This is a genomic window from Pseudoxanthobacter soli DSM 19599 (assembly GCF_900148505.1).
Classification (GTDB): domain Bacteria; phylum Pseudomonadota; class Alphaproteobacteria; order Rhizobiales; family Segnochrobactraceae; genus Pseudoxanthobacter; species Pseudoxanthobacter soli.
The window spans coordinates 1-57671 of record NZ_FRXO01000012.1; the positions used below are offsets into that span (position 1 = coordinate 1).

At 67.3% G+C, this 57671-nt stretch carries 41 protein-coding genes, 1 rRNA gene, 1 pseudogene and 1 riboswitch (1 of these 44 running past the window's edge); of the genes and pseudogenes, 22 read left to right on the forward strand and 21 right to left on the reverse strand.

Annotated features, from left to right (window positions below; all coding sequences use genetic code 11):
* The 4 genes from BUF17_RS19450 to tkt form a co-directional block, all read right to left on the reverse strand.
* Positions 1 to 217: ribosomal RNA gene (locus BUF17_RS19450) — 16S ribosomal RNA — on the reverse strand; the annotation flags it as partial.
* Between the two features lie 492 nt (positions 218 to 709).
* The gene (ribB, locus tag BUF17_RS19455) at positions 710 to 1819 is read right to left on the reverse strand and encodes a 3,4-dihydroxy-2-butanone-4-phosphate synthase (protein WP_073631866.1); all 1110 of its coding nucleotides are present in this window, start codon (positions 1817 to 1819) and stop codon (positions 710 to 712) included.
* Positions 1820 to 1976: 157 nt separating this feature from the next.
* Positions 1977 to 2936, reverse strand: coding sequence for a transaldolase (tal, locus tag BUF17_RS19460; protein ID WP_073631868.1), 960 nt, complete (start codon positions 2934 to 2936; stop codon positions 1977 to 1979).
* A gap of 48 nt (positions 2937 to 2984) precedes the next feature.
* Positions 2985 to 5000, reverse strand: coding sequence for a transketolase (gene tkt / locus BUF17_RS19465; RefSeq protein WP_073632000.1), 2016 nt, complete (start codon positions 4998 to 5000; stop codon positions 2985 to 2987).
* A 299-nt stretch (positions 5001 to 5299) separates the two neighbouring features.
* Here tkt and BUF17_RS19470 point away from each other — a divergent pair, with 299 nt between their 5' ends.
* The 8 genes and pseudogenes from BUF17_RS19470 to repC form a co-directional block, all read left to right on the forward strand.
* Positions 5300 to 6958 (forward strand): APC family permease, encoded by a 1659-nt coding sequence (locus BUF17_RS19470; protein ID WP_084564971.1) that lies wholly within the window; start codon positions 5300 to 5302, stop codon positions 6956 to 6958.
* A 229-nt stretch (positions 6959 to 7187) separates the two neighbouring features.
* Positions 7188 to 7288: riboswitch (TPP riboswitch) on the forward strand.
* A 162-nt stretch (positions 7289 to 7450) separates the two neighbouring features.
* Positions 7451 to 8446 (forward strand): glycine oxidase ThiO, encoded by a 996-nt coding sequence (thiO, locus tag BUF17_RS19475; RefSeq protein ID WP_073631869.1) that lies wholly within the window; start codon positions 7451 to 7453, stop codon positions 8444 to 8446.
* Complete coding sequence (thiS, locus tag BUF17_RS19480; protein ID WP_073631871.1) at positions 8443 to 8643, forward strand: sulfur carrier protein ThiS; 201 nt, start codon at positions 8443 to 8445, stop codon at positions 8641 to 8643. Before thiO ends, thiS begins: the two co-directional genes overlap by 4 nt.
* 4 nt (positions 8644 to 8647) lie before the next feature.
* Positions 8648 to 9430, forward strand: coding sequence for a thiazole synthase (locus tag BUF17_RS19485; RefSeq protein ID WP_073631873.1), 783 nt, complete (start codon positions 8648 to 8650; stop codon positions 9428 to 9430).
* Entirely contained in the window at positions 9427 to 10047 is a 621-nt protein-coding gene (locus BUF17_RS19490) for a thiamine phosphate synthase (RefSeq protein ID WP_342186285.1), read from the forward strand. Before BUF17_RS19485 ends, BUF17_RS19490 begins: the two co-directional genes overlap by 4 nt.
* A 962-nt stretch (positions 10048 to 11009) precedes the next feature.
* Entirely contained in the window at positions 11010 to 12203 is a 1194-nt protein-coding gene (gene repA / locus BUF17_RS19495; RefSeq protein ID WP_073632006.1) for a plasmid partitioning protein RepA, read from the forward strand.
* Positions 12203 to 13234: a plasmid partitioning protein RepB gene (gene repB / locus BUF17_RS19500; protein WP_073631875.1), complete on the forward strand. Its 1032-nt coding sequence runs from the start codon at positions 12203 to 12205 to the stop codon at positions 13232 to 13234. The genes repA and repB overlap by 1 nt, the downstream gene beginning before the upstream one ends.
* A gap of 255 nt (positions 13235 to 13489) precedes the next feature.
* Positions 13490 to 14665, forward strand: a pseudogene (gene repC, locus BUF17_RS23345) (plasmid replication protein RepC); the annotation flags it as partial.
* A gap of 25 nt (positions 14666 to 14690) precedes the next feature.
* Here the strand turns inward: repC and BUF17_RS19510 are convergent.
* Positions 14691 to 15659 carry a LysR family transcriptional regulator gene (locus tag BUF17_RS19510; RefSeq protein WP_073631878.1) on the reverse strand — a complete coding sequence of 323 codons (969 nt, stop codon included), beginning with the start codon at positions 15657 to 15659 and terminating at the stop codon, positions 14691 to 14693.
* 240 nt (positions 15660 to 15899) lie between these two features.
* Between BUF17_RS19510 and BUF17_RS19515 the strand changes: the two genes are divergently transcribed.
* A complete protein-coding gene (locus BUF17_RS19515) occupies positions 15900 to 17399 on the forward strand; it encodes a CoA-acylating methylmalonate-semialdehyde dehydrogenase (RefSeq protein WP_073631879.1) in 1500 nt (499 codons plus the stop codon).
* Positions 17400 to 17525: 126 nt separating this feature from the next.
* Here the strand turns inward: BUF17_RS19515 and BUF17_RS19520 are convergent, their stop codons facing one another.
* The 13 genes from BUF17_RS19520 to BUF17_RS19580 form a co-directional block, all read right to left on the reverse strand.
* Entirely contained in the window at positions 17526 to 18614 is a 1089-nt protein-coding gene (locus BUF17_RS19520; protein ID WP_073631881.1) for a D-TA family PLP-dependent enzyme, read from the reverse strand.
* A 69-nt stretch (positions 18615 to 18683) separates the two neighbouring features.
* Positions 18684 to 19040, reverse strand: a complete 357-nt coding sequence (locus BUF17_RS19525; protein ID WP_073631883.1) for a RidA family protein — start codon at positions 19038 to 19040, stop codon at positions 18684 to 18686.
* A gap of 43 nt (positions 19041 to 19083) precedes the next feature.
* Entirely contained in the window at positions 19084 to 20340 is a 1257-nt protein-coding gene (locus tag BUF17_RS19530) for a D-amino acid dehydrogenase (protein ID WP_073631886.1), read from the reverse strand.
* 86 nt (positions 20341 to 20426) lie between these two features.
* Positions 20427 to 21326, reverse strand: a complete 900-nt coding sequence (locus tag BUF17_RS19535; protein WP_073631888.1) for an NAD-dependent epimerase/dehydratase family protein — start codon at positions 21324 to 21326, stop codon at positions 20427 to 20429.
* Between the two features lie 32 nt (positions 21327 to 21358).
* Complete coding sequence (locus BUF17_RS19540) at positions 21359 to 22147, reverse strand: glucose 1-dehydrogenase (protein ID WP_073631891.1); 789 nt, start codon at positions 22145 to 22147, stop codon at positions 21359 to 21361.
* A 17-nt stretch (positions 22148 to 22164) separates the two neighbouring features.
* Positions 22165 to 23199 carry an ABC transporter permease gene (locus tag BUF17_RS19545; RefSeq protein ID WP_084564973.1) on the reverse strand — a complete coding sequence of 345 codons (1035 nt, stop codon included), beginning with the start codon at positions 23197 to 23199 and terminating at the stop codon, positions 22165 to 22167.
* A gap of 181 nt (positions 23200 to 23380) precedes the next feature.
* A complete protein-coding gene (locus BUF17_RS19550) occupies positions 23381 to 24382 on the reverse strand; it encodes a sugar ABC transporter substrate-binding protein (RefSeq protein WP_428977664.1) in 1002 nt (333 codons plus the stop codon).
* 71 nt (positions 24383 to 24453) lie between these two features.
* The gene (locus BUF17_RS19555; protein WP_073631895.1) at positions 24454 to 25215 is read right to left on the reverse strand and encodes an ATP-binding cassette domain-containing protein; all 762 of its coding nucleotides are present in this window, start codon (positions 25213 to 25215) and stop codon (positions 24454 to 24456) included.
* Positions 25216 to 25400: 185 nt separating this feature from the next.
* Complete coding sequence (locus BUF17_RS19560; RefSeq protein ID WP_073631896.1) at positions 25401 to 26312, reverse strand: SMP-30/gluconolactonase/LRE family protein; 912 nt, start codon at positions 26310 to 26312, stop codon at positions 25401 to 25403.
* Positions 26309 to 27562, reverse strand: coding sequence for an ROK family transcriptional regulator (locus BUF17_RS19565; protein WP_139282613.1), 1254 nt, complete (start codon positions 27560 to 27562; stop codon positions 26309 to 26311). The genes BUF17_RS19560 and BUF17_RS19565 overlap by 4 nt, the downstream gene beginning before the upstream one ends.
* A 350-nt stretch (positions 27563 to 27912) precedes the next feature.
* Positions 27913 to 31260 carry an error-prone DNA polymerase gene (locus BUF17_RS19570; protein ID WP_073631899.1) on the reverse strand — a complete coding sequence of 1116 codons (3348 nt, stop codon included), beginning with the start codon at positions 31258 to 31260 and terminating at the stop codon, positions 27913 to 27915.
* A 10-nt stretch (positions 31261 to 31270) separates the two neighbouring features.
* Positions 31271 to 32755 carry a DUF6504 family protein gene (locus BUF17_RS23040; protein WP_428977665.1) on the reverse strand — a complete coding sequence of 495 codons (1485 nt, stop codon included), beginning with the start codon at positions 32753 to 32755 and terminating at the stop codon, positions 31271 to 31273.
* Between the two features lie 115 nt (positions 32756 to 32870).
* Complete coding sequence (locus BUF17_RS19580) at positions 32871 to 33623, reverse strand: ImuA family protein (RefSeq protein ID WP_244530962.1); 753 nt, start codon at positions 33621 to 33623, stop codon at positions 32871 to 32873.
* Between the two features lie 296 nt (positions 33624 to 33919).
* On the opposite strand from BUF17_RS19580, the gene BUF17_RS19585 reads away from it, so the two are divergent.
* Both BUF17_RS19585 and BUF17_RS19590 read left to right on the forward strand, forming a co-directional pair.
* Positions 33920 to 35590, forward strand: coding sequence for a mechanosensitive ion channel family protein (locus BUF17_RS19585; protein ID WP_073631903.1), 1671 nt, complete (start codon positions 33920 to 33922; stop codon positions 35588 to 35590).
* 46 nt (positions 35591 to 35636) lie between these two features.
* Entirely contained in the window at positions 35637 to 36470 is an 834-nt protein-coding gene (locus BUF17_RS19590) for a phosphate/phosphite/phosphonate ABC transporter substrate-binding protein (RefSeq protein WP_073631905.1), read from the forward strand.
* Between the two features lie 54 nt (positions 36471 to 36524).
* Here BUF17_RS19590 and BUF17_RS19595 read toward each other — a convergent pair whose 3' ends face one another.
* Entirely contained in the window at positions 36525 to 37439 is a 915-nt protein-coding gene (locus BUF17_RS19595; RefSeq protein ID WP_073631907.1) for a fatty acid desaturase, read from the reverse strand.
* Between the two features lie 123 nt (positions 37440 to 37562).
* Between BUF17_RS19595 and osmF the strand changes: the two genes are divergently transcribed.
* The 4 genes from osmF to BUF17_RS19615 are packed head-to-tail and all read left to right on the forward strand — an operon-like array spanning position 37563 to position 41456.
* Entirely contained in the window at positions 37563 to 38516 is a 954-nt protein-coding gene (gene osmF / locus BUF17_RS19600) for a glycine betaine ABC transporter substrate-binding protein OsmF (RefSeq protein WP_175563754.1), read from the forward strand.
* Positions 38513 to 39733, forward strand: coding sequence for an ABC transporter permease (locus tag BUF17_RS19605; RefSeq protein ID WP_084564975.1), 1221 nt, complete (start codon positions 38513 to 38515; stop codon positions 39731 to 39733). Before osmF ends, BUF17_RS19605 begins: the two co-directional genes overlap by 4 nt.
* Complete coding sequence (locus BUF17_RS19610; RefSeq protein ID WP_073631909.1) at positions 39730 to 40686, forward strand: ABC transporter ATP-binding protein; 957 nt, start codon at positions 39730 to 39732, stop codon at positions 40684 to 40686. Before BUF17_RS19605 ends, BUF17_RS19610 begins: the two co-directional genes overlap by 4 nt.
* Entirely contained in the window at positions 40683 to 41456 is a 774-nt protein-coding gene (locus BUF17_RS19615) for an ABC transporter permease (RefSeq protein ID WP_139282614.1), read from the forward strand. The genes BUF17_RS19610 and BUF17_RS19615 overlap by 4 nt, the downstream gene beginning before the upstream one ends.
* A gap of 242 nt (positions 41457 to 41698) precedes the next feature.
* Here the strand turns inward: BUF17_RS19615 and BUF17_RS19620 are convergent, their stop codons facing one another.
* Complete coding sequence (locus BUF17_RS19620; RefSeq protein WP_073631911.1) at positions 41699 to 47278, reverse strand: Calx-beta domain-containing protein; 5580 nt, start codon at positions 47276 to 47278, stop codon at positions 41699 to 41701.
* A 259-nt stretch (positions 47279 to 47537) separates the two neighbouring features.
* Between BUF17_RS19620 and BUF17_RS19625 the strand changes: the two genes are divergently transcribed.
* From BUF17_RS19625 to BUF17_RS19650, 6 genes are all read left to right on the forward strand, one after another.
* Positions 47538 to 48665, forward strand: a complete 1128-nt coding sequence (locus BUF17_RS19625) for a sensor histidine kinase (RefSeq protein ID WP_073631913.1) — start codon at positions 47538 to 47540, stop codon at positions 48663 to 48665.
* A complete protein-coding gene (locus BUF17_RS19630) occupies positions 48650 to 49381 on the forward strand; it encodes a LytR/AlgR family response regulator transcription factor (RefSeq protein WP_073631915.1) in 732 nt (243 codons plus the stop codon). Before BUF17_RS19625 ends, BUF17_RS19630 begins: the two co-directional genes overlap by 16 nt.
* 170 nt (positions 49382 to 49551) lie before the next feature.
* On the forward strand, positions 49552 to 50106 hold the full coding sequence (locus tag BUF17_RS19635; protein ID WP_073631917.1) for a cysteine hydrolase family protein: 555 nt from the start codon (positions 49552 to 49554) through the stop codon (positions 50104 to 50106).
* A gap of 247 nt (positions 50107 to 50353) precedes the next feature.
* Positions 50354 to 51394, forward strand: a complete 1041-nt coding sequence (locus BUF17_RS19640; RefSeq protein WP_073631919.1) for an aldo/keto reductase — start codon at positions 50354 to 50356, stop codon at positions 51392 to 51394.
* A gap of 1073 nt (positions 51395 to 52467) precedes the next feature.
* The gene (locus BUF17_RS19645) at positions 52468 to 54549 is read left to right on the forward strand and encodes a sensor histidine kinase (RefSeq protein WP_073631921.1); all 2082 of its coding nucleotides are present in this window, start codon (positions 52468 to 52470) and stop codon (positions 54547 to 54549) included.
* A gap of 23 nt (positions 54550 to 54572) precedes the next feature.
* Positions 54573 to 55298 carry a response regulator transcription factor gene (locus BUF17_RS19650; RefSeq protein ID WP_073631923.1) on the forward strand — a complete coding sequence of 242 codons (726 nt, stop codon included), beginning with the start codon at positions 54573 to 54575 and terminating at the stop codon, positions 55296 to 55298.
* 121 nt (positions 55299 to 55419) lie between these two features.
* On the opposite strand, the gene BUF17_RS19655 is transcribed toward BUF17_RS19650, so the two are convergent.
* A complete protein-coding gene (locus BUF17_RS19655) occupies positions 55420 to 56352 on the reverse strand; it encodes a LysR family transcriptional regulator (protein WP_073631925.1) in 933 nt (310 codons plus the stop codon).
* A 208-nt stretch (positions 56353 to 56560) separates the two neighbouring features.
* On the opposite strand from BUF17_RS19655, the gene BUF17_RS19660 reads away from it, so the two are divergent.
* A protein-coding gene (locus BUF17_RS19660) for an MFS transporter (RefSeq protein ID WP_073631927.1) crosses the window boundary here: on the forward strand, positions 56561 to 57671 show its 5' portion. It continues 71 nt past the right edge of the window; only the first 1111 of its 1182 coding nucleotides appear in the window; its start codon is at positions 56561 to 56563; its stop codon lies off the right edge, out of view.

The window sequence follows — 57671 nt, forward strand, 5'->3', positions numbered from 1 at the left end:
AGCTAATCCTACGCGGGCCCATCCCTTGGCGATAAATCTTTCCGCCTCAGCGCTCATACGGTATTAGCTAACGTTTCCATCAGTTATTCCGTACCAAGGGGTAGGTTCCCACGTGTTACTCACCCGTCTGCCACTCCCTCCGAAGAGAGCGTTCGACTTGCATGTGTTAGGCCTGCCGCCAGCGTTCGTTCTGAGCCAGGATCAAACTCTCAGGTTTAATAAGAGAATATCCCAGCACGATCACGTCATCGACGAGGTCTCATCCCAGATCCAATCCCTTCCCGCTTCACAGCGGTCCAGAACCAGAACTTCTGAGTGAGCTCGGAAAACGTATCGCGCCGTCTTGTCTCTTAACCGGCCAGTCCCTCTCAGAACCAGCCGCGCAAAACCGCGCCGCCTACGTTTCCCTTCCTTCCATCCAAATTGTCAAAAAACTGAGGAACCAGTGTCCTCGGATACTGCTGGTCCGCAAACACATGCCCGGATGAAACACACCGGTCAAAACGCTCGCGATCCAAGGAGCATCTTTCGGGGCAACAACCAGTCGCCGTCGCCGGCAACCGCCGCCCCGTCTGTGAGGGGGCTTATAGGTCCTGGGCCGGCCGCCTGTCAACGCCGCCTTTCAAAAAAAATGGCGGGCCTGTTTCCGACCCGCCATAACCGCCTGATTTAACAGGCGTCTTTCGGATGTTCCACAGCCTGTGGACGGTCAGCCATCGACGAGGATGGTCTCCTCGATCTCGATTCCGAAGCCGCCGAGGCCGACATATTGGCGTTCGGAGCTCGCGATCAGCGAGATCGAGCGGACCTTGAGATCGCGAAGGATCTGCGCACCGGCCCCGATTTCGCGCCAGCGGTTCATTCGAGCGAGCGCGCTCGAGTGCTTCTCGCCATCCTTGCCAGGTTCGGCCACGACCTCCTCGACATCCTCCGCCTGGGGGGAGCGCAGGAAGATCAGCACGCCGCGACGGGTGTCGCGGAACTTGTCGACCGCGGCCTCAACCCATGTGCGCCCGGACTTCGGCCGCGCAAACAGGTCGCCGATCGGCTGCTCGCGATGGATGCGGCAGGGCACGCGCTCGCCCTCGGCCACATCGCCGAAGACGGCGACGACATGCTCCAGCGGCTCGAACGGCGTGCGATAGACCAGCACCCGCGCCGGCAGGCCGGCGACGGTCATGTCGCGCGCCGACACGCGGGAGACGAAGGTCTCGTTCCGCAGCCGATACGCGATCAGGTCCTCTATAGAGATGATCTTGAGCCCGTGCTCGCGGGCGAAGGGAACGAGTTCGGGCAGACGCTTCACCGTGCCGTCGTCGTTGACGATCTCCGACAGCACGGCGAGGGGCTCGAGGCCGGCGAGCCGCGCAAGATCGATGCCGGCTTCGGTATGGCCGGACCGCGCGAGGACGCCGCCGGGCTTGGCGATCAGCGGGAACATGTGCCCCGGCCGCAGGAAGTCGCTCGCCGTGCAGTTTTGGTTGGCGAGGGCGCGCGCGGTGTTGCAGCGCTCCTCGGCGGAAATGCCGGTCGTCATCCCGACCTTGTAGTCGACCGTGACGGTGAAGGCGGTCCGCATCGGATCGAGATTCTGAGCCACCATCGGCGCCAGGTTGAGCTCGCTGGCGCGCTGACCGGTCATCGGCACGCAGAGGATGCCGCTGGTGTGCCGGATCATGAACGCGATCTTCTCCGGCGTCGCCATCGACGCGGCCAGGATCAGGTCGCCTTCATTCTCCCGGTCGTCGTCGTCGACCACCACGATCGGCTCGCCGGCGGCGAAGGCCTTGATCGCGGCCTCGATCTTGTCGAGTTCCATGGATTGTGCACCGTCTCGAACGGGTGCCGCTCAGGGACCGGCCCCGGGGAAAGGCCCCGAGGCGGGACCGCGGGGCGGACTGCGGCCGGGCAATCGTGCCCGGCCGGGGAACATCCGGCCGGATATGGCGGCCGGAAAGGCTGTCGTCGGCAGCGGTTCAGAGCGCGAGCCGGTCGGAAACCATCTTGCGCAGGGACGCGAGGTCCTTGGCGAAGGTGCGGATGCCCTCGGCGAGCTTCTCGGTCGCCATAGCATCCTCGTTCATGCCCCAGCGGAACGTCTTCTCGTCGATGACGAGCCGCTCTGGTGCGGCGCCGACAGTCTCCGGGCTGAGCTGCCGCACCAGCGGCCCCTCGTCCTTGCCGAGCGCCTCGAGCAGAGCCGGAGAGATGGTCAGCCGGTCGCAACCGGCGAGAGCTTCGATCTCGCCGACATTGCGGAACGACGCCGCCATCACCACCGTCTTGACGTCGTGGGTCTTGAAGTAGGTGTAGATCTCGCGCACGGACTGGACGCCCGGATCGTCCTCGGCGGTATAGGTCTTGCCGGTGGACTTCGCGTACCAGTCGAGAATGCGCCCGACGAACGGCGAGATCAGGAACGCGCCGGCATCCGCGCAGGCGACAGCCTGATATTTCGAGAAGATCAGCGTCAGATTGCAGTCGATGCCTTCCTTCTGAAGGATCTCCGCAGCGCGGATGCCCTCCCAGGTCGAGGCGATCTTGATCAGGATGCGCTCGTGGCCGATCCCGCGCGCCTTGTAGGCGGCGATGACGGCTCGCGCCTTTTCCAGAGTCGCGGCGGTATCGAACGAAAGGTCGGCGTCGACCTCGGTCGAAACGCGGCCCGGCACCAGTTCGGTCAGCGCTGCGCCTACCGAAACGGCGAGCCGGTCGGCGACGGCCTTTGAGACCGCCTCCGGCGTACCCGCCTGCTTGCGGCCCCACGCCAGCGCCTCTTCGAACGTGTCGGCGAAGCGCGGCAGGCCCACGGCCTTCAGCACCAAAGTGGGATTGGTGGTGCAGTCCACCGGCTTCAGGTGGCTCACGGCATCGATGTCGCCGGTATCGGCGACGACGACGCTCATCTCACGCAGTTGATCGAGCTTCGACGGCATTTCGATCTCCCTTGTCTCTCGGTTGGGGCGCGGCGATCCGCCGGCGGCTCAGCGGCCGCCCGCGGCGAGGAACGCCCGGGCCTTTTCCGCGATCGCCTCGGTCGTCAGCCCGAAGTGCTTGTAGATTTCCGGCGCCGGGGCGGAGAGACCGAAAGTCGGCACGCCACAGACGTCGGCCTCGCGCGCCACATAGCGCGTCCAGCCGAACGGGGAGGCCGCCTCCACCGCCATGCGCGGCGCATCGCCGAGCACGGACCGGCGATAATCCTCGGTCTGTTCGTCGAAGCGCTCCCAGCACGGCATCGACACCACCGCGACCGAGATGCCCTCCGCCGCCAGCGCGTCGCGGACGGACACGGCGAGGCTGACCTCGGTTCCGGTCGCGAGCAGCGTGAGGTCGCGCTTCGCCGGCTCGCCGCCGACGACATAGGCGCCGCGGAACGGCATCACCGCGGTCTCCGGGTCGAGCCGGATCTGCGGCACACCCTGGCGCGAGCCGACGAACACGCTCGGACCAGGAAGCGCGATCGCATCGTACCAGCACTCCAGCGCCTCGACCGCATCGGCCGGACGATAGACCCGCAGGTTGGGGATCGCGCGCAGGCTGGCAAGATGCTCGACCGGCTGATGGGTCGGGCCGTCCTCACCGAGGCCGATGGAATCGTGCGTGCCGACGAACACGACCTTGGCACCCATCAGCGCGGCAAGACGGATGGCCGGACGGCAATAATCGAAGAAGACGAGGAAGGTGCCGCCATAGGGCAGGATGCCACCGTGGAGCGACATGCCGTTCATCGCCGCGGCCATGCCGAACTCGCGCACGCCGTAGCTGATGTGACGGCCGGTGAAGTCCTGCTTCGACATCGGCGGCGTGGACTTGGTCTTGGTCAGCACGCTGTGGACGAGGTCTGCGGAACCACCGACCATTTCCGGCACGTGGGCCGTCAGCACCTCGAGCGCGCGCTGGCTGGCGACGCGGGTGGAGATCGCCTGCGGCGCGGCGACGGCAGCGCGCTGGGCCGCCTCGACAGCCTCGGCCACGCCTTCCGGCAGCCGGCCCTCGATGCGGCGCGTGAACTCGGCCGCCTTGGCGGGTTCGGCCTCGGCGAGCGTCTTCTCCCAGGCGAGGCGGACCGCCTCGCCACGGGCGCCGGCCTTGCGCCACACCGCGTAGATCTCTTCCGGCACCTCGAAGGAGGGATGCGGCCAGCCGAGCGCGGCGCGGGTCTTCTCGATCTCGGCGGCGCCGAGGGGTGCGCCGTGGGCGCCCTCGCTGTCCTGCTTCGACGGGGAGCCGAACCCGATATGCGTGCGTGCGGAAATGAACACCGGCTTGTTGAGCGACTTCGCCAGCGTGAAGGCGGCGTCGATCTCTTCCGGGTTGTGCCCGTCGATCTCGAGCGTCGCCCAGCCGGACGCCTCGAAGCGGGCGCGCTGGTTGTCGGAGACCGCAAGCGAGGTGGAACCGTCGATGGTGATGTGGTTGTTATCGTGCACGACGATCAGCTTCGACAGGCCGAGATGGCCGGCGAACGAGATCGCCTCGTGGCTGACGCCCTCCATCAGGCAACCATCGCCGCAGAACACCCAAGTGTGGTGATCGACGAGATCCTCCCCGAACTCCGCCGCAAGCTTGCGCTCGGCGAGCGCCATGCCGACCGACGTCGCGAGACCCTGACCGAGCGGCCCGGTGGTCGTCTCGATGCCTTCCATGTGGCCGTATTCGGGATGGCCGGCCGTGCGGGCGCCGAGCTGGCGGAAACGCTTCAGCTCGTCGAGCGTCGCCTGGGCATAGCCCGTCAGGTGCAGCACGGCGTAAAGCAGCATGGAGCCATGGCCGTTCGAAAGCACGAAACGGTCGCGGTTCGGCCAATGCGGCGCCTTCGGATCGAAGTTCAGGTGCTTGGTGAACAGCACGGTGGCCAGGTCGGCCATGCCCATCGGCATTCCCGGGTGACCGGAATTGGCCTTCTCCACTGCATCGATCGCGAGGAAGCGGATCGCGTTCGCGAGATCGCGGTGCTCGACGGTTGTGGCTCCGGTGGAAGAATCGGGATTGGCCATGCCGGGAATTTCCTCATTCACGCCGCAGCCGCGCCGATACGCAGCGGCGGCCGGTCCGGTTTTCGCGCGCTCCTTGGCGAGCGCCTTGCCTGCGCGCTCCATGAGCGACGGACAGGGGCCGTTTGGCAAGAGAAAACATCTGTCCGCCAGCGTTTTGTGCATGGTTTCGATCCGGGCAAGACACCCCGTTTCCAGGCCGGTCCCGCTCCCGCCGCGGCGCTTCATTTCCCGGCGAAGGAATTGTAAAGCTGGCCGCGGGGCACGGACTTTAGAGACGGACCTGGGGGATTAACGCCATCATGACACGGAACGATTCCGGCGCCGCACCGGCCGGCGCGGGCACGACTTCACCTGGCGAGGGGGGACAGCAGAGGCGCACCATCGGCCTCGTCAGCCTGCTGATGACCGGCGTCGGAACCATCATCGGATCCGGCTGGCTGTTCGGTGCCGCACACGCGGCGGGCTATGCCGGGCCGGCGGCGATCTTCTCCTGGATCATCGGCGCCTTCATCATCGCGCTGACGGCCCTGACCCTGTGCGAGCTCGGCCCGATGATGCCCCGCACTGGCGGGATGGGCCGGTTCGCCAAGCTCTCGCACGGTTCCCTCGTCGGCTTCATCGGCGACTGGGCCGGGTTCGTGGGCTTCACCAGCACGGTGCCTTCAGAGGCCTCCGCCTCGGTGCAGTACATGAGCAACTGGGACTATCCCTGGGCGCATGAACTGTTCTCCTCGCAGACCCAGTCGCTCAGCCACACCGGCCTCCTGGTCGCGAGCCTGCTCTGCGTCGTCTATTTCATGCTGTGCTACTGGTCGATGCAGGTGTTCCTGCGGGCGGTGAAGGCGGTGACGATCTTCAAGATCTTCGTGCCGCTGTTCTCGGCCGGCACGCTGATCTATCTCGGCTTCAACGCCTCCAATTTCTCCGCGGTCGGAAACGGCAGCATCGCGCCATATGGCTGGTCCGGGGCGCTGACGGCGGTGACCGGCGCCGGCATCGTCTATGCCTTCAACGGCTTTCAGACGCCAATCAGCTTCGCGGGCGAGGCAAAGAACCCGAACCGCACCATTCCCATCGCGGTGCTGGGGTCGTTGGCGCTGTGCCTCGTGATCTACGTCGTGCTGCAGGTCGCGTTCATCGGCGCGCTGCCGCCGTCCCAGCTTGCAGCCGGCGGCGGCTGGAGCGGGCTCGATTTCCGCTCGCCCTTTGCCGATCTCGCCATCTCGCTGAACCTGTCGCTGCTGGCGATGCTGCTCTATCTCGATGCGTTCGTCTCCCCGTCCGGATCCGGCGTGATCTATCTCGCGTCCGCCTCGCGCATGCTGTGGGGCATGGAGCGCGACGGCCACATGCCGAAATCCATGGGGCGGCTGCACAAGCATACCCTTCTGCCGCGCCCGGCGATGTGGGCGGTGCTCGCCGCGTCGATCGCGTGTCTCTGGGTCTTTCCGAGCTGGGACGAACTCGCCGCGGTCATCTCGGTCGGCTACGTCATCGGGTACCTTTGCGCGCCGGTCGCGTTCATCTCGCTGCGACGGCTCGCCCCGAGTGCCGTACGGCCGGTCCGGCTGCCGTTCGCGGGCGTGCTCGCGCCCGTGACCTTCGTCGCGGTGTCGTTGCTGCTCTACTGGTCTTCGTGGCCCCTGACCGGAGAGGTCATCTTCATCATCGTCGCGGGGCTGGGCTTCTGGATCTATTACGAGGCCAAGACCGGTTTTCACGATATCGGCCGGCAGCTGAAAGCCGGCGCGTGGTTTCCCGCCTATCTCGTCACGATGGCGGCGATCTCCTATGTCGGAAGCCCGCGATTCGGCGGTCTCGGCCTTCTCTCCGAGATGGGCTCGTTCGTAGCCGTCACGGTCGTCTCACTCGGGTTCTACGTCTGGTCCTATCGGTCGGCTTGGCTCACGCCCGAGGCCGCTCAGTTGGATGCCGGCGCCGAACCAGGAACCGGCTGAAGGCCAGGCTCTTCCATAGCTTTTTCAAATCAATGGGTTATCCCTTCTATCAATTGCCGCTTTCGGGCCCGGCGGAGGCCTTCTCCGCCGGGTGAATCGCAATAGCGGTGACGATGTCGCCGCTGCAGCCAAGAAAGGGCGGGGACGGCCCCTGCCCTCCCCCGTCGCCAGGTCCGTAACCGACCGCCGGCCGGACCTTGTTGGCAAAGAAGCCGGCGTGCTAACGTCCCACTGTTCCGAGGGGCGCCCGCTTGGGCTGAGACGGCATTGGCCGAACCCTTCGAACCTGATCCGGGTCATGCCGGCGAAGGGACGGGAACCACGGCCTGAACGGTCGCCACGAGAGCCCCTCCAATCGTCATCGGCATCGTCGTCCCGGATCCGTCCGATCCGTTTCGAGGGATGCCCGCCCATGCTCACCCCTGCCCTGCCGCCCGATCTCCGATCGATAAGGCCATCGGCCTCGACGCCACAAAGCCGGGGGTCCCGGCGATGAGATGTCTCGTCGTCGGGGCCGGCGTCGCCGGGCTCACGACCGCGCTGTCGCTGGTCGAGCGCGGGGCGACCGTCGAGGTGGTCGACCGCGGCAGCCATCTCGGCGCGCGCTCGTGCTCCTGGTTCGCCGGCGGCATGCTCGCACCCTGGTGCGAGCGGGAAAGCGCCGACGAGGCCGTCCTTCGCCGTGGCCTTGCCGCTCTGGCATGGTGGCGGGAGCGCTTTCCGGAGACGGTGGCTGCGGGCACGCTCGTCGTCGCGCCTGCACGCGACGGCGCCGAACTGGAGCGCTTCTCACGGCGCACGTCGGGCTTCGACATGGTGGGGCCGGACGCCATCGCCACCCTCGAGCCGGCCCTCGCCGGCCGCTTTTCCCGCGGCCTCCATTTTCCGCACGAGGGTCATCTCGATCCACGTCGTGCCCTCGCCGCGCTCGCCCGCCGCCTCGCCGAGGCCGGCGTGCCGATCCGGTTCGACACGGACGTCACCGATTTCGCGATCGACGCCGACCGCATCTTCGACTGCCGTGGGTTCGCCGCGCGGGAGCAGCGCCCGCCTTTAACGCCCGCGTCGGCGCTGCGCGGCGTCAAGGGCGAGATGCTGCTCGTCCGCAGCACCGAGGTCCGTCTATCCCGGCCCGTCCGCCTGCTACACCCGCGGATGCCGCTTTATGTCGTGCCCCGGGCGGACGGCCTGTTCATGATCGGGGCCACCATGATCGAAAGCGAGGAGCGGGGCCGCATAACGGCGCGCTCGATGATGGAGCTTCTCGGCGGCGCCTTCGCGCTTCATCCCGCCTTCGGAGAGGCAGAGATCGTCGAAGTCGGAACGGACGTCCGACCCGCCTACCCCGACAATCTGCCCGCGGTCGATGTCGACGGGCGCACGATCCGGATCAATGGCCTTTACCGGCACGGCTTCCTGCTGTCGCCCTGGTGCGCCCGGCGCGCCGTGGCCGCAGCCTACGGCGAACCCTGGGAGGATCACGAATGAAGACGGTGTTCATCAACGGCGAGCCGGTCGAGATCGTCGCCGGCACCCTCGCCGATGCCCTCGCCGAACTCGATTACGGCGACCAGACGGTCGCGACCGCCCTGAACGGCCGCTTCGTGCCCGCGGCACAGCGCCCGGCTCGTCCGCTCGCGGATGGCGACAAGGTCGAAATCGTAACCCCGCGCCAGGGAGGATAAACCGATGTCACACCCGTTCACCGTCTACGGCGTTTCGTTGCCGTCCCGGCTGATGCTCGGCACGGCGCAATATCCCTCCCCGGCCGTCCTCGCAGAGTCCGTGCGCGCGGCGCAGGCTGGCATCGTGACGGTCTCGCTGCGGCGCGAAGCCGGCGGCGCGCGGGCGGGCGAGGCATTCTGGTCGCTGATCCGGGATCTCGGGGTGCGCGTTCTGCCGAACACGGCCGGCTGCCATTCCGCGCAGGAGGCGGTGACGACGGCTCAAATGGCCCGGGAACTGTTCGGCACGTCGTGGATCAAGTTGGAGGTGATCGGCGAAACAGACACCCTGCAGCCGGATCCGTTCGCGCTCGTCGAGGCGGCCCGCATCCTGGCGGCCGACGGATTCGAGATTTTCCCCTACACCACGGAGGATCTGGTCGTGGCCGAGAAGCTGGTCGAGGCCGGATGCCGCGTGCTGATGCCTTGGGGCTCGCCGATCGGCTCGGGTCGGGGCCTCGGCAATCCGTTCGGCCTGCGGGCGCTGCGCGCCCACTTCCCGGACATCCCGCTCGTCGTCGACGCGGGCATCGGCCTCCCGTCTCATGCGTGCTCAGCGATGGAACTCGGCTACGACGCCGTCCTCGTCAACACCGCCGTCGCGAAGTCCGGTGAACCCGTGACCATGGCGCGCGCGTTCGCACTCGCCGTCGAGGCCGGGCGCGCGGCCTATGAAGCCGATCCGATCGAGCCGCGCGACATGGCCGCGCCCTCGACGCCCCTGCTCGGCCGGCCGGTGCTCGCATGATGCCGCTCGATCCGTTCTATCCCGTCGTCGACAGCGCCGCCTGGATCGCGGGCCTCCTGCCCGCCGGAATCAAGCTGGTGCAGCTGCGCATCAAGGATGCCTCGGCGCCTGATCTGCGCGACGAGGTCCGGCGTGCCCGCGATCTCTGCCGGGCCGCCGGAGCCAGGCTCGTTCTCAACGATCATTGGCGTCTCGCGATCGATGAAGGCATCGACTTCATCCACCTTGGTCAGGAGGATCTCGACGGCGCGGATGTGCCGGCGCTACGCCGTGCCGGCATTGCCGTCGGCGTCAGCACGCACACCCATGACGAACTCGACCGAGCGCTTTCGGTCAACCCGGCCTATGTCGCGCTCGGGCCGATTTTCCCGACGCGGCTCAAGGCGATGCCATGGGTTCCCCAAGGCATCGACCGGATCGCGACGTGGCGGCGGGTGATCGGAGACCTGCCGCTCGTCGCCATCGGCGGCATCACCGTGGAGAGGGCAGGGGCGTGCCTCCAGGCGGGGGCGACGAGCGTCGCCGTCGTCACGGACATCGTTACGAGCCCGGATCCGGCAACGCGTTGTCAGGACTGGATTTCGCGGACCCGCCCTGCGGGCATATCTCGCCGTTGACCCGTCACCCGCCGCGCCGGTTGCCGGCCGGCAACTGGACCCGTCGGACCGGATCCTGCAACGAGGATGGGTCATGCTTCGGGGCATCCGAGCCGGCCCGTGACCCTCCGCATCAGCCCGGTTGCCGGCCGGCAACTCCCGAGCTGCGCGGCACCGGTGACGGAGGCCGCACCCGGAGTGCCAGAGGCAGAGACGCCTCTCATCCCGGCCTTGCAGCGCCTCGCGGCGCGGAAACGCCTTTTCCGCAAGTCATTGTTCCGGAAACAGGGCGGACCTCACTGCCAATATATCTGATGGTTTGATTGCGTCACACCGGCAGATGCGATTTCACCGTAAGAGGGCCAGCAGTGCAGTATCAGCGCACCCTGTCGGATCGACCGCGCGCGAGTTCAGGCGTCCTGGGATACTCACCCGAATAAAACGCATGAAGATGTCGATACGGTTACCGGGGGGCCCGATCGTGACACCCGGCTGATCTCCATACTGCCGCGTGGGGGTTGCCCGGCCCGGCGGGCGGCGCCGCGGATGAGATGCCCCGCATCGATGGCCGCCGAGCGGCGAACACCATCAATGTAGCGACGCGCATCTTGTGAAACCGAGGGTGACTCATGTATTGAGCACCCCGTTCACGGGGTGAACTGCGCCGATCAGCTGTTCTGCCTGCGGTGCATTGCTTCCGAATCGCCCCGCCAAGATCCGAATCGGTAAAGCCCCGAGTCGACTTCTTCCAGATGCGTCGAATCTTAGCGCGCGGCGGGATAACCACTCGCCCGATTCGGACGCGACCATCACCTTTGACGTTGTCCACTGGACTGCTGCTGGACCGTTAATCTTTCGTTAACTTCTTGGTCCTTGCACATCGCATCAGAATCGGGCGTATTAGACACGGCTTGAAGAGCGCCTTGCGCCCGAAAGCGTAGATACGATTGTGAACCGTCGAGAAGAAGCCCGTGGCCAGCGCGATGCGTACCGTCTCAGACCAGCCGACTGCGATCCATGCGTTGATCGGCGATCACGCGCGCGAGCTTTCGGCCAAGCTCCAGGCCCACCGGCTGCAACTGTTTCCGCCTTCCGCCCGCAAGACGCTGCGCAAGTTCACGTCGGGCGAAGCTGCGAAGCTGATCGGCGTCAACGACGGATATTTGCGCCATCTGTCGCTGGAAGGGAAGGGGCCTCAGCCTGAAGTCGGCCCCTCCGGACGGCGTTCCTATTCGATCGAAGATATCCACGCTCTGCGCGCCTATCTCGCCGAGGCCGGCAAGGCAGATCGCCGCTACCTGCCGCGGCGCGAGGCCGGCGAGCATCTCCAGGTCATCACCGTCGTCAATTTCAAGGGCGGCAGCGGAAAGACCACGACCGCGGCGCATCTCGCGCAATATCTCGCGCTGAACGGCTATCGCGTGCTGGCGGTCGATCTCGACCCCCAGGCGAGCCTTTCCGCGCTGCACGGCTATCAGCCGGAATTCGACATCGGCGAGAACGAGACGCTCTACGGCGCCATCCGCTATGACGGCGAGCGGCGCCCCCTCTCCGAAATCGTGCGGTCGACCTATTTCCCCGGTCTCGACCTCATCCCCGGCAACATTGAACTGATGGAGTTCGAGCACGAGACGCCGAAAGCGCTCGCGGATGGCTCGGATTCTCTGTTCTTCACGCGCATGGACGAGGCACTGGCGAGCGTCGCCGACAACTACGACGTTGTGGTCGTGGACTGCCCGCCGCAGCTCGGCTTTCTCACGCTTTCCGCCCTTTGCGCCGCCACGGCGGTGCTCGTGACCGTCCACCCGCAGATGCTCGACGTGATGTCGATGTGCCAGTTCCTCATCATGACATCCGACCTTCTCGGCGTCGTGGCGGAAGCGGGCGGAAACATGCGTTATGACTGGATGCGCTATCTGGTGACCCGATACGAACCCGGCGACGGGCCGCAGAACCAGATGGTGTCGTTCATGCGCTCGATGTTCGGCGATCATGTGCTGAACTATCCGATGCTGAAGAGCACCGCCATCGCCGATGCCGGCATCACGAAGCAGACGCTCTACGAGGTCAGCCGCGAGCAGTTCACGCGCTCGACCTACGACCGCGCGCTGGAGGCGATGAACAACGTCAACCGCGAGATCGAGGACCTGATCCGCAAGGCGTGGGGGAGGGCCTGATGGCGCGGAAGAACCTGCTTTCCGGCCTGACGAGCGCCGAGTTGCCGGCCGGCAACCCGTCTGTTTCGCCTGGCGCTGCACCGACGCCCGCCGCCGCGCCCACGCTGGGAAATCGCGGGGCTATCGGCGCCGTGACCCGCTCCATCGAGCATCTGAAGTCCCAGATCGGCGAGGCGAGGACCCTTCAGTCGCAGCTTGCTTCCGGACAGGCCGTGATCGAGCTCGATCCGGCGACGATCGAGAGTTCGTTCGTCGCCGACCGCCTGCCGGGCTCCGAGGCCGACCATGCGACGCTGATGGAATCGATCCGCACGCACGGCCAGCAGGTGCCGATCCTCGTGCGGCCGCACCCGGCCGAGGCCGGGCGGTATCAGGTCGCCTACGGGCATCGTCGTCTGCGGGCAATATCCGCACTCGGCCTGAAGGTGCGTGCGGTCGTCAAGGCGCTGAGCGATGCCGAGCTGGTCGTCGCCCAGGGTCAGGAGAACACCGCCCGCACGGATCTTTCGTTCATCGAACGGGCGCTGTTTGCGGCGCGCCTCGAGGAACGCGGGTTCGATCGCGAGACGATCATGGCCGCGCTCAGTGTCGACAAGACCGGCGCATCCCGGCTGATTTCGGCGGCGGTGAAGGTGCCGCGTTTCGTGATCGAGGCGATCGGCCCCGCCCCCAAGGCTGGCCGGGACCGCTGGCTGGAACTGGCGGAGAGGATCGAGGCTCGGCAGGGGATCGATCGGGCGAGATCGATCGTCGAAGCGGAGGACTTCGCCTCAATCCCGACGGACGAGCGCTTCCTCGCCGTGTTCGACGGGCTGGCCGCGGCGAAGTCGAAAGCAGGCCGAAAGCCCGGCGGAAAGGCATCGGTCTGGACGGCAGAGGATGGCCGCAAGGTCGCGCGCATCCAGCAGGACGCCAGGACCATGACGCTCATCCTGGACAAGAAGGCCGCGCCTGAATTCGCCGATTTCGTGCTGTCCCGGCTGGGCGATCTCTATGCCGCGTTCCGGGCCACCCGGGAGCCGCGGGAATGATGTCCGCGCTCCGCTTCACCCACTCGGACGCCGATGTCCTGCTGCGCTCCGGCGCGGCGGGCGTCCTGCGTCCGGCTGTCTCAACCCGCTGACCCAAGGAGGAGTGTAGGCAAGAAAAAAGGCCTCCGAAACGTTTCCGCCCCGGAAGCCTCTCTCTTAGTCTGGCAACTCTGAGAGAACCACTTCCTCGAATCGCTGTCAAGAATCAGCGCCGTTTCGGCGGACGTATTTCTATGCCTGTGCAAGGCAGGAAACATGGTCCAGTCAATTGTGTCGACGCCCTTCGGGCGGCGGTCGTTGACGTTTGCCTCGATCGCAGCCCAGCGGGCTGTCGCGGCGCGTCCGGCCAAGCCCCTGGTGCATAAGTGGAAACTCTATCGCGCAATCGCGGAGGCGAAGCCCGTTCTCGGGATATCGGACCGCGCGCTGTCGGTTCTGAGTGCGCTGTTGAGCTGCCATGCGGACATGGAGCTCGACGCGGACGCCGATCTCGTGGTGTTTCCCTCGAACCGCGAACTTTCGCTGCGTGCACACGGCATGGCGGCGGCGACTTTGCGTCGGCACCTCGCCGCGCTGGTCGCTGCAGGGCTCGTCATCCGCCGCGACAGTCCGAACGGCAAGCGCTACGCCCGCAAGGGTGAACATGGTGAGATCGAGGTCGCATACGGCTTCGATCTGAGGCCGCTGCTCGCCCGTGCCGATGAATTTGAACGGCTTGTGGAACGCCTCCGTGCCGAGCGCCGGCAGTGTGCCGCTTTGCGCGAGCGAATTTCACTGCACCGGCGCGACATCGCGAAGGCCCGCGACCTCGCCCGTGAGGAAGACCTCGTCGATTTTCCGCTGCTTCCAGGCGGCAAGGAAAGCGCTCTTGACCGTTCGCTTCGCGGGCTCGACCTCGCCACGCTTCGCGCTGTGGAGGCGGAACTCGACGAGATGCGGGCCAATATCCTCAAAGCGCTGCAATCGCACGAGAAATTGGAGAAATCGAGCGCCTGCGACAGCCAGAATGAGCGCCATATACAGACTCAAGATCCAGATTCCATCTTTGATGAAGCACGCGACGAGAAAGATGGATCGGCCGAAGGCGAGGCCGCGTCCTGCAGAACGCAGGCCAGCCGGCAGCAAGATAACGGCCCGAAGCGCGCAGCCGAACAGACGCCTATCCCGTTGAGTTCCCTCTCCCTGACACTTGCCGCCTGCCCGACGGTGCGCGACTACGCCCGTCACGGCATCGCATCCTGGAGCGATCTGATCGACACCGCAGACCGCGTGCGCGTCGCACTTTCGATCAGCCAGGACGCATGGACAGAGGCGCTCGCGGTGATGGGGCGAGAGCGGACGGCGGTGAGCATCGCCTTGCTGCTCGAGCAGGTCGACCGCATCCGGTCTCCGGGTGGCTATCTCCGTCGGCTTACCGAACAGGCACGCCGCGGCGGTTACCGGCCCGAGGCAAGCCTCATGGTGCTGCTGAAACGCCGGGAGAACCATCAGCCTCGAACTCCGGAGCGTCCTGCGGCAATGCCGGCCCCTCGGGCAGAGGAGCCCGGTCGAAAGCCGCCTTCGCCGCCTGCGTTCTCTCCACGATGGCCCGATAGACCGCCGACACGCGCCGGATATGATGGCTGTCGGGGTGGCTGATGATCCAGTAGGTCCTACGAAACCGGATCGTCGGCAGCACCGGCACGAGGCTGGAATGCCGGACGGCGATGTAGTCGTGAATGATACCCACGCCGTTGCCCGACAGAACCGCTTCGAGCTGGCCAGCGATGGAAGCGCAGGCAAACCGCTTGCCGGAGAACCGCTCGAGCGCCTCGTGATATTTGAGCGCGCTCGAATAGGACATCTCCTCGATGCCGGTGATGATCACACGTCCGGCCAGATCCTCGACGGACAGGATCGGGCCGAACCGGTCGAGATGGTCGGCGCTGGCATAGACGCTGAGGCCGTATTCCGTGAGTTTCCGGGCGATGAGGCGGCCATGGGTCGGACGGTCGAGACTGATGGCGATATCGGCCTCGCGCCGGGACAGCGAGAAGGTGCGGGGCAGGGGAACGAGTTCGATGGCGAGTTCCGGATGCCTGGAGGAAAGCGCCGGCAGTTCGGGTGCAAGGAAATAGTTGCCGAACCCGTCCGGTGCGCCAACGCGAACCGCACCCGCGAGTTCGTGGTCGGTTCCGACGAGATCGGACTGGGCGCGCAGGAGTTCGGCCTCCATGCGCTCGGCCGTAAGCTTCAGCCGCTCGCCCGCGGTGGTCAGCGTGCAGCCTGTGGAATGGCGTTCGATCAGCCGCGCCGCGAGCTTTTCCTCCAGCGCGGCGATGTGGCGGCTGACGGTGGCATGGTTCAGCCCGAGGCGCTGCGCCGCGCCGAGAATCTGGCCGGCTCGCGCCACGGCGAGGAACACACGCAGCTGATCCCAATCCACGGCTTCGTCCCGGATGTCAGGCGACTTGAATTTTCGCACAGCGGTTGAGCTATCTTGGCCGTTGATGTGTGAAAATAAAAGGGCTTTGGTGTCCCCGGCGCCTGTCCAGAGCCCCTCGCACTCCGTGCAGCCGGGTAGGGCAGGCTGTGGCATCTCGAAGGGCGGGCGTCCTTCGCCGACGGGGAAATCCCTGAACGGCTCCGGAAAGCGCCCGGAAGCGGCGGAGGAACGAGTATGGCTATGACGAACGAGATCGGTCACTTCATCGGCGGCAAGCGCGTGCAGGGCGGCAGCGGCCGCTTCGGCGACGTGTTCGAGCCGATGACGGGCGAGGTGAAGTCGAAGGTGGCACTTGCCAGCCGGGCGGAACTCGACGCCGCTGTGGCGGTCGCCGCGCTGGCACAACCGGCATGGGCGGCGCAGAACCCGCAGAAGCGCGCCCGCGTGCTGATGAAGTTCCTCGAACTCTGCAACGCCGAGTACGACAACATCGCCGAGCTGATCTCGCGCGAGCACGGCAAGACGCTTCCGGATTCCCGCGGCGATCTTCAGCGCGGCCTGGAGGTGGTGGAATTCGCCATCGGCATCCCGCACCTTCTCAAGGGCGAGTTCACCGAAGGCGCCGGCCCGGGCATCGACATGTATTCGATGCGTCAGCCTCTCGGAGTCGTCGCCGGCATCACCCCGTTCAACTTCCCGGCCATGATCCCACTCTGGAAGGCGGCGCCTGCGATCGCCTGCGGCAACGCCTTCATCCTGAAGCCGTCCGAGCGCGATCCCTCCACGCCGATGCGCCTTGCCGAACTCTTCATCGAGGCCGGCGGCCCGCCCGGCATCTTCAATGTGGTGAACGGCGACAAGGAAGTCGTGGACGCCATCCTCGACAACCCGGTGATCCAGGCGGTCGGCTTCGTCGGTTCGTCGGACATCGCGCAATATATCTACGGCCGCGCGGCGGCGACCGGAAAGCGCGCGCAGTGCTTCGGCGGCGCCAAGAACCATATGATCATCATGCCGGACGCCGACCTCGACCAAGCGGTGGACGCGCTGATGGGGGCGGGCTACGGCTCGGCTGGTGAGCGCTGCATGGCGATCTCGGTGGCCGTCCCGGTCGGGCATGACACGGCGGAGCGGCTTATGGCCCGCCTCACGCCCCGGGTCGAAGGCCTTAAGGTCGGTACGTCGCTCGATCCGGCCGCCGATTTCGGCCCGCTCGTCACCCGCGCGGCGGTGGATCGCGTCCGCGGCTATGTCGACCGCGGTGTGGCGGAGGGCGCGAAGCTCGTGGTGGACGGCCGCGACTTCAAGCTTCAGGGCTACGAGAACGGCTTCTATATCGGCGGCTGCCTGTTCGACAACGTCACCGAGGACATGAGCATCTACAAGGATGAGATCTTCGGCCCGGTGCTGTCGGTGGTGCGTGCGCCCGACTACGAGACCGCGCTGGCGCTGCCCTCGAAGCACGAATACGGTAACGGCGTCGCGATCTTCACCCGTGACGGTGACGCCGCGCGCGATTTCGCCTCGCGGGTTCATGTCGGCATGGTCGGCATCAACGTGCCGCTGCCGGTGCCGCTCGCCTACCACACCTTCGGCGGCTGGAAGCGTTCCGGCTTCGGCGACCTCAACCAGCACGGCCCGGATTCGATCCGCTTCTATACCCGCACCAAGACCGTGACCTCGCGGTGGCCGTCGGGCATCAAGAACGGCGCCGAATTCTCGATGCCGACGATGCGGTGACGAACTGGCCGCGGCCGGCGCGGCGTGTGCGCCGGTCCCTGCCGGAGAACAAGAAAGCCCGCCGTCCGGGTCATGGACGGCGGGCTTTCTGCGTCGAGCGGGAAGGGGACGATCCGTTCGACGCGATCAGGTCAGGCGGCCTCGGGCCGCGACGGGAAGTTCGCCGACGATCCGGTCGCCGCGCACCGTCACCAGCCTGTCGACCATGTTGACCACCACGCAGACGTGGTTCGGGATGATGCGCACGACATCGCCGATCGAGGGCGGATTGGGGCAGGCCCTGAGATCGAGGATCCCGTGCTCCTCGGAGAACGAGGCGATGCGAGCATCGGGATGTTCGAGGATCAGTCCATACCCGTCGAGACCGCCGCCGGTGTCGGCCGTCAGCGTCTTCGAGCCGGAATCGAGCACGCCGCGCCAGGATTCCGCCCGGCTGACCACCGTCGCGAACACGCTGAGGGCGCAGTCTTCCGGTCGCGCGGCGCCGTTCGCCAGCATCATGCGGTCGTTGAAGACATAGGTGCCGGGGCGATGTTCCGTCGTGCCGTGCAGTCCGCCGAGGCGGAACGCGTTGGGGGTACCGCCCGTGGAGACGATCCGCGGGGCGGGCAGGCCGGCTTCCAGCACGCCGGCGATCGCCTCGTCGAGAAAGGCCTGGGAATCCGTCAGGGCCCCATCCGGCGGATAGAGCATGAACCCGGCGAACGACAGGCCCGGGCGCGCGGTGATGTCGCGGGCGAGGGCGATAGCCTCGGCCGGAGTCACCACGCCGGCGCGTTTGCGGCCGGTGTCGCATTCCACCACGACGTCGAGATCGCGGCCGGCGATCGCTGCCGCGCCCGGCAGGCCGGCGACGACGACAGCGTTGTCGGCCGCGACCGTTATTTTGGTGCGGGCGAGCAACGCACCCAGGCGGCCGATCTTCTCCTCGCCGAGAATGTTGTAGGCGATCAGGATGTCGTCTAGGCCGGCAGCGGCCATCACCTCGGCTTCGCCGATCTTCTGGCAGGTGATGCCTCGGGCGCCGGCATCGCGTTGCATGGCGGCGATCACCGGGCTCTTGTGGGTCTTGATGTGCGGCCGGTTGGCCACGCCTGCCGCATCGCACAGCGACTGAACGCGGGCGATGTTGCGCTCCACCACGTCGAGGTCGATGACCACGGCGGGGGTGCCGAACTCCCGCGCGACGTCGGCCTTCAGGGTTTCCAGGGTCATCGGCTCTCTCGCGAACAAATCAGATGGGATCAATCGGCCAGCATCCCGGTGACGCCGGCCGATCCGTCGTCACGCCTTCAGGGCGTGAACCTGAATCTCGATCTTGAGGTTGGGGTCGGCGAGGCGGGATTCCACACACGCGCGCGCCGGGGCGTGGCCGGCGGGCACCCACGCGTCCCAAACCGCGTTCATCTCGTCGAAGGTGGAGATATCCGTCAGCCAGATATTGGCGGAGACGATGTCCTTCTTGCCGACGCCGGCATCGGCGAGCAGCCGCTCGATCTTGGCAAGCACGTCGGCGGTCTGGCCGGCGACGTCGAGGGTGCGGTTGTCGGCGACCTGTCCGGCGAGCACGACGAGGCGGCCGCTCAGCGGGAAGGTGACGACCTGGCTCATGCGGGTGCCGGTGTGCAGTCGTTCGATCATGGTGGGTCTCCTTGGGTTCTTGCAGGTTTGAATGGGCCGGGCGTTACGCGTAGCGGCCCGGAGAGAACGGTTCGATGGCAATGGCGGGCCGGCGACCTGCGACGAGATCGCCGATCAGCCGGGCCGAGCCGCACGCCATGGTCCAGCCGAGCGTGCCGTGGCCGGTGTTGAGATAGAGGTTGTCGAAACGCGCCCGTCCGATGATCGGTGGACCGTCCGGCGTCATCGGGCGCAGTCCGCTCCAGCGTTCCGCTGCCTCGACAGCGGACGGCGGGATGGCGGGGAAGAGCTGCCGCACGACGTGGAACAGCCCGGCATAGCGACGCTCGGGCCGCGAGAGGTCGAAGCCGGCGAGCTCCGCGGTTCCGCCGACGCGGATACGCTGGCCGAGGGCGGTGACGCCGACCTTGTGGGTTTCGTCGGAAACGGTGGAACGCGGGCCGACGGCATCGCTGTCGGCGGAAATGGTGAGCGAATAACCCTTGAGAGGATAGATCGGCAGGCGAATGCCCAGCGGCGCGAGCACATCGAGCGAGCCGACGCCCAGGCAGGAGACCACGGCGTCCACGGCGACCGTGCCGTCGTCCGTCTCGACGCCGGTGACATGATCGCCCGTGAAGGCCAGCCCGCGCACCGGCGTGGCGAAGCGGAAGCGCACGTTCGGACGGTCTGAAAGCTGTCCCGCGAGCCCGGCGGTGAAGCGGCGGCAATCGCCCGTCTCGTCGCCGGGCAGATGGGCAGCCCCGACGATGCCGGCGTCGCGGATGGCGAGGTTCGGCTCCAGCGCCGCGAGGGCGTCGAGATCGAGCGTGCGGGCGGCGATGCCGAGTTCGGCGAGCGCCTTGAGATCCTTGCCATAGGCGTCGCGCTGCTCGCTGGTGCGGAACAGCACGATGGTGCCGCCGTTGCGGCCGTCATAGTCGAGATTGCCGCGCAGGTCGTGCAGACATTCGAGGCTGAATTCGCCCAACCGCACCATCGCCTGCTTCGAGGCGACATAATCGCGGGTGTTGGCGAAGCGGAACATGCGCCAGAGCCAGCCGGCCATCGCCGCATCGGGGCGCTTGCCGACCACGAGCGGGGGATAGCGCTCGACCATCCAGCCCAGCGCCTTGTGGAGGAGTCCCGGCACCGCCCACGGCGCGGAAAGGGCCGCCGAAAGCTGGCCGGCGTTGGCGTAGCTGGTGCCGAGCGCCGGTCCAGCCTCACGCTCGATAACCGTCACGTCATGGCCGGCTTCGGCCAGCACGTGGGCCGTGGTGATGCCCACGACCCCGGCTCCGAGAACAACGATGTGCATGATGCACGCACCCTTTTCCGAGCCGCACGCGGTCGGCGTGCGGCGGCATCCCGGTCTCCCGTCCGGAGCCCGGGATGCCGCCTGCGTCAACGCTTGCCGATGGCCGCGAACAGATCGTCCTGGGGGACGAAGCCGAGCGTTTGCCGGGTGAATTCCATGTCCCAGCCGGTGCCGGCGTTGGCGGACACCCCGTTGACGACGATCGCGGGTGAGGGCCATCCCGCCGGATCGGCGCGGATCGCGGCCTCGAACAGGCCTGCGAAGTCGCGGTTGGAGAACCACATGTTGCGGTACCAGAGCAGGTCGCGCTTGCCGGCTTCATCCTCTGGCTCAGGGCTGGGCTCGAACACGACGTCGCCGGAAATGTTGATGGTGTCGGGCCTGTTCTCGCCGGGCTGCACCCAGCCGATGCGCACCGAAACCGTGGAGAGAGAACCTCCGCTGTTGGCGACTGCCGCGGCCATCACCCGTTCGCCCGTCAGCTTGGCGGTGGCGTAGGGGGTGGAATCCATCCAGCCGGTGCCGGTATCCCACTTGGTGCCGGGCGCAGGCGGCAGGTCGACAGTCAGGAAGCCCGGCGTGCTGCTCGCGAGCGGGGCGTCCTTGTAGCCGCCCATGACGTGGTTGGATGAGGCGAACACCAGCCGCGAAACCCCGTGGGCGAGGGCGGCATCGGCGACATTGTGGGTCATGTCGAACGAGGCGACCACGTCGGTCCAGGACGCGTCGGTGTGGGGGTTCTGCGCGGCGAAATGCACGACGGCCCCGACGTCCGCCATGGCGGACCACCAGGCGCCGCCGCGGTCGAGCAGCGTTCCGGCGACCGGCTCGACACGGCTGTCGCCGGCGAGATCGGTCGGCGGGACGAGGTCCACGGCGACGATCCTGCGGCACCAGTCCGATGCCAGCAGCCGGTCGATCAGCTTGCGGCCGAGGCCGCCGCCGGCCCCTGTGATCAGCACGCTCGAAGGCGCGGTGAAACTCATGCTTCCTCTCCCGATATCGGATCGTTGACGCGTCAGGCCCCGGCCTTCGCCTTCCGGACGGTGGCGCGGGTTTCCGGCAGAATCTGCCCGCCGTCCACGATCATGGTCGTGCCGGTGACGAAGGCGGATTCGGCCGAGGCGAGGAATAGCACGGCCTCCGCCACTTCCCGCGGCGTTCCAAGTCGTCCGAGCGGAACGGCGGCTTCCATTCCGGCGATGAATTCGGCGCTGCGCCCGGCCTTCATGCCTTCGGTGAGGATGTTGCCGGGCTCCACGCCGTTGACGGTGATGCCGTATTCGGCGAACTCCAGCGCCGCGGAGCGGATGAAGCCGTTGATGCCGGCCTTGGAGGCGCCGTAGTGGCCATGGCCGTGGGAGGTCACCCGGGGACCGGTGATCGACGAGGTGAAAACCATGCGCCCGTAGCCGGCTGCCCGCATCGGCTTCAGCGCCGCCTTGGCGGCGAGGAACGTGCCGCGCAGGTTGACGCCCAGCACCGCATCCCACTCCTCGACCGAGGTGTCTTCGATCAGGGTGAGCGGATAGATGCCCGCGTTCTGCACGAGGATGTCGAGCCGTCCGAATGCCGAGACCGCCGCCGCGACCACGGCCTCCGCATCGTCCTGCCGGGAGATGTCCGTCTTGGCGAACCGCGCCACCGCATCGCCGCCGAGGGCGCGGACGGTTTCCCGTCCGGCCTCGATCTCGGTGTCGCCGATCACGACCCGCGCGCCTTCTTCCACGAAGCGCTCCGCGATGGCCGCTCCGATGCCGCGCGCTGCGCCGACGAGCACTGCGACGCGCCCTTCCAGTCTGTTCATGGTCGGATTCCGTTCTGTCAGGCGAGGTGGCGGCGGGCGGAAGTCTTCACGGTGTCGAGCAGGATGGCTGCGAGCACCAGTCCGCCGCGGATGATCTGGGTGTAGTGGGGCGGCATGCCCATCACGTTGATCGCGGTGGAGATGCTCGACAGCAGCAGCACGCCGGCGATGACGCCCGAGAGCCGGCCGACGCCGCCCTTGAGGCTGACGCCGCCAATGACGACCGCCGCGAACACCTCGAACAGCATGCCGGTGCCGAGATTGGCCGTCGCGCCCGAGGTGCGGGCGGCGAGCAGCCAGCCGGCGAAGCCAGCGATCATGCCGGAGAGCACGAAGGCCGTGATCATCAGGCGCCGCACCTGGATGCCGGCGCGGAACGCGGCGACAGAGTTTCCTCCGACCATGATCAGATGGCGGCCGAACGGGGTCTTGTAGAGGATGACGGAGAACACCGCGAAGATCGCCGCCGTGACCCAGGTCAGCATCGGCAGGCCGAGGAAGGAACTGACGGCCACCCAGCGGATCGCATCGGGCATTCCGTAGACCGACCGGCCGCCGGAGAGGGCGACGACGAGGCCGCGCGCCCAGAGGAACGAGGCGAGGGTGACGATGAAGGAATTGATGCGCCAGACCACCACGAGATAGGCGTTGGTGGCACCGACCGCTCCGCCGATGGCCAGCGAGAGCGCGATCGACACCGCGGCATTGAGCCAGCTCGGCGAGAGCGAGATGCCGAGGCCGGCTCCGTTCGTTCCGAACACCAGCGCCGAACCCATCGCTGCGAGCGCCATCGTGGATTCGATGGACAGATCCATCTCGCCGGCGATGACGACGAGCGTCAGGCCCACCGCCAGGATGCCGATGAAGGTCGATTGCTCCAGGATGTTCAGCAGGATGTTGATCTGGAAGAAGTTCGGGATCGTCATCGAAAACACCGCGAAGGCGGCGACGAACACGAGCCACACGAGGTTATCGAGGGCGAACTCTGCGACGGCCCGCCTCTTGGTTCCGACGGCGAACCAGGATTCCGCACCAGGCGAAGTGGCATTCATGGGATGATTCTCCGGGCACACAGGGCCGGCTTCCGCGCTCGGCCGGATGCATCATCCGGGCTGCGCGCGTGCTTCGGGTTCGAATTGCGGGCGTGGGCGGATGGTCGGACCGCCGAGGCCCGAGCCTGCATCCGGATGCGGGAGGCGGCAGCGGACGCCTCCCGCTGTACGATCCGGGCCGTTACTTCACCGGAGTGATCGGGGTCGCCGGCGGCTTGCCGTTGCCCCAGAACGACGGGTTGTCGACGTTGGTCTTGTCGATGGCGGCGCCCGGGATCTTCAGGTTCGGGCCCCACGGCTCGATGGTGACCGTGGACTTCAGGCCGAGCACGTCGTACTCGCCCGGCTCGATCTTCTCCTTGTTCACCACCTTGTCGGCGAACATGGCGAGGCCGGCGGCCTGGGCATAGAGCGGCTGCTCGACTTCGACCTGCTCCCAGCCCTTGCGGATCAGATCGAGGCCGACCGGAGCGCCGTTGGAGGACACCAGCATGACGTCGCCCGGCTTCTTGCCGCGCGCCTCGAGGATGGCGGCCACCGGCACCGCGAGATGGGCGGCGTGGACGAAGATCAGGTCGATGTCGGGGTTGACGAGAAGCTGGTCGGAAGCGATGTCGCCGGCCTTGGAGGCCTCCCACTGCAGGGCGGGCTGGCTGATGATCTTGACGTCCGGGAACGCCTTCATCTTCTCCTCGAAGCCCTTCTGGATGTCGAGGGTGTAGGGATCGCCGGGGTCGCCGAGGATCTGCAGCACCTTGCCCTTCACGGAGCCGTAGCGGTCCTTCAGAAGGCCCTGAATCCGGTCGGCAGCGATCTCGCCGATCTCCACCGTGCCGGCGACCGAAGTCAGGTCGGACGGAGTGGACGTGATCTGCCGGTCGAAGATCATGACCGGGATGCCGGCGGCGCGCGCCTTCTCGATCCCCGGCTTCATCGCCTCGAAGTCGACGGCGGCGAGCACGATCGCCTTCGGCTTCAGGTTGATGACGTCGTTCATCTGGCTCTGCTGCAGGTCGGTACGGTTCTGCGCGTCGAGCGAGACCGTCTCATAGCCGACTTCACCCATGAACTTGGTGATGGCGTCGACGGAGCCCGTCTGGAACTCGTCGAGCAGCGTGGGCACGAGGTAGTAGATCTTGCCTTTGGATTCCGCGAACGCCGCATTCATGCTGCTGGCCAGCATGACCGCACCGCAAAGGCCGGAGAGAAGGTATTTTCCGATTCCCATGGCTGTCCCCTGTGGTTTTTTAGGCTTCAAGAGGCACGTTCCCGCTCGATTTCACCCGTGATCATCTTGATCACCTCTTCCGGTCGGGTGTCTTCGGTACGGACATCTCCCGCGACACGGCCCTGGCGGATCACGACGATGCGGTCCGCCACCTGGAAGGCCTGGGCCATGATGTGGGTGATGACGATCACGCCGATGCCTTCAGCAGCGACACGGCGGATGGTTTCGAGGCCGCGGCGGGTCTGTTCCACGCCGAGGGCGGCAAAGGGTTCGTCGAGCAGCACGAGCTTGCCGCCCCAGTGCACGAAGCGGCTGAGCTCGATCGCCTGGCGCTGACCGCCCGAGAGGTGTTCGACATTGACGCGCAGCGAAGGGATGCGCGTGCCGGCGTTCCTCATCGCCTTCTGCGTCTCGTCGTACATCGCCTTCTCCCTCAGGATCGGGATGCCGAAGACCTTGCGCGTCAGCTCGCGTCCCATGAAGAAGTTGGCGACGACGTCGACATTGGTGCAGAGCGACAGGTCCTGGTAGACCGTCTCGATGCCCGCCTTCTTGGCTTCCGAGGGCGATGTGAACGTGCGTTCCACCCCTTCGAACTCCAGCGTGCCGGAGGTCGGCGGCTGGCCGCCGGAGATGATCTTGACGAGCGTCGACTTGCCGGCGCCGTTGTCGCCGAGGAGTGCGATCACCTCGCCGCGCTTCATGGCGAAATCGATGCCTTTCAGCGCCTCGATGGCGCCGAACCGCTTCGTGATGTTCCGCAGCCTCAGCAAATCCGTATCTGACATCTGCTCCTCGTCATCTTTGTGAGGATCGCGACCGCGCGGCCTTTCGGTCCGCTCTCGTCTGCGCCGGCGATAGCTTCGCCTCGACTGTGAACCGTCGGCACGGCCGGGCGTGCCGTTTGGCGGCCCGGACCGTCATTCTCGTCTGCGCCCGCCGGGCAGATGCCCGACCGGGGTCCGCAACGTCTTCACCCGACCGCGACGCGGTTCTCGGCCAGACCTGCGATGTTGGTGTCGATGCGCCACAGCGCGCCGGCGAGCCTGTCGTCGGCGGTGGTGTCGTTCGCCGCCGAGGTCACGTAGAGCGTCGTCCGCTCCGGCCCGCCGAACACGCAGGTGGTGATGTTGCGCGTCGGCATCTCGACGATGCGATCGACCGTCCCATCCGGCGCGATCCTGAGGATGCAGCCGCCGAGATAGCGGCAGTTCCAGATGTAGCCCTCGGCATCGACGGCAGAGCCATCGGGGATGCCGCGCGGATGATCCGCGAGGATCGTCTCTCGCCCGGAGATCGTGCCGGCGCCGTCGTCGAAGGCGAAGGACGACAGCACGTTGCGCGGGCTGTCGGCGAAATAGAACCGTCCGCCGTCCGGGCTCCAGCAGATGGTGTTGGAGACCTTGACGTTCTCGACCATCCGCGTGACCGCGCCATCCGGATCGATCCGGTAGAGCGTTCCCGGGGCCGCTGCCTCGAGTGCGGCGGCCTCGGCGCTGGTATCGTTGAACATGGAGCCGATCCAGAACCGGCCCCTCGCGTCGGCACGGCCATCGTTGAGGCGGGCGTCGGGCCAGTTCGGCAGGTGGAAGCCGTGGTCGCGCCGTTCGTCGGTCTCGGGCCACCACCAGACCAGCCGCGAGGCGAGCCCGACAAGCATTCGGCCGGGCTCGGTCGACAGCGAGAGCGCCACCACCGGTTCGTCGAAGGTCCAGGTCGTGACCGCACCCGTCTGCTCGTCGAGACGGTGGGCGCGGGCGCCGTGGACGTCGCACCAGTAGAGCGCCCGCTCCCCGGGCGACCAGACCGCGGCCTCGCCGCAGCGGTCGGCGACGGGCGCGACGCATTGCGGCGCGGAAACCGAAAGGGAGAACGCGGCCGTCATGACGCGAGCTCCCGGTCCGGTTCGGAGAACAGGAAGAACCGCTCGCCTTCGACCACGCGCAAAGCCTGCTCGATGGCGCCGAGCACGGTGGTGCGGTCGACCAACCGGGTGCGCTCCACGGCGACGGGGAACGGCATCAGCGCGGAAATGCGTGTCGCCAGCCCGGCGATGAAGTCGTCTCCGGCCCGCGACAGGCCGGCGCCGATGATGAGTTTGCTCGGGTTGAGGATGCAGCAGACGCCAGCGAGGCCGCGTGCGATGCGCCCGCTCAGGTCCGCGATGATGCGGCGGGCGGCGGCATCGCCCTCGGCTGCGGCCTCGAACACCATCGGGGCCTCGATCGCAGCCGGGTCACCGCCGCACAGCCGCAACAGGGCAGGGCTTTCGTCATTCTCGGCCGCCCGGCGGGCGAGGCGCGCGAACGCGCGGCCGCCAGCGGTCCACTCGAAGGCGCCGACGCCGGGCGGCGGCGGCTCGGGATCATCGGCCGGAATGCTGCCGACTTCCCCCGCGAAGCCCTCCGAACCCTCGAAGATCTCGCCGCGCACGAGGAGACCGAGGCCGATGCCCTTGCCGAGATGCACGTAGACCGCATCGTCGAGACCCTGGGCAGCTCCGTGGCGATGCTCCGCCAGCATGGCGAACTGCACGCGGCCTCCGGCCACGAACGAGCAGGCGAACCGCTCCGCAAAGCGGGCGGACAGGATGTCGCGAAATGGCAGGCCGCTCCAGCGATCGAAACCCGGGGCGAGCTTGATGGTACCGTCCTTGCGGTCGAGGAAGCCCGGAAGGCCGAGGCCGACGGCCCAGATGTCGACGGCCTGAAGGCCGGCTTCGGCCTGCATCTCCTCGATCAGGCCGATCAGGATCGCGGCGAACTCATCCACGGAGGGCGGCGTGTCACCGAACGTATGATGGGAGGAACAAAGGATCGCGCCGTCGAGATCCGCAAGCCCCGCCCGGACCCGGCTAACGCCGAGGTCGAACCCGGCCACCAGTCCCGCCTTCGCATTGAAGGACAGCACGTTCGCCTGCGGGCCGGGCCGCATCCGGTTTGACGGTCCGGGCTCTGTCTCCCGGGCGTATCCCTTCGCAATCAGGTCGCCGACGATGGCGTTGACGGTCGGCTTCGACAGCCCGGTTTCGCGCGCCACCTCCGCCCGGGAGACCGGCGCGCGGCGGCGGATCGCCTTCAGCACGCTGAGCGCGTTGGTCTGCCGCATCACGGTGGGGGTGGTCGCTGTGGACACGCGAGGCTCCTTAATTGAAAGGAAGCCTAACTGTTATGACTATTTACAGTCAAGGCCCTTTGTCGCTTTTTTGGCCGTGCTGCAATTTTGTGCGCATGCAGCATGGCGGGCTGTGTGACCGAATGGAGCTTGGAGAGTATAAGATGCTGAAAAGGAAGAGTTTTCGGTGGGTGCGCTCATTCGACGTAACCGGCGGGATCTGGCGGATGCGAACACGGGACGTGGCGCCGCAGCGGACGGCTCGTCCTCCCGCGATCGACGGAATCGCCGGCCTATCCTGAAACCGCTCCGGATCGGTAACGCGGGTATAGCCGTGCAGCCAACGCGCTCTGATCCGCATGGGTTGGGCTTTAACGGAAATCCCGCGTCTTCACCCGAATGCCCTCCGGCTTGAGGAGATCGGAAGGCGTGCCGGGATGCGGCACCTCCGCCATGCGGGAAGCCCGGGGCGGCCTTCCGCGCGGGTCGGGGCCCGGAACGCCATGATGGAACTCGTCGCCGCGGCCGTGGGGCAGGGGAAAGTTCGCCTCGCGCTCGCCGACCCCCGCAAGGTCGGCGGAGCGGTCGATCAGCCGGTGGGCGACGATGTGGACCACCTCGCCCTCGCGCTGCACGCGGCCCCGCACCGCGATCATGCCGGCCGCGACGATGACGCGGCGATAGCGCTCGAACATCTTCTCCCACACCACCACATTGGCGATGCCGGTCTCGTCCTCCAGGGTGATGAACATCACGCCCTTGGCGCTGCCCGGCCGCTGTCGCACCAGCACGAGGCCGGCCACCTCCACCCAGCGGCCGGCCCGCGCCGCCACCGCCTCGGCACAGGTCTGGATGCGCTGGCGCTCCAGATCCGCGCGCAGGAAGCGAAGCGGGTGGTGGCGCAGCGACAGGCCGGTGTGGCCGTAGTCCTCCACCACCTCGCTGCCGGCCGTCATCGGCCGGAGCGCGACCTCGGGCTCGCGCGCTTCCGGGGCGGTCTCACCCTGCCGGCGGTCGGCGGCCGCGAACAAAGGCAGCGGCTCGTTGCGAAGCGCGCGGATCGCCCACAGGGCCTCGCGCCGGGCGAGCCCGAGAGCGGGGCGGAAGGCATCGGCCTTCGCCAGTTCGTGAAGCGCCTCGGAGGGTACGCCCGCGCGCCGCCACAGGTCGTCGACCGAGGCGAACGGCTTTGCGGTCCGAGCCGCTGCGATGGCGTCGGCATGGACCTTGGAAAGACCCTTGACCATCCGAAGCCCGAGCCGCACGGCGAAGACCGGCGCGTCTGCGCGTCCGTCTCGCGAAGCCGGCCCCAGGGCGTATCCACCTCCGGTCGCCGCCGGCAGGCCGGGCTCCAGCGTGCAGTCCCATGCGGAAGTCGCGACGCAGACGGGCCGGACCTCGATGCCGTGCTCGCGAGCATCGCGCACGATCTGTGCCGGCGCGTAGAAGCCCATGGGCTGGGCGTTGAGCAGGGCCGCGCAGAACACGTCCGGATGGCGGCACTTCATCCAGGCGCTGGCATAGGCGATCAGCGCGAACGAGGCGGCGTGGGATTCCGGGAAGCCGTAGCTTCCGAAGCCTTCGAGCTGGCGGAAGGTGCGCTCGGCGAATTCGCGCTCGTAGCCGTTCCGCACCATGCCGTCGACGAGCCGGTCCCGGAACTCCGAGACCCCACCCTTTGACTTGAAGGTCGCCATCGACTTGCGCAGCCGGTCCGCCTCGCCGGGGGTGAAGCCGGCGCACTCGATCGCCACCCGCATGGCCTGTTCCTGGAACAGCGGCACGCCGAGGGTCTTCTTCAGCACGTTCGCAAGCTCGGGCCGGGGATAGTGCACGTCTTCCTTTCCGTCCCTCCGGCGCAGATAGGGATGCACCATGTCGCCCTGGATCGGTCCCGGCCGCACGATCGCCACCTGGATCACGAGATCGTAGAACTCCTTCGGCTTCAGGCGCGGCAGCATCGACATCTGCGCCCGGGACTCGATCTGGAAGGTGCCGAGCGTATCGGCCTTCTGGATCATGGCGTAGGTCTTCGGGTCGTCGTCGGGAATGGCGGCGAGGTCGAGATCGAGGCCCTTGTGCTTCTTCAGAAGCTCGAACGCCCCCTTCATGCAGCTCAGCATCCCGAGCGCGAGGACGTCGACCTTCATGAAGCGCAGCACGTCGATGTCATCCTTGTCCCACTCGATCACCTGCCGGTCCGCCATGGCGGCGGGTTCGATCGGAACCAGCTCGTCGAGCCGGTCGTGGGTCAGCACGAAGCCGCCGGGGTGCTGGCTGAGGTGCCGCGGCGCGCCCGTCAGCCGGCCGGCCAGTTCGAGCGTCAGCTGCAGCCGGCGATCATCGAGATTGAGGTTGAGCCCCTCGAACTGCTCCTGCGCCACCCCGCCGCGCGACCAGCCCGAGATGTGGACGGACAGGCTTCGGATCAGGTCCTCCGGCAGGCCGAGCGCCTTGCCCACATCGCGCAGCGCGCCCCGGCTACGATAGCGGATCACCGTCGCGCACAGCGCGGCACGGTCGCGGCCATAGCTGTCGAGCACCCACTGCATCACCTCCTCGCGGCGGTTGTGCTCGAAATCCACGTCGATGTCGGGCGGCTCGTGGCGCTCCTCGCTGACGAAGCGCTCGAACAGGAGGTCGATGCGCTGCGGGTCGATGGAGGTGATCCCGAGCACGAAGCAGACCGCGCTGTTGGCCGCCGAGCCGCGCCCCTGGCAGAGAATGTCCTGCGAACGGGCATAGCGGACGATCGACAGCACGGTGAGGAAATAGGGCGCGTAGTCGAGCTTCCGGATCAGGGCGAGCTCATGTTGAAGCGTGGCGCGCACCTTGTCCGGCAGACCGGCGGGATAGCGCCAGGCCGCGCCGGCCCAGGTTTCCTTCTCCAGCGCCTCCTGCGCCGTCAGGCCGGGATGGATCCGTTCGTGCGGGTATTGATAGGAGAGTTCGTCGAGCGAGAACCGGCAGCGCTCCATGATCTCGACGGTGCGGGCGAGCGCGTCAGGATAGCGCGCGAACAGCCGGTGCATTTCCGGTGGCGGCTTGAGGTAGCGGTCCGCGTGCCGTTCCCGCCGCGCGCCGAGGTCGTCGATGGTGACGTTGTGGCGGATGCAGGTGACGACATCCTGCAGGATGCGCTGCTCGGGGGCGTGGAACAGGACGTCGTTGGTGACGACGGTCGCGACGCGCATCTTCGCCGCAAGGCCGGAAAGCTGCCAAAGCCGCAGCGGATCGTTCGGTCGCCGCCGCAGCGTCAGCGCCAGATAGGCGCGGTCGGCGAACGCCTCCGCGAGGCGGCCCAGTTGCAGGCGACAGAGATCGTCGGCCTCGTCGGGCACCAGAATGGCGATCAGCCCTTCGGCATGACCGGCGAGATCGTCCCATTCGAGATGGCACTTTCCCTTGCCGCCGCGCTTCTTGCCGAGCGACAGGAGCCGGCACAGCCGGGCATAGGCCGACCGGTCGGTTGGATAGACCAGCACCGACATGCCGTCGGCGAGATCGAGCCGGCAGCCGACGACGAGGCGCACCCCGGTGGCGCGCGCCGCCTCGTAGGCCCGCACCATGCCGGCGAGCGAGTTGCGGTCGACGATGCCGATAGCCTCGATGCCGAGCAGTGCCGCGGTGGCGAACAACTCCTCACACGACGAGGCCCCCCGCAGGAAACTGAAATGCGAGGACACCTGCAGTTCGGCATAGCGGGCGTGGGCGGACATCGTTCCACCCTCAGCCGAACAGACCGTGCAGGAACCAGCGGTGCGAGCCGGTGGCCGGGTCCTCGCCGTTGCCGGCGCGGAAGATCCAGTAGCGTTCGCCGGATTCGGCCTCGACGCGGAAATAGTCCCGCACCATGGTGGTCTCCTCTTCGCGCACCCACCATTCGCCGAAGATGCGTTCCGGCCCGTCGGCCCGCTTCACCCGCTGCCGTTCTCCCCGCCAGACGAAGAAGCTCGGCGGATGGTCCGGCAGGACGGTGAGCGTCTCGATCGGCTCCGGCCGCGCCAGCAGCCGGGTGGGGCGGGGCCAGGGATCGGTCCAGGTCGCGCCGGTCTCCGGCGCGAGCGGCGGAACGCGGCCGACGGACCGCTCGGGCAGGTCGCTCGCCACCGGCGCGGCGCGGTAGAGCCGGTGTTCCCCGACCCGGTTCGCCAGCGTATCCACCAGATCCGAGATGTCGGCCGCCGCTTCGCCGGAAAAAGACGCGGCGGCCTGCCGGTTTGCCAGAGGCTCGGCCATCGGCACGGCCAGCGTCATCGCCTCGATGCCGAAGCCCGGGGCGATGGTTTCGATCCGGTCGCACAGCAGGCGGCCGAGATGGCGCACGTCGCGCACGGGCAGGGCGGTTCCCACCCGCACGGCCTGGAGCGTGCCGTCGACCCGGTGGCAGAGGAGATCGAGCCTGCGGGCCCCGAGCCCCCGCGCTTCCAGCACCTCGCACAGCCGGCCGGCGATCAGGCCGATATGGCGGGCGATGGTTTCGGCCGACGAGATCGGCTCGGCGAACGCCCGGCGCACCTCCACCGGATCGGGCGGGCGGAGCGGATCGATGGGCTCCGCGATGCGGCCGAATGCCTGATCGAGCCGAAGGCCGGGCTCCGGGCCGAACCGCAGGGCGAGCGGGGCACGGGGGGCGGCCTCGACATCGGCCACGGAGCGGAAGCCGAGCAGGCGCAGGCCTGCCGCGGTTCCGGCGGCGAGCCGCAGGGCCGCGAGCGGCAGCGCGGCGATGTCGGCCCCGGCCTGTCCGGGCAGGCTCACATAAGTCGGTCGGACGGGTTGGGCCGGCCCGCGGCGCATCGAGCCGGATCGGCTCGAGCCTTGCCGCTGCGTCTGGTCCGGTCGCGTCAAGTCCTGTGGGGCGTCCTGCCGGGCGATGTCCTGCCGGGCGATGTCCTGCCGGGCGATGTCATGCCGGGCGATGTCCTGCCGCCCCTGGCCGTATCGCGCCAGTCCATGGGCCGCGCCCCAGCTGTCGGCGATGGCCGCGCGCGCCGCGATACCGGATGCGGCGAGCCGGTCCACGATATCCGCCAGCATCGCCGCCTCGCCGCCGTGAAGGTGGTCGGCGCCGCTCGTTTCGATCACGATGCCGTCCGGCGGGTCGACGGCGACCACGGGGGCGTAGCGCTGCTGCATCCACACGGCGAGCCGTTCGAGCGCCTCGGCGTCGCCACCCGGATCCGCGTCCTCGACGGCGAGACCGGGCACCATGATCCGCGCCCGGGTCGCTGGGATGCCGGCCCGAAGTCCGGCACGCATGGCGGCCGAATCCACGGCCAGCACCACCCGTCGCCGGCCGTCGTGGCCGATCAGGGCGAGCGGAACGTCAGCCGAAGGTACCGGACCGTTGCGCCGCCGGCGCACCCTGTCCGTGGGCCAGGTCGGAAGGAAGATAGAGACGACCCGTGTCATCGCAGGCCTCCAGTTCAAATTCCGCCGGTTCTCCGGCCCGGCAGCGCACCAGTTCCACCCGCCAGCGATGGCGGCCGACGCCCGGTACAGGCAGCGCCGCCGACGGCCGCACGGAGATGCGCCAGCGCGTCGCCGCCGCGGTGGGCAGACCGAATTCGGCCGCCTCCGCCCGGCGGCGCCAGCGGCGCAGCGCGATCCCGAGGCTGCCGGAGGTCTCGGCCGAAAGCTGCAGCCGGCGCGAGGCCGTCATGGAAAGGCGAGACACCTCCGCCACCACCGCCCCGAGGCCGCCATGGCGCAGCCCTTCCTCCGCGCAGGCGAGAACGGTGCGGTCGTCGTCCGCCTCCACGTAGATCACCCGGTCAGGCGCGAGGCCGGCCTGGGCGAGGGCGGGGGCGAACAGGTCGGGGCGGGTGAGGCACCACAGCACCTTGCCGCGGGTGCGGGCCGCCAGCCCCGCGGCGAACAGCGCCGCCGCAGCCCCATCGATGGCACCGCCGTCACCGCCGGTCACTTCGTGCAGCGCGCCCAGCGGCAGCCCGCCGTCCGGAAGGCGGCGGTCCACCTCCACCACGCCGAACGGAAGCACGGCCCGGGCAGGACGGTCTCCGCTCTCGATCCGGCGGATGCGGGCGCGCAGCGCCTCAAGGGCAGGGTGGGGCGTCACGATCCACATCGACCTCCGAAATCGCCGTGCACATGTTCTCTTTTTGTTCTTATTTTCGCGAGGGAGAGTCAAGAGGGATCGCCTTGTGGTCCAGCCGGTGGGCTGGACGATCACCTGTCGGCAGGGAAACGGACGTCCACCAGGCGATCGCTGCCACCCACGATTGCTGCCCTGTGGAAGGAGGGTTCTATCCGGTTGTTTGAAAAAACGATTTCCGCAGCGCCTTTGTCGGGATACAGGATCTGCCCAGCTTGAGCGCATGTCCACGCCGAGGTGGACACCTGAAGGGCCTTCGAATGCTGAAGATTGTCCGCCTGCTCTTCCTGTTGCTGGTGATCGCCGCGCAGCCTGCCGCCGCGCAGACCGACAACCCGCTCGATCCGATGGATACGTCCAGCCCCAGCGCCACCTACCAGTCCTTCGTCGACGCGGCGAAGCGGATCGAGGCGCAGTACATGGATTACATCGCCGGCAAGACGGTCGCGAAGGCGCTCGCGCTGCGCCACAGCATCGACCGCGTGCGGCGCCTGATGGATCTGAGCACCCTGCCGCCGGCCACGCGGCTGAAGGTCGGCAACGCCGCCTTCGGCTACCTGCTCGATATCCTTGCCCGGCTTCCCCCGTTCAATCCGGCGGACATTCCCGGTGCGAGCGGGCGCGACTGGGGCAAACTGCCGCCGAAATGGGACATTCCGGGCACGGAAATCCGCATCGCCCGCGTCGAGACGGGACCGCGGGCGGGCGAATACCTGTTCACCGCCGAGAGCATCGAGAACCTCCCGGACTATTATTCCATCATCATTCACAGGCCCCGCGTTCAGCCGGGCCTCTACAACAGCTTCCATCAGGAACAGATCAACTTCACAGGCCCGTTCATCCCCGACCGGTGGGTCAGGCAGATTCCGAAGCCGCTCCAGCAGACTTTCCTGGACACGCCGATCTGGAAAGAGATCGTGATCGTGGCCGCGATCCTGCTGGTGCTGTTCCTGATGATCGGCTGGACGCGCTTCGCTCACCGCATGGCAAAAGACGCCGGCCATGTCGGGCGTCTGGCCTGGCATCTGGCGGTGCCGCTGATGCTCCTGTTCCTCTACACGCTCTACCAGAGGATGGTGGCCATCCAGATCAACCTCTTCGGCGACTTCGCCGCCGGCGAGAGCATCCTCAGCGCGGTCGTTTCCTATGCCGCGGCGGCCTGGGCGGCATGGATCGCCTGCTTCCTGGTGGTGGAGGCGGTGATCGCGTCGCCCAGCATCCCCGACAACAGCTACGACGCGCATCTGCTGCGCCTCGCGGCCCGGCTCGCGGCGGTGCTGTCGTCCGGCACCATCCTCATCTACGGCGCGAACGACATCGGCATCCCGGCACTCGGTCTCGTCGCCGGCCTCGGCGTCGGCGGCTTCGCCCTCGCGCTCGCCTCGCAGTCCACCATCGAGAACCTGTTCGGCGGCCTTTCGATCTTCGCGGACCGTCCCTTCCGGGTCGGCGATTTCATCCATTATGGCGGCGGCTCGGGCTCGGTCGAAACGATCGGACCACGTTCGAGCCGCATCCGCGCGCCGGACGGCTCCCTCATCACGGTGCCGAACAGCGACCTCGCCAAGATGCACATCACCAATTCGTCGATGCGCAACAAGTGCCTGTTCCTGCATACCCTCAACCTGCGCTGCGATGTCTCGCCCGACATCATAAGAACGTTGCTCCACGACCTTCAGGCCCTTGTCGACGGCGAGGATGCATTGGAAAAGTCGCCGGGAATGCCACGCGTGACTCTCACGGCCATCGGGCCGCTCGCGCTCCAGGTGGAAATCCGCGGCTATGTGCTGATGTCGGACTACGGTGCGTTCCTGAAAATCCAGCAGGCCCTCATCCTGGCCATACTCGAACGGGTCGAGGCGGCTGGAGACATTCTTGCCGTTCCGGCTCTGCAGCTTTCGTCCGAAGCAGCCGGGAGAAAGGCGGGCTAGCTCGCTGGGGGTGCCCCCGATTTACGCCGCAGCCGGAGAGGTGCCGATGGACGCTGTTCCGCCGCCTATCGTGGGCGATACCGTAACCCTCGGCATGTACGACCTGCCCATGTTGCGGGAGGCGAACGATCGTCTGTGGGCCTATCTCCGCGACCGCCTCGTCGCGAGGGGTTGGCGAGGGGTGCCGGAGCTGATCGACCGCTCGCGTGCCATCGACGACGCGCTCGCCGACCCGGGCCTCGTGCTCGGTCACACCTGCGGCTATCCCCTGCGCACGCGTTTCGCCGGCCGGCTCCGCGTCGTGGCGACGCCGGACTATCGCGGGCCTTACGCATCCGGCGGCCGCCATTGCAGCGTCGTCGTGGTGCGGCACGACGATCCGGCGGCGGATCTCGCCGCCCTGTATGGCCGCGTCGCCGCGGTCAACGGCTTCGACAGCAACACCGGCATGAACCTTCTGCGTGCGGCCGTCGCGCCGCTCGCCGGGGGGCAGGCCTTCTTCGGCGGCGTGCTCGAAACCGGCGCCCATGTGGCGAGCCTCGCCGCCGTTGCCGACGGCATGGCGGACGTGGCCGCCATCGATGGCGTGACGTTCGACCTCGTCGCCCGCCACACGCCGGACGATGTCGCCGGCGTCCGCGTGCTCACCCGCACCGCCGACAGCCCGAACCTGCCGTTGGTCACCCGGATGGGTGCGCCGGACGCGCTCGTGGCCGCATTGCGTGCCGCGCTCGATGAGGCCGCCCGCGCGCCCGAGCTGGCCGCGGCCCGCGAGGCGTTGGGCCTCGCCGGCTTCCTCGTCCTGCCGGACGAGGCCTATGACCGCGTGCTGGAACTGGAACGCGCGGCGGCGGCGGCCGGCTATCCGCGGCTGGCCTGAAGCCGTCGCCTTTCGCAGGCTGGAAACCTCTCCGTCTGCCGCGGCCGCCCCGCGCTACATCACGCGCGGATGGCGCGGATCGTCGTGGCCGCGCACCAGGAAGCGGCGGATGATGTCGCCGTAGCCGCGATAGACGAGGCCGCCATTGTAGGCGATCAGCTCCTCACGCTCGGCGCGATAGAGCGCCGGCAACCGGTACCACGGCACCAGCGGCTTCAGGTGGTGCAGCACGTGCAGGTTGTTGTTGAGATAGAGCAGGCCGAGCAGCCCGCCGTTCTCCACGATCGCCGTGCGTTCCTCGTGCCGTTCGGCGAAGCGGTGCTCCGCGAACGAGCGCAGCCGGGTCAGTGCCGCGCCCGAATAGACGAAAGCGAGGAGATAGATCCAGGCCGGCATGCCGCAGACGGCCACGGCCCACACCAGAACCAGCGCCACGCCGAAACCATGACGCACCCAGATGCGTTGAGCCTTTCGATTCCCGGCGAGGCACGTCCGGGCCTCCGAAACCAGGAATCCCCCGATCATGATCAGCGGCCCGATGATCAGGCGCCCGAGCAGCGTCATGTTGAACCGCAGCAGCCATTGCCAGGGCCTGCCGAGCCGGTCCCAGCGGGCACCGGCGAGATATGCCGATTCCGGATCCTCGATCGGGTCCGTCAGGAACTCGTCGCGATGATGGCGCAGGTGCGTGACGCGATAGACCGCATAGGGCAGCCACAGCGACAGCGGCGGCCAGCCGAGAGCGTCGTTTACCCGCCGGCTGCGGGTCGGATGGCCGTGCATCACCTCATGCTGCAGGGAACCCTGCCAGGCGACCAGCCATCCTCCCGCAAGGCAGAGCACCGGAAGCGGCACCTCGGCCCAGAACCACGTCAGGGCCAGCCAGCCGCCATAGATGAGGGCGGCGAGCCCCACCGTCGGCCATTCGACGGCGGAAAAGCGGTCGGAAACGGATCGGATGCGTGCCATGGTATGGAAAACCGGAATGAAGGCGATCCAGGAAAACTAAGTCCACTTTATCTATAGACAATTCATGTTATGTCTAGCCCCACACGCGGTTGCAGCCGCGCATGGCTCCACGGGAGGACGAATATGCCGGCAGGTTTTCGACGCATCGTTTCCAGCCTGACACTCGGGCTGGGTCTCGGACTGGCCCTCGCAACGACCATGACGGGCGGCGCCACCCCTGCTGCTGCCGCCGGCACGCCGATCACGGTCGGTTCCAAGATCGACACCGAGGGGGCGATCCTCGGCAACATCATCGCGCTTCTCCTTGAGAAGAACGGCTTCGACGTCACCGAAAAAATCTCCCTCGGCCCGACCAAGATCGTCCGCACCGCCCTGATCGCAGGTGAGATCGATATCTATCCTGAATATACCGGAAATGCCGGCTTCTTCTTCAACCAGGATGCCGATCAGGCGTGGAAGAAGGCCGATACCGCCTACCAGAAGGCCAAGGAGCTCGATGCGGCCAACAATCTGGTCTGGCTCCAGCCCGCGCCGGCCAACAATACGTGGGCAATCGCCGTGCGCGGCGACGTCGCCAAGGAGAATCACCTCGTCACGCTCGATGACTTCGCCAAGTGGGTCAACGACGGCGGCAAGGTGAAGCTCGCGGGTTCGGCCGAGTTCGTGGAGAGCCCGGCCGCGCTGCCGGCGTTCCAGGCGGCCTACGGCTTCAAGCTCGGCTCCGACCAGTTGCTCGTGCTGTCGGGCGGCGACACGGCGGCCACCATCAAGGCGGCGGCCGAGGGCACCTCCGGCGTCAACACGGCGATGGTCTACGGCACCGATGGCGGTATCGCCGCGCTCGATCTCAAGGTTCTCCAGGATCCGAAGGGCGTGCAGGCGGTGTACGAGCCGGCGCCCGTGGTGCGCAAGGCGGTGCTCGACAAGTCCCCCGAGATCGCCACCATCCTCGATCCGGCCTTCGCGACGCTCACTCTCGAGACGCTGCAGGGCCTGAACGCCAAGGTGCAGATCGAGGGTCAGGATGCCCGCACCGTCGCGAAGGACTACCTGACCGAAAAGGGCTTCCTGAAATGAGCCTGGCTGGGGAGGGCGCGCTCGCCGCCGCGCCCGCCGCCAGCCGATCGGACGAGCCGCCGCGTGCCAATCCCCTGCTGGTGCTCATCGTCGCGGGCATGGCCCTCGCGGTGATCGCGGGCGGGTTCGTCACGGTCGCGCCGAACCGCATCCTCAGCGGCAAGCCGGTTTCGCTCTGGCTGGCCGTCGAGCCGCAATGGAGCCTGATGCTCGCGACTCTTGCGGTCGCGCTCGGCGGCCTCGCCTTCGGCCGCCGCACGGCAGCCGTCGATGGCATGGTGGCGGCTCTCGCCGCCGCGCTCCTCGTCGGCGTGCTCGCCGCCGCCGGACACGCCGCCGCCCTCGTGACGGAGGCGAGCGGCACCATGGCGCGCACCTCGTTCGGTCTCTCGTTCTGGGTCGTTCTTGCCGGCGCGGCTTTCGCGCTGACCGATGCCGTCGGCCGCGCGGCGCCCAATCCCCTCGTGCAGTTCCTCATCGCCGCCGCCGTCCTGGCCGTTGTCGCCGTGCTGGCCTCGTTCGGGATCTTCGACCAGCTGTCCCTCGTCCGCGAGTTCTTCACCCGCCGCGCCATGTTCTTTGCCGAAGTCGGCACTCACGTCGCGCTGGTGCTCGGTGCCCTCGTCGTCACCTTGCCGGCCGGGGCGGCGCTCGGCGCCTTCGCATTCTCCCGGCGTCGCGCGGCATCCGCCGTGTTCGGCGGCCTCAACCTCGTGCAGACCATTCCGTCCATCGCGCTGTTCGGCCTGCTCATCGGGCCGCTCACCGCGCTCGCCGCCGCCTTCCCGCTGTTGAAGGCACTCGGCATTGGCGGCATCGGCGCCGCGCCCGCCATCATCGCGCTGTCGCTCTACGGTCTATTGCCCGTCGCCCGCGGCGTGTTCGTCGGGCTCGAGTCCGTACCTGTCGCCGCGGTCGAGGCCGCCCGCGGCATGGGCATGACGGAGCGGCAGATTCTGTGGCAGGTCGCCGTGCCGCTGGCGCTGCCGGTTCTGCTGACGGCATTGCGGCTCGTCGTCATCCAGCTCATCGGCCTCACAGTGGTCGCCGCGCTGATCGGTGCCGGGGGGCTAGGCGCCTTCATCTTCCTTGGGCTCGGACAGACCGCGACCGACCTCATTCTGCTCGGGGCGCTCTCCTCGATCGGGCTCGCGCTCGTCGCCGATCTCGCCCTGCGCACCGTCGGCGGCCTCACGGCAAGCGGAGGTCGGCCATGATCGTGCTCGATCGTCTCGTCAAGCGTTTCGGCGACACCAAGGTGATCGACGGGGTGTCGCTGACCGTGCCGGACGGCGCGGTATGCGCGCTCGTCGGCGTTTCCGGCTCGGGCAAGTCGACCACGCTCCGGCTGATCAACCGCATGATCGAGCCAGACGGCGGCACGGTGCGCATCGGCGGCGTCGACGTGGCGACGGTGCCGCTCGTCACGCTGCGCCGGCGCATCGGCTATGTGATCCAGTCCATTGGTCTCTTTCCGCACTGGACCATTGCCCGCAACGTCGCCACCGTTCCCCATCTCCTGAACTGGCCGAAGGCGCGCATCGACGAGCGCGTCGATGAGCTGCTCGATCTCGTCGGCCTCGATCCGGCGCTCTATCGCGACCGCCGGCCTCACGAACTCTCCGGCGGTCAGCAGCAGCGCGTCGGAGTCGCCCGCGCGCTCGCCGCCGATCCCGACGTGCTCCTGATGGACGAGCCGTTCGGCGCGCTCGATCCCGTGACCCGCGACGGCCTTCAGGCGGCGCTTGCCGACATCCAGCACCGCACCGGCAAGACTATCGTGATCGTCACTCACGATATCGACGAGGCGATCCGCCTCGCCTCGATGATCGCGATCCTCGACAAGGGCCGCGTCATCCAGCACGGCAGCCCGCGCGACATCCTGACCCGGCCGGCCAATGCGTTCGTCTCGGCCTTCGTCGGCGGGCCGCGCCTGGGACTGCGGCTGCTGCAGGTCGGCACGGTCGGCGAGCGGGCCGCATTCGACGCCGCTGCCGCAGAGGCGTTCGCGCGCGAGACCGCATCGGCGGTGGAGCCGATCGACGCCGCCGCGAGCCTCGATCAGGCGGTGGCGCGCATGGTGGCGAGCGGCACGACGCGGCTGCCGGTGGTCGATGGCGCCGCTGGGCGTCATGGCATCCTGGAGTTCGCCGCTGTGGTGCGGCCATGAATACGGCGGCGTCCGTCGCCCATGCTTCGCCCGCGGCGGCTCTGCGGCGCCTCGCCGGCCGGCCCGCCGCCTGGTTCGCGCTCGCCTTCGTCGTGGCCGTGTTCGCCATGCCGCTTGCCGCGCCGTGGTTCCATGCCCTGTTTCCGGAACTCGCGCGACCGGTCTACAGTCGCGCGAGCTTCCTTGAACTCACCCTGTCCCATGCCGGACTGGTCGGGCTTGCGAGCCTGATCGTCGTTGTGGCCGGCGCCTCGGTCGGGATCTTCGTGACGCGGCCCGCCGGCCGCGATTTCGCCGGGCCGCTCGATACTCTGACCGCCGTCGGCCAGACCTTCCCGCCGACCGCGGTGCTGGCGCTTGCTGTGCCGCTCATGGGCTATGGCGGCGCACCGACCGTCGTCGCGCTCGTCGCCTATGGCATCCTGCCGGTGGTGGGCGCCACGATCGCGGGCCTCCAGGGCGTTCCCGCATCCGCGCGGGACGCGGCGGACGGCATGGGCTTCTCGCCGCTCGGGCGGCTCCTCAAGGTCGAGCTGCCGCTCGCTGCACCGGTGCTGATCTCCGGCATCCGCACCTCGGTCATCATCAATATCGGCACCGCGACCATCGGCTCCACCGTCGGCGCCCTCACGCTGGGCTCGCCGATCATCGAGGGCCTTTCGGGTTCGAACCCCGCTTATGTCATCCAGGGTGCCATCCTGGTCGGTCTGTTTGCCGTCACAACGGATCTCGTGTTCGACGAGATCGAGCGCGCCCTGCGCGGCCGATAGGGCCGCGCCGCGAACGGGTGTTGGGGCGGAACCGTCCGTCATGGGGCCGTCTTGGGACGGTTCCGCCGGGATCGCGACCGGGGCTCTTGGGGGGAGCCGACCGCGATCCTTCTGTTCGGCCGGTCTGGAGCCTGTCCTTGTCGACTGGATGTCTTCATCCGGTCGGAAAGCGCTCCGAGGCGGCCGCTGTTGCGAATTCGAAGAGGAAGACGGCGGGTCGTGTTCCGGCCCGCCGCGCCGATTCACGAGAAGAAGTCGATCTCCTGCGGGTTTCCGGCCCCGGTGCCGGTGAAGCCGAAGCTGATTTCGCCGTCGGCCGCGATGTCGCCGTTCCAGGCGGCATTGCGGATCACGTAGGTGTCGTCGTCGTGCGACACGATCTCGGCGTTCCAGATGTTGGTGATCTCGTACGGCATTTCGATCTCGATCTGCCAGCCGTGGACGGCCGCCGTACCGTTGTTCTCGACGGTGACGGAGCCGTTGAAGCCGCTGTTCCAGGAATCGACCAGATCGAACGACATCGCGAGCGCATCGTCGCCGAGCCCGGGATTGTCGCTCCCGCCGCTGCCGCCGTCCCCGCCGGTCGGAGGCGTCACGCCACCGTCGTCGTCCGCGATGGTGGCCTGTCCCGTGCCGCGGGCGATGGTGGCACCGGCGGCGTTGTCGAGCACCACGGAGAACATCTCGTCCGTCTCCCCGACCGTATCGGGCGTGATCTGGACGGCGATGGTCTTGGTGGTCTCGCCGGGATCGAACGTCACCGTGCCGGCGATGGCATGGAAGTCCGATGCATCGGCGGTGCCGGGAACGGTGTGGAAATCGACCGAGACGGCTTCGGCCGAGGCCTCCGACAGCGACACGGTGAACACCGCATAGAGCGCCGGCGCCGCCTCGCCGCCATCGTCGCCGCCGACCACATCGGTGTCGAAGTCGAACATGATCGGGTCGAGATAGGCGAGTTTCTGATTGTTGACCGTGGTCCAGTCGCTGTTGAGGATGCCGCCGGTATCGCCCGAATTCGGGTTCCAGGACCAGAAGGTCCACGAGATGCCCTGGTCGCCGGCCGGGATGTCCTTCACGCCGTCATTGTTGAAGTCGCCGGACATGTAGGCCGTGATGGCATCGAGCCACGGCGCGTCCTTCGGATCCGTCAGGTTGGTGCCGAACTCGCCCACATAGACCGGCGCGATGCCCTCCCGGTAGATGTAGCCCCACATCTCGTCGAACTTCGCCGGCAGATCCTCGGCGAAATCGCTGCCCTGGAACCACGGCTGGGCATAGACCGAGTTCGGATAGTCGTGGGCGGAATAGACCAGCTTGTTGTTGACATCGAGCTCGATGGGGTGGTCGCGAACGCCCATCAGATTGCCGCCCCACCAGTAGTTCTCGCCCTGGTAGGTGCCGATGCCCTCGACGAAGATCAGCCAGTTCGGGTTGACGTCGCCGATGGCGTTGCCGGCTTCCGTCGCTGCGCGGGCCCAGTCGTTGACGCCGCCGTCTCCCCAGGTGCCGTTGTACGGCTCGTTGTGGAGATCCGCGCCGATCACGGTCGGATCGTCGGCATAGCGCTCGGCCAGCATCTGCCAGTCGGAAATCCACGACGCCTCGGAATGCTGGCTGTCATACCAGAGGCCGTTGCCCGACGTGCCGGCGCCGGAGTCGCTGCGGTGATGGTCGAGGATGATCTTGATCCCGATCTCGCCGGCATAGTCGACGATCTTGTCCATGATCTGGAGGGCACTCAGGCCCTGGAGGTCCGGATTCTTGGAAAAGTCGATGCCGTTCGGTGTGGCCGTGGAGTGCAGCATCTCGCTGGAGAACGGCAGCCGGATGGTGTTGAAGCCGAGCTCCACCATCTGGTCCATCATGTCCTTGTACCCGCGCGTCCAGAGACCGTGCGGCGCGAGATTGCTCGATTCGAAGCCGAACCAGTTGACGCCCGCGATCTGCACCGAATTGCCGTCGGCGTCGACGATCTGGTTGCCGGCGGTCGAAAGCCAGCCGCCCGCCGCGGCACCGCCCTGCGGATCGCCCTCGGTCACGGTGACATCGTCGATCGAGAGCGAGGGAAGCGTCCCGGTGGGCGGCGCGTCGTCATTGACGATGGTACCCGTCGCCGTGCCGGTGGCGATGGTGGCACCACTCGGAGCGGAGAGCACGACGCTGAAGGTCTCGTTCGGCTCCACGACACCGTCGCCGATCGCCGTGACGTGGATCTCCTTCGTGGTCTCTCCCGGCGCGAAGGTGATCGTGCCGCTCTGGGCGACGTAGTCGGAGCCAGCGATCGCCGTGCCGTTGGCGGTCGTATATGCGACCGTCACCGGCGTGGTCGAGGCGGCCGAGAGCGTGACGACGAACATGCCGTGGCCTGGTTCGCCAGCATCGCCTTCGCCGAAACTCGCGCCCGCGATGGAGACAGTCGGGAGCGGGGCCGCCACATCGTCGTTGACGATGGTACCGACGGCGGAGCCGTCGGCAATCGTGGCGCCGCTCGGCGAGGAGAGAGTCAGGTTCAGCGTCTCGTTGCCTTCGACGACCGTGTCGCCGTTGACCTCGATGTGAACGACCTTGGAGGTTTCGCCCGGGGCGAACGTCAGCGTGCCGGTCAAGGCCTTGTAGTCCGACCCGGCGGTCGCCGTGCCGTTCCCCGTGGCGTAGCCGACCGTAACGGGTGTCGTGGAGGCCGCCGACAGCGTCACGGTGAACATCAGGTGCGTCGTGCCGCTGTTGCCTTCGGAGACCGAGGCGTCCGCCACCGACAGCGCCGGCAGCACCGGTTCAGGCTCGCCACCGCCGCTCCCGACCGGGGCGCCATTGACGAGGAAGCCTGCCGCGGCCGTTCCGCCGGAACCCGGCGTCGCCTGGAAGCCGAACGATGTCGAGCTGCTGGCCGCGATCGATCCGTTCCAGGCCGCATTGCCGATGACGTAGTGGTTGCCGACGTGGCTGACGATCACCGCGTTCCAGATATTGGTGATCGTGAAGCTCGCATCGAACGCCACCGTCCAGCCGTTCATGGCGGCGCTGCCCGCGCCGACTGCCATGTTGGCGACGAAGCCCGATCCCCAGTTGTCGGCGACGGTGTAGTCGACCGACGTGCCGCCGGCCGGCGGTGTGGCGGTGTCGTCGTTGACGATGGTGCCGACGCCGGTTCCGTCCGCGATGGTGGCGCCGCTCGGCGAAGAGAGCGTCAGGTTCAGCGTCTCATTGCCTTCCACGACCGTGTCGCCGTTGACCTCGATGTGAACGACCTTGGAGGTTTCGCCCGGGGCGAACGTCAGCGTGCCGGTCAGCGCCTTGTAGTCCGCCCCGGCGGTCGCCGTGCCGTTCCCCGTGGCGTAGCCGACGGTGACGGGTGTCGTGGAGGCCGCCGACAGCGTCACGGTGAACATCAGGTGCGTCGTGCCGCTGTTGCCTTCGGAGATCGAGGCGTCCGCCACCGACAGCGTCGGCAGCACGGGCTCGGGTTCGCCGCCGCCGTTGCCGACCGGGGCGCCATTGACGAGGAAGCCTGCCGCGGCCGTGCCGCCGGAACCCGGCGTCGCCTGGAAGCCGAACGACGTCGAGCCGCTGGCCGCGACCGATCCGTTCCAGGCCGCATTGCCGATGACGTAGTGGTTGCCGACGTGGCTGACGATCACCGCGTTCCAGATGTTGGTGATCGTGAAGCTGGCATCGAACGCCACCGTCCAGCCGTTCATGGCGGCGCTGCCCGCGCCGACCGCCATGTTGGCGACGAAGCCGGATCCCCAGTTGTCGGCGACGGTGTAGTCGACCGACGTGCCGCCGGCCGGCGAGGTGGCGGTGTCGTCGTTGACGATGGTGCCGACGGCGGAGCCGTCCGCGATGGTGGCGCCGCTTGGCGAGGACAGCGTGAGGTTCAGCGTCTCGTTGGCCTCGACGGCGGTGTCGCCGGTGACGGGAACCCGCACGACCTTGGAGATCTCGCCCGGTGCGAAGGTCAGCATGCCGCTGAGGGCGGTGTAGTCTGATCCGGCGGTGGCGGTGCCGTTGCCGGTCGCGTAGTGCACCATGACCTGCGAGGCGGAGGCCGCTGACAGCGTTACGGTGAATTCCAGGTATTTGGTGCCGCTGTTCCCTTCGGTAACCGAGGCATCGGCCACCGACAGCGTCGGCAGCACCGGGGCCACGGTGTCGTCATCGACGATCGTTCCGGTCGCCACCCCATTGGCGACGGTGGCGCCGTTCGGCGTCGACAGCGTGAGGGAGAAGGTCTCGTTGCCTTCGACGATGCGGTCGCCGATCAGCGGCACGTGGATTTCCGCCATGGTCTGGCCGGGCGCGAAGGTCAGCGTGCCGCTCACGGCCTCGTAGTCCGCCCCGGCGGTGGCAGTGCCGTCCGCTGTGGAATAGTGCACCGTCACGGTGCCGGTGGAGGCGTAGGACAGCCGCACCATGAACATCATGTGGGGTTCGCCGTCGTCGCCCTCCGCGGTCGAAACGCTCTCGATCGAAAGCGTCGGCGGTGTCGACGGGGCTTCGTCGTTGTCGACGATGGTGCCGGTCGCCGTGCCGCGGGCGATGGTAGCGCCGGCGGGGGCCGAAAGTTGCAGCGTGAAGGCTTCGTTGGCCTCCGACACGAGATCGTTAAGCACGGACACGTGGATCTGCTTGCTCGTTTCGCCCGGCGCGAAAGTCAGCGTGCCGAGGGCGGCGGCATAGTCCATTCCAGCCATCGCCGTCCCGTTCGCGGTGGAATAGCTGACCGTCACGGGCGAAGTGGAAGCTGCCGAGAGTGTCACGGTGAACATCAGCATCGCCGTGCCGGTGTCGCCTTCCGTGACGGTCGCATCCGCCACACTGAGCGTCGGCAGTGTCGTATGCGGGCCGGCGGCATTGATCGCCGCCTGCCATTCCGCCCGGGCGGTGGTGTCGAGGGTGATGACGTTGTTGAGGTCGAGGTCGGCGAGCGACACGCCCGTGAGCGTGTAGGTCTGCCTGTTACCCGTGATGGAGATCACCACCGAGCCGTTCACCTCGGCGATGTCGAATTCCGGCGCCTTGAACCAGCCGAAATCGAGCTTGTCGGTGGCGGGGTGGAAGTCGAGCACGATGTCGGCACCGTAGTGCCATTCGATGGCGTAGGTGGTGCCGATGCTGCCGGCGGGCGGCGTGCCGGGGCCGGCCGCGGTCGGCCAGTCGTCGGTGCCGGCGGTCGGAATGTCGTCACGGCCGAGGATTTGGGAATCCGGCACGCTGGAAAAGCCGAGCTGGATGTGGACCCGGTCCTCGCGCACCTGGGCGGCATGGAACAGGAAGTTCTCGATACCGAGCTGATCGATCGTCACGCCGAGCAGGATCAGGGCCTGGCCGGTACCGGTGTTGCCGATCACCACACCCTCCGGCCCGTCGACCATGTAGATCTGCTCGCGGGTGCCGTAATAGCGGAAGTCCACGACATCGGTGGCAGGGTCGAACGATACCCGGTCGATCTGGCCGATCTCGTGAGACCGGGCGTAGACGGTATGTGCCGCCGGCTCCACGCCGTGCTCCCAGGCGAGCGCGCCGGAGAGGTCCTGCCTCAGGTGGTCGTTCTGGATCGGCGCGAAGCTGTCGATGGTGAGCTGGCCGAGCGACACCCCGACGATGACCTGCTTCTCACCCGACCAGGGATTCATGAACGCCACGCCTTCGGGCGTGTCAATGACGATGAAGTTGTGGACGCTGACGTCGCCGAGATCGAGCTTGTCCCGCGCCGGGTCGAAGCCGACGATGTCCTGCCCCGTTGACGACACGTGATAGAGCGTGCCCGAGACGGTTTCCGCGTCGGCCTGCTGCATGACGTTCGTGCTGTCGGACATGGTTCCCTCTGCCTCCAAACATGGGTGACGCCCCGGGCCTGCCCTTCGGCCGGCCGCGTTCACCTTGCGTGATCGTTGAAGGTCGATGTGTCACAGCTCGGTGAGAATTTCAGCGGACCCCTCCGGGGAAGTCGACGAACCGCGGGAAAAAGCCGACGAGTGCCGCCCGGAGGGGCGGGAAAACGCTCGCGCCGGCCGCGGAGACGCTCCAGAATAAAGCCGGCAGCCGCCGGTTATCATCGTCGGGGAGCGAGGCGAAATGGCAGCGGACGCCCGCGCCGGAACGGTAGAGCACAAGACGCCGCTCGGCGCCGTGCGTGCGGCCATCGTGGAACGGTGGTATCGCATCACGCTGTTCTGGCGGACCCAGATCGTGGTCTGGAGCCTGTTCGCGGTCGCCGACATCGCGACGCGGCAGACCATCTACAAGCACATCACCGCGGCGCTGGCGCTGACGCTGCTGATGACGCCCGTCATGATGCTGCTGACGGCCGGCCTGCGGTGGGCCTATATGCGCCTTGGCCTCGATGGACGGATTTCGTTTCGAACCAACGTCTACATGCTCGGCCTCAGTCTCATCGCGGCGCTGGTCGCCGTGGTCGTCTCCGACGCATTGCGGTGGTATTTCGACTGGCCGATTCCAAACTGGGATCGCGCCGAGGCCTGGACCGTGCTCTTGGCCTTCCACTATGCGGTGCTGCTCGGGTGGAGCCTCGGCTACGTCTGGTTCAAGGCGGAGGTCGGGATGCGGATCAATCGCCAGCGCGCCGCCCAGGCCAAGGCGGATGCGCTGCGGGCCGAACTCGCCAAGCTGCGGCTTCAGCTCGACCCGCATTTCCTCTTCAACGCGCTCAACGGCATCGCGACCGAGATCCCTGACCATCCGAAGAACGCGCTCTACATGGTGCGCGAGCTCTCCGACTATCTGCGCTATTCCCTCGACACCATCGACGAGACCGTCGTCGCCACCGGTACCGAGGCGATGGCGCTGGTCGCCTATCTCAACGTCCAGCGCGCGCGCTTCGGCGAGAAGCTCGTCGCCCATCTCGCGGTCGATCCCGCCGCCGATGCCCGGCCGATCGCGAGCTTCCTGCTCCAGCCGCTGGTCGAAAACGCCATCAAGCACGGCAGCCGGCGCAATGTGCTCACCATCGATATCCGCGTGGAGACCTCCGGCGACGACCTCCGGGTGGCGGTGCGCAATTCCGGCACGCTCGTCCCCCATGCCAACGGCGGTGGGCGGCATTCCGGCGGGTTCGGGCTGGTGAACTTCCGTCGCAGGCTTGCCCTGCATTATCCGGGCAGGCACAGCTTCACGCTCAGCGAACGCGACGGCATGGTAGTGGCGGAACTGGTATTGAGCGGTGTCCCATGCTCCGGGTCCTGATCGTCGACGACGAACCCCTTGCGCGGCGCGGCCTCGGTCAGCTGCTGTCCGAACACGCCTCTGTGGCGGTCGTGGGCGAAGCCGGCAGCATCGGCGATGCCCTCACGCTGATCGAGCGTCAGAAGCCCGACGCGGTGTTCCTTGACATCGAGCTCGACGAGAACGGCGACGGCTTCGACCTGATCGGGAAACTCGACGATCCGCCGCGGATCGTCTTCGTGACCGCCTATGCCCGCCATGCCGTCGAGGCGTTCGCGGTCGAGGCGGTGGACTTCCTGCTGAAGCCCGTTTCCCCGGCGCGTCTGGCGGAAACCCTCGGCCGCGTCCAGCGTCTCGTCGCCGCCGGTCAGACGGGCAGCGAGGAGGAGGGCGCGACAATCGCGCTGCGCGTTCCCGGCCGCACCGTGGTGGCCGCCCACGCAGACATCATCGCGCTGCGGGCCGACGGCGACTTCACCCACGTGCTGCTCGCCGGCCAGCCGCCGCTGATGATCCTGCGCACGCTGACCTCGTTCGAGGAGGCGCTTCCCGCGCCGCCGTTCCTGCGGCTCGGCCGGTCGCTCATCATCAATTTCGCGCGTCTCAAGTCCCTCGAAACCCCCAGCCACGGCGCCCCGCGCATCGTGCTCGCCGGCCTCGCCGATCCGCTGCAGCTTGGCCGCAGCGCCGCCGCGCGGCTGCGCGAGCTTCTCGACCTCGACGCCACGGAGGCGTGATGTCCGCATGGCCTGCCGCCGCGCGGCGGGTTCCCCCGTGAATTGCCGGGAAGGGCTGCCTAAATTGCACGCGGATGGGCTATCAAGGATGGCCGCGCCGGTTCGCGGTGCCAAATGACACGGCGCATCCCCCGGGCCATCGGGGCGACGCCGGATGGAGGACACAAGCCATGGCGAAGACCGCCGTTATCGTCGTCGATCTTCAGAACGACTACTTCCCCGGTGGAAAATGGCCGCTGGTCGGCATCGACGAGGCTGCCGATAACGCGGCCCGTGTCATCGCCGCGGCACGCAAGGCCGGCGACCTCGTCGTGCACATCCGCCACGAGAGCACCGAGGCCGATGCCCCGTTCTTCGTCGCCGGGTCCGAGGGTGCGCAGACCCATCCGAAGGTTCTGAACGCGGCGGGCGAGCCGGTGGTCGTGAAGCACGCCGTCAACGCCTTCCGCGACACGCCGCTGAAGAGCATCCTCGACGAGGCCGGCGTGACCGACGTCGTCATCGCCGGTGCCATGAGCCATATGTGCGTCGATGCCGCCACCCGGGCCGCCTCGGACCTCGGCTATTCCGTCACCGTGATCCACGACGCCTGCGCCACCCACGACCAGGTCTTCGGGGGCAAGACCGTTCCCGCCGCGGACGTCCACGCCGCCTTCATGGCCGCGCTCGAGTTCGGCTATGCCAAGCTGGAGCCGGCAGACGCCTTCGTCTCGCGCGCGGGCTGACGCCCGTCGCCTGAATTTGCGACGACGAGAAGGCGGCGGCCCGAGACCTGCCGCCGTCGCGACGGGCTCCGCCTTCCGTCGCGATTGTGAGAAACCGCTCAATAGGGCATGCAGCGGAACCGGCATTATCCGCGCGCCCGGATGCGCATAAATCACCGTTGGTCCGGCGGCCACCCCAGTTCATGAGGCGGGCGCCGGTCACGGTCCTGTTTGCTTCCAGGAATCCCAACAACGGACGGGTGGCATCATGCGCTACAAGACACTGGGCGGAACCGGTCTTCTGGTCTCGGAACTCTGCCTCGGCACCATGACCTTCGGCGGTCGCGGCTTCTGGACCGCCATCGGCACGCTCGACCAGTCGGTCGCCGACGGCATCGTGGCCCGCGCGCTTGACGCGGGCGTCAACTTCATCGACACGGCGGACGTCTATTCCGAGGGACTGTCCGAGGAGATCACGGGCCGCGCGATCATCAATTCCGGGCGGCAGCGGTCGGATGTCGTTCTGGCGACGAAGGTTTTCGGCGTCGTCGGCAAGGACCCCAACGCCCGCGGCGCCTCGCGCGGCCATATCATGGACGGCGTCAAGGCCAGCCTGAAGCGCCTCGGTACCGATTATATCGACCTCTACCAGATCCACGGCTTCGACACGATCACGCCCATCGAGGAGACGATGCGCGCGCTGGAGGACCTCGTGCGCGAGGGGCACGTGCGCTATGTCGGCGTTTCCAACTGGGCGGCCTGGACCATCATGAAGGCGCTCGGCATTCAGGATCGGCATGGCTGGTCGCGCCTCGCCACGCTGCAGGCCTATTACACCATCGCCGGCCGCGATCTCGAGCGCGAGATCGCCCCGCTGCTCCAGTCGGAGAAGCTCGGGCTGATGGTCTGGAGCCCGCTCGCCGGCGGGCTGCTGTCCGGCAAATACGACCGTGACGGCAACGGGCCGGAAGGCTCTCGGCGGGCCAGTTTCGACTTCCCGCCGGTGAACCGCGAGCGTGCCTTCGCCTGCATCGACGTGATGCGGGAAATCGCGGCGGCTCATGGTGTTTCGGTCGCCCGCGTCGCGCTCGCTTACGTGCTGGCGAAGCCGTTCGTGATGTCGATCATCATCGGTGCGCGGACTGTCGAACAGCTCGACGACAACCTCGCCGCCACCGGGCTGCGCCTGAGCGCCGAGGAGCTTGAGCGGCTCGATGCCGTCAGCGCGCTGCCGGCGGAATATCCCGGCTGGATGCTGGAACGGCAGGGGGCTGCGGCCGCTGCTCTCTTGCGGGATTCCGCGGTCTGACAGGCGCGGAACGGTATCTTCCCGCGGCGCCCCGAGTGTCGCGGGAAGGGCCACCCGGCGGATTTCATCGCGTTTCCGGGGAGAGGAAATCAGTCCGCTAAGCGCGCGCTGCGGTGGTCTTGCAATCACAATTTGTCCGGATTGGTCCCGAAAGAACTTTATTTCAATAACTTTCGTCCGGGCAACTATCCGCGGGAAGTATCCCGCAGCGGCTGAGGCCGTCGCTGGCGCGTTCGCGAAAAGCGAACTGTATGGCTTTCGCAATTCGACTATTTCTTTGAACTTGCTGATCGGCTCTCGACACGATGCCTCTGTGACATCGCTGCATCCCTCTCGGTGCGTTGCCCGGTCGGGGGAGCGGGAGGGCAGAAGCAGGGTCGATCAAAGACACAGAATTGAGCTATTTATATATTTTGGGGGATCATATGAATTTATCTCGAAATTCAATTCGTATTCAATCCGGTTTTGAACGTGATGAAGATTGTTGGAATTTCGGTTCATTCAAGATGTTCATTTTTATGTTGATGACGTGAATATAAATACATCTGGATAATCCAGAGTACCTCGGGATATGTTGACATTTTTCAGAGACCCCGTCGTCTCTTCTGTCGAGCAATAAACGGAGTGGATGTGCCCTGATGCTCGCAGATTGCGTTTATCTGTGTATCTTACGAATGTAAAAGATCGAAAAATTCGTCTTCATCAAGAAAAATATGTGTTTTACGGGCGAGATGGGGATGTTTTTATCTCTATTCCATTGTCGATCTGAAAAGACCTAAACGTTTCGAAAAAGGTGAATTTTTTAGTTACATATAAATATAATGCTCCGGATTGTGATCTGGTTCAACTTGAAGAGCGGCCCGGGCACGGGTAAAAGCCTGTTTGCGCGTTCTGTTCCGGGCGCGCCACCGGTCTGCGAAGAGGAGGCCGGGCGGCGCGTTCAGTGTGATTGGGGACACATGAAGCCAAGGCGTCCGGCTTGTCAGGCTGCATGGGCCGTTTCCCGCCTCCCTCGCCCGTCGGCGGGATGCTCGCCCCTGCGCGGTCCGCGCGCGCTTGGGAGCACCTTTCTGATGCGCGCATGCGCGCCGATGCTCGCTCTGGCGACCGTCCTGCTCGCCTTCCTGCTGCTCCCGGCCAGCACCGCGTTCGCACAGGGCGGAGTGCTCACCCTCGCGGAGAAGGACTCGGCCGTCAGCGCCGTCGGATACCTCTCCGCCCTCCAGGACCCCGACGGCACCCTGACCCTCGAGGACGTCGTGGCGCGGCGGGACAGCTTCCGGCCGATCCCGGGTCCGTTCAATGTCGGCTATTCGCGCAAGGGCGCCTGGTGGCTGCGGATCACGGTCGCGCCGGGTCCGCACGGCGGTGGCGACTGGCTGCTGGAACTCACGGCCCCCTATACCGACATGATCGACGTCTACGCCCCCGCGCGCGTGGCAGGGCAGGGGAAGGGCACCGGGGCGGACGATCTCGAGGTGGTCCATTCTCGCACCGGCAGCCTGGTGCCGTTCTCCGAGCGCGGGCTGTTCTCGCACCTCTTCGTGGTGCGCACCGAACTGACCGACCTCAGACAGCAGGACATCTATATCCGGCTCGCCGGCAACCGTTCGCTCACGGCCTCGCCGACCTTCTGGCGGCTGTCGCCCTTTCTCGGCAAGCTGACCTTCAACGTGCTGATGGTCGCGTTCATCCTGGGCGCCGGGACGATCACGGGGCTTGGCTCGGTGATCTTCGGCCTCTGGCTGCGCTCGAAGCCGTTCGTCTGGTACGGCGTCTATGTCGCCCTCGGCGCGATGGTGGTGCTCGGCAACAGCGGGTTCCTCACGCTGCTGCTCTATCCGCTGTCGCCGACGGTCGTGCTGCGGCTGCAGAACGTGATCGGATGCCTCACGATCATGACCGCCGCCTTCATGGTGCGTGCCCTGTTCTGCAGCAGCGGCCGCAATCCGGTGGCCTCGCGGCTGATGATCGCGATCGGCGCGATCGCCGCAATCTGCGCCGTTATCGCCGCGTTCGGTTATTACGGCCTGATCGCGCCGTTCCTCAGCCTCAACCTGCTGCTGCTCTGCATCCTGATTCCCTGGGTCGCCGTGCTCAGTCTGTGGCGGCGCGAGCCGGCGGCGATCTGGTACTCCATCGGCTTCATCGCCTACGGCTTCTGCGGCGGATGGTTCATGCTGATGGTGCTCGGCGTGCTGCCGGCCAGCACCTTCGGGGAACGCGGCTACCAGATCGTCAGCGTGCTCAACATGGTGACGATGTTCGTCGGCCTCGCCACGTCGCTCAGGGCGGGCGTGCGCGAGCGCCGCAGTCTCGAACTCCAGCTGCTGCGGGCCTCGCAGCAGAACGAACGCGAACTGGAGGCCGCGGTGGTCCAGCGCACGCTGGCGCTCGAAAGCGAGATCGAGGCACGCCGGTCGGCCGAGGCCGCGCTTCGGGTCGCGCTGCGCGAGCAGCGCCACTTCCTGATCATGGTCAGCCACGAGTTCCGCGCGCCGCTCGCTTCCATCCGCGTGGCCATCGCCGTCATCGAGCGCCGGCTTTCCGAGCTCGACGACGCGGCGCGGCGCGAGGTGAGCAAGATCGTCCGCACCGTCGGCCGGCTGTCGCACCTGATCGATGCCTTCCTGGCGGAGGAGGTGCTGGAGAAGAGCGCGCTCCAGCCCCGGCTGGCGGCGCTCGACCTCGCCGCGCTCGCCGGCGAGATCGCGCAGGAACAGACGGCGGTGACCGGGCGCGACATCCAGGTCGAGGCGGCGGCGGTGGCGCCGGTCGAGGCAGATTCCGCGCTGCTGCGCACCGCGCTCGAAAACCTGATCGGAAACGCGGTGAAGTACACCGACGGCGGGATCACGATCGCGGTCCATCCCGAGGACGACGCGGTCGCGATCGCCGTGAAGGACTGCGGCCCGCCGATCCCGGAGGAAGACCGTCCGTTCCTGTTCGAGCGCTATTATAGGGCTTCGAGCGCCGCCGACCGCTCCGGCATCGGCATCGGCCTCAGCATCGTCCAGAAGATCGCCGCCCTGCATGGCGGTGCCGCGCGACTGGAGAGTGACGGTAGCCGGGGCAACATATTCGTTCTATCAATTCCGACGAACATCCAGAGCCACCAAGAGCAGTTCGATTCGGCGCATGCAGCGGAATCGTGAATTTCAGACATGGATGTTCAGACATGGGTGTACTGACCATGCCAATTCGTGTCCTTCTGGTCGACGACGATTCCGATTTCCGGGACAGCCTGCAGACCTATCTGACGGATGCCGGTCTCGCCGTCCGTGCGCTCGGAGATACCCTCCAGCTCGCCCGTGAGATCGAGGACCATCGGCCTGACGTCGTCGTGCTCGACCTGAACCTGCCGGGGCAGGACGGCTTCTCCGCCGCGCTCGCCATGCGCGACAAGAATGCCCTCGGCATCGTGATGCTGACCGGCCGCACCAAACGGGAAGACCGCGTTCTCGGCCTGTCCATCGGCGTCGACCACTATCTGACGAAGCCGATCGATCCGGCGGAACTGGAACTCGTGCTGCGCAATCTTCACCGGCGGTTGAAGCCGGCCGCGCCAGCGGCGGCAACGGACGGCGCGGAGACCGGCCGCTGGGTGTTCAACGCCCGGCAATGGCTGCTGACGAGCCCGGCCGGGATCGAGATCAAGCTGTCGAGCACGGAATATCAGTTGCTGGAGCGCCTCGTCGCCCGGCAGGGCAAGCCGGTGCCGCGCGCGGATCTCATCGCGGATGCGGACCGGCACAATTCCGAACAGATCGGCCGCGGCCTCGACCTGATCGTGTTCCGCCTGCGCCGGAAGGTGGAGAAGGAAAGCGGATCCGCGCTGCCGGTGCGATCGGTGCGCGGGGTCGGGTACGTCTTCGCCGACAAGGTGGATCTCGTCGCCGACTGACGGCGCCGCCGGATCCTGCCGTCCGCCCCAGGCGTCTCCCCAAGCGTCTCCCCAGGCGTCTGGGCGCCGGTGCGGGGCGGGCCTCCGGCCCCGCTTCGATCACCCGCCGAGCCTTCCTCGCTCAGACAGGCGCGTCCGGCGGCACGGCGCCGTGGCCGCCTTCCACGGCGGCGCGCAGCCTCGGCACCATGAAGTCCAGGAACAGGCGGATGCGCTGGGGCACGTGAGCGCCGCCGAGATGCAGGGCGTGAATGTCCTCGGTGTCGCGGCCGCGATCGGCGAGGATCTCCACCAGACGGCCGTTCGCGATGTCCTGCGCAACGTGGAAATCCGCCAGCCGCGCGATTCCCGCCCCCGCGAGGGCGAGGCGGCGGACCGTTTCGCCGTTGTTGGCGAGCAGCGTGCCGTGCGCCATCCGGTCGGCGATGCGCCCGCCCTGGCTGACCGGCCAGACCGGCGCGGCGCGGCGGAAATTGAAGCTCAGGCAGTTGTGCCGGACGAGATCGTCGAGATTGGCCGGCGTGCCGTGCCGCGCAAGATAGTCCGGAGCGGCGACGATCTTGCGGCAGGCGGTGCCGATCTTGCGGGCGGTCAGGGTGGAATCGGTCAGGGCGCCGATGCGGAACGCCACGTCCGTGCGGTCGAGATAAAGGTCGGCGATCTCGTCGGACAAAGAGAGATCCACGACGATGCCAGGATAGTCGCGCCAGAACGCCGGCAGCAGCGGCTCGATCAGCCGGCCGCCGAACGCGACCGAGGCGTTGACGCGCACGGTGCCGCTGGCGGCATGAGCGTCGCGGGCGAGCAGCCCCTCGATCTCGTCGAGCTGGACGAGGAACTGGCTGCTGCGTTCGTAATAGAGCCGCCCGGCCTCGGTGAGCGAAAGCCGGCGGGTGGAGCGGTCGATCAGCCGCGTGCCGAGGCGCTGCTCGATGCGCGCGACGAGCTTGCTGACGGTCGACGGCGTCATGTGGAGCTGGCGCGCCGCATCGGAGAAGCTGCCGGCCTCCACGACCCGCACGAAGACGCTCATCTCGCCGGCCCTGTTGTCCATGTGCCGTCCCCCGTCGTGCCGTGCAATCCGTCCACCGATATAGCCTGGTGGACACGACTCGGTGAATTGGCTTCACAGATCCTTGGAGCCTTCGCCCGCTTATCCGGCGCGCCGGCGGCGGCCATATTGCAGCGCATCAACCCCATCTTCCCCGCGCTTTCCGCTTTCGCGTCCGACGACGCGGCGGAAGAACAGGATGTGCTGCGCCATGCCTATCGCCCTTCTCGCGCTCACGATCGCCGCCTATGCGATCGGAACCACGGAGTTCGTCATCGTCGGGCTGCTGCCGACGGTGGCGACGGACCTCGGGATCACCCTGCCGCTTGCCGGCCTCATCGTCAGCGTCTACGCCCTCGGCGTGACCTTCGGGGCGCCGGTGCTGACGGCGCTCACCGGCCGGATCGCCCGAAAGCCGCTGCTGCTCGGCCTGATGGCGCTGTTCGTGGCCGGCAACACCCTCGCCGCGCTGAGCGCGAGCTATGAGACGCTGCTGGTCGCGCGGGTGCTGTCGGCGTTCGCCCACGGCGTGTTCTTCGCCGTCGGCTCCACCATCGCCGCCGACCTCGTGCCGGAAAACCGGCGCGCTTCGGCGATCGCGATGATGTTCATGGGCCTGACGGTGGCGATCGTCACCGGCGTGCCGCTCGGAACCTGGATCGGCCAGACCTTCGGCTGGCGGGCGACGTTCTGGGTGGTGGCCGGGCTCGGCACGGTGGCGTTCGCGGCCATCGCCGTGCTGCTGCCCTCGACGCTGAAGAACGCCCAGCCGGCGAGCCTGCTCGACCAGGCCCGCGTGCTCGGCAGCGGACGGCTGCTGCTGGTGTTCGCGATGACCGCGCTCGGCTATGGCGGCACGTTCGTCGCCTTCACCTTCCTCGCGCCGATCCTGCAGGAGATCACCGGCTTCTCCCAGGGCAGCGTCAGCCTGATCCTCGTGCTCTACGGCATCGCCATCGCCATCGGCAACATCGCCGGCGGCAGGATCGCCAACCACGATCCGGTGAAGGCGCTGATCGGGCTGTTCGCGGTGCAGGCGGCGGTGCTGGTGGCGTTCTCGTTCACCGCCGTCTCGCCCGTGCTGACGCTGGCGACGCTCGCCGCGCTCGGCTTCCTGTCGTTCGCCAACGTGCCCGGCCTGCAGCTCTATGTGGTGCAACTCGCCAAGGTGCACCGGCCCGGCGCCGTCGATGTCGCTTCCGCCCTCAACATCGCCGCGTTCAATCTCGGCATCGCCGCAGGGGCGTGGATCGGCGGGCTGGTGGTGGCCTCGCCGCTGAGGCTCGGAGCGACGCCCTGGGTGGGGGCGATTCTGGTCGCCG

Bases quoted from the DNA above. Each gene is read 5' to 3' on its own strand.
- ribB (WP_073631866.1), bottom strand. From the start codon at position 1,819: ATGGAACTCGACAAGATCGAGGCCGCGATCAAGGCCTTCGCCGCCGGC.
- tal (WP_073631868.1), bottom strand. From the start codon at position 2,936: ATGCCGTCGAAGCTCGATCAACTGCGTGAGATGAGCGTCGTCGTCGCC.
- tkt (WP_073632000.1), bottom strand. From the start codon at position 5,000: ATGGCCAATCCCGATTCTTCCACCGGAGCCACAACCGTCGAGCACCGC.
- BUF17_RS19470 (WP_084564971.1), top strand. From the start codon at position 5,300: ATGACACGGAACGATTCCGGCGCCGCACCGGCCGGCGCGGGCACGACT.
- thiO (WP_073631869.1), top strand. From the start codon at position 7,451: ATGAGATGTCTCGTCGTCGGGGCCGGCGTCGCCGGGCTCACGACCGCG.
- thiS (WP_073631871.1), top strand. From the start codon at position 8,443: ATGAAGACGGTGTTCATCAACGGCGAGCCGGTCGAGATCGTCGCCGGC.
- BUF17_RS19485 (WP_073631873.1), top strand. From the start codon at position 8,648: ATGTCACACCCGTTCACCGTCTACGGCGTTTCGTTGCCGTCCCGGCTG.
- BUF17_RS19490 (WP_342186285.1), top strand. From the start codon at position 9,427: ATGATGCCGCTCGATCCGTTCTATCCCGTCGTCGACAGCGCCGCCTGG.
- repA (WP_073632006.1), top strand. From the start codon at position 11,010: ATGCGTACCGTCTCAGACCAGCCGACTGCGATCCATGCGTTGATCGGC.
- repB (WP_073631875.1), top strand. From the start codon at position 12,203: ATGGCGCGGAAGAACCTGCTTTCCGGCCTGACGAGCGCCGAGTTGCCG.
- BUF17_RS19515 (WP_073631879.1), top strand. From the start codon at position 15,900: ATGACGAACGAGATCGGTCACTTCATCGGCGGCAAGCGCGTGCAGGGC.
- BUF17_RS19520 (WP_073631881.1), bottom strand. From the start codon at position 18,614: ATGACCCTGGAAACCCTGAAGGCCGACGTCGCGCGGGAGTTCGGCACC.
- BUF17_RS19525 (WP_073631883.1), bottom strand. From the start codon at position 19,040: ATGATCGAACGACTGCACACCGGCACCCGCATGAGCCAGGTCGTCACC.
- BUF17_RS19530 (WP_073631886.1), bottom strand. From the start codon at position 20,340: ATGCACATCGTTGTTCTCGGAGCCGGGGTCGTGGGCATCACCACGGCC.
- BUF17_RS19535 (WP_073631888.1), bottom strand. From the start codon at position 21,326: ATGAGTTTCACCGCGCCTTCGAGCGTGCTGATCACAGGGGCCGGCGGC.
- BUF17_RS19540 (WP_073631891.1), bottom strand. From the start codon at position 22,147: ATGAACAGACTGGAAGGGCGCGTCGCAGTGCTCGTCGGCGCAGCGCGC.
- BUF17_RS19545 (WP_084564973.1), bottom strand. From the start codon at position 23,199: ATGAATGCCACTTCGCCTGGTGCGGAATCCTGGTTCGCCGTCGGAACC.
- BUF17_RS19550 (WP_428977664.1), bottom strand. From the start codon at position 24,382: ATGCTGGCCAGCAGCATGAATGCGGCGTTCGCGGAATCCAAAGGCAAG.
- BUF17_RS19555 (WP_073631895.1), bottom strand. From the start codon at position 25,215: ATGTCAGATACGGATTTGCTGAGGCTGCGGAACATCACGAAGCGGTTC.
- BUF17_RS19560 (WP_073631896.1), bottom strand. From the start codon at position 26,312: ATGACGGCCGCGTTCTCCCTTTCGGTTTCCGCGCCGCAATGCGTCGCG.
- BUF17_RS19570 (WP_073631899.1), bottom strand. From the start codon at position 31,260: ATGTCCGCCCACGCCCGCTATGCCGAACTGCAGGTGTCCTCGCATTTC.
- BUF17_RS23040 (WP_428977665.1), bottom strand. From the start codon at position 32,755: ATGGTGCCCGGTCTCGCCGTCGAGGACGCGGATCCGGGTGGCGACGCC.
- BUF17_RS19585 (WP_073631903.1), top strand. From the start codon at position 33,920: ATGCTGAAGATTGTCCGCCTGCTCTTCCTGTTGCTGGTGATCGCCGCG.
- BUF17_RS19590 (WP_073631905.1), top strand. From the start codon at position 35,637: ATGGACGCTGTTCCGCCGCCTATCGTGGGCGATACCGTAACCCTCGGC.
- BUF17_RS19595 (WP_073631907.1), bottom strand. From the start codon at position 37,439: ATGGCACGCATCCGATCCGTTTCCGACCGCTTTTCCGCCGTCGAATGG.
- osmF (WP_175563754.1), top strand. From the start codon at position 37,563: ATGCCGGCAGGTTTTCGACGCATCGTTTCCAGCCTGACACTCGGGCTG.
- BUF17_RS19605 (WP_084564975.1), top strand. From the start codon at position 38,513: ATGAGCCTGGCTGGGGAGGGCGCGCTCGCCGCCGCGCCCGCCGCCAGC.
- BUF17_RS19610 (WP_073631909.1), top strand. From the start codon at position 39,730: ATGATCGTGCTCGATCGTCTCGTCAAGCGTTTCGGCGACACCAAGGTG.
- BUF17_RS19615 (WP_139282614.1), top strand. From the start codon at position 40,683: ATGAATACGGCGGCGTCCGTCGCCCATGCTTCGCCCGCGGCGGCTCTG.
- BUF17_RS19620 (WP_073631911.1), bottom strand. From the start codon at position 47,278: ATGTCCGACAGCACGAACGTCATGCAGCAGGCCGACGCGGAAACCGTC.
- BUF17_RS19625 (WP_073631913.1), top strand. From the start codon at position 47,538: ATGGCAGCGGACGCCCGCGCCGGAACGGTAGAGCACAAGACGCCGCTC.
- BUF17_RS19630 (WP_073631915.1), top strand. From the start codon at position 48,650: ATGCTCCGGGTCCTGATCGTCGACGACGAACCCCTTGCGCGGCGCGGC.
- BUF17_RS19635 (WP_073631917.1), top strand. From the start codon at position 49,552: ATGGCGAAGACCGCCGTTATCGTCGTCGATCTTCAGAACGACTACTTC.
- BUF17_RS19640 (WP_073631919.1), top strand. From the start codon at position 50,354: ATGCGCTACAAGACACTGGGCGGAACCGGTCTTCTGGTCTCGGAACTC.
- BUF17_RS19645 (WP_073631921.1), top strand. From the start codon at position 52,468: ATGCGCGCATGCGCGCCGATGCTCGCTCTGGCGACCGTCCTGCTCGCC.
- BUF17_RS19650 (WP_073631923.1), top strand. From the start codon at position 54,573: ATGGGTGTACTGACCATGCCAATTCGTGTCCTTCTGGTCGACGACGAT.
- BUF17_RS19655 (WP_073631925.1), bottom strand. From the start codon at position 56,352: ATGGACAACAGGGCCGGCGAGATGAGCGTCTTCGTGCGGGTCGTGGAG.